A 54,488-nucleotide genomic window follows, 5' to 3' on the forward strand; every position below is an offset into this window, starting at 1 on the left:
CGCCGGGGACACGGCGGGCGGCTCGGGCGCCGGCGCGGCGCGCGGCGCCTCGGCCTGGGTCGCCGGACCGGCTTCGCCGTTGAGCGCCAACATGCGCAGGCAGGCCATGACGAAGCCGGCGTACTCGTCCGGCGCCAGGGTCAACTCGCCGCGGCTGTGCACGGCAACGGAATAGAACAGCTGCACGGCGTCCGGATGCAGGCCGGCCGCCAGGCGCGCGATGTCCTGGGCCAGCGGATCGTCCGCGGGCGTGACACCGGCTACCCGTTGCTCGATCGCGATGCGCGAGAGCAGGACGGCGAAGTCGGCCAGCGCGCCGGCATACGACAGGCCGCGGGTGGCGAGTTCATCCGCCACGGCCAGCACGCCGCGCGCGTCGCCGGCGGCCAGCGCATCCAGCAGGCGCACCAGATGGCGCTGGTCGATGGTGCCCAGCATGCCGCGCACGGCCTCTTCGGTCAGGTTGCCGGCGCTATAGGCAATGGCCTGGTCCGTCAGGGACAGCGCATCGCGCATCGAACCCGAGGCGGCCTGGCCGATCAGGCGCAGGGCCGGCACCTCGAAGCCTATCGCTTCCTCGCCCAGCACGGCCTGCAGATGGCCGACGATGGACTCGGGCGGCATCTGCTTGAGGTTGAATTGCAGGCAGCGCGAAAGCACGGTGACGGGAATCTTCTGAGGATCGGTCGTCGCCAGGATGAACTTGACGTGGGGCGGCGGCTCTTCCAGCGTCTTCAGCATGGCGTTGAAGGCGTGGCCGGTGAGCATATGCACTTCGTCGATCATGTAGACCTTGAAGCGGCCGGCGCCCGGCGCATACACCGCCTGCTCCAGCAACTGGGTCATTTCCTCGACGCCGCGGTTGGAGGCCGCGTCGAGCTCCAGGTAATCGACGAAGCGGCCGGCGTCGATCTCCGTGCAGGCGCGACAAACGCCGCAAGGCTTGGAGGTGATGCCGGTTTCGCAATTCAGGGACTTGGCGAGGATGCGCGACAGCGTGGTCTTGCCCACACCGCGCGTGCCGGTGAACAGCCAGGCGTGGTGCAGGCGCTGGGTGTCCAGGGCGTGCGTCAATGCGCGCACGACATGATCCTGGCCAACCAGGGTATCAAAGGATCGCGGACGCCACTTGCGGGCCAGAACCAGATAAGTCATGCGGGGATTGTAGAGCCTGATGAGCCAGCCGGCGCCAGGACGCGACGATAAGCGGTCATGGCAGCGAAACAAAAGGGGCGCCGCGAGGGAATGGGTGTAACCACCAATATTCCATACGCGGCGCCCCTTTTGGGAAAACCGGGAGGCGAGCCTTACTCCGGCACTGGCCCTAAACGACTATGGCTGCTTCGTTCCCGACCTGACCAGGTTCACCGTCGAACCATGCGAAGGGGCCCGCCAGATCGCATTCTATCAGAGCAGGCGAAAGCCTGCTCTGATGCGATCTGGCGGGCCCCGCGAGCCCTTGCGGCCCTTGGCCGCTTTGGGCTCGCGCGCCCTGGGGCGGCCTTGCCGCCCCACAAGGCGCAGGGGCATTCTGTTGCTCCCTCCGCCCGCCCTCTCTCCAAGACGGAGGGGGACAACATTATGGCCGTGCTTTCTGCATCGAGGGAGGGGTCTGTCGGGATCGGGAGAGCTTGGCGCATGCATGGCGCGCGAGTTCACAGTTCTATCCAGGCCTGGGCGCGGGGGAAGTAGAGGGCGGCGCGGGCGGGGCGGCCGTCCAGGGCGGTGACCTGGGCGCAATAGCGCTTGAGCTGGTCGGCATGGCGCAGGCGCATGCGCTGGGCGAAGTGGGCCGGGCTTTCGCCGGGCTGGGCCTGGCCGGTCTTGTAGTCGACGATGAGCCAGCCGTCCTCCGTGCTCAGCGCCAGGTCGATGACGGAGACACGGCCGGCGGCATCAATGAGCGGCCATTCGCGCCGCGCGCGTGATTGGCGCAGCAGCCAGAGGCCCCGTTCGTGCGCCAGCGTGGCCTGCAGGGTCTGCAGCACGGCATCGGCGGCGCTGTCGGCCTGGCTGTCCGGGATGCCGGCGCGCGTGAGTTGGCGCCGCATGGCCGGGCGGTGCTCGCGCAGGCGCTCGGCATCCCAGTGGTCGCCGCCCTCCTCGCCCATGCGGGCCAGCCAGGCATGCGCCAAGGTGCCCACCGCGGCTTCATGGCCGGCCTCCCATTGCCAGGCGGGATGCTCCGCGTCCGCGGCCAGGCCGCCGGGCTGGGCGCCACGCCGCGGCAAGGCGGCCAGGGCGGCGACGCTGGCGTCGTCCAGGCGCTTGAGGGGTTCACCCTGCCAGGCCGGCGCCGCGGCCGGGCCGGGCGCGGCCTCGCGCACCGGCTGCGGCGCCTGCCCGGCGCGGATATGCGGCCAGAGGCGGCCCAAGAGGCTGGAGGCAGCCGGGGCGCGCGGGCCTTTTTCTTCATCGAGCGCCACATTGCCGATCAGATGCAGGCGCTTGCGCGCGCGCGTGGCGGCCACGTAGAGCAGTCGGTCGGTCTCATAGGCGGCGCGGCGGGCCTCGCGCGCGCCCAGATAGCGCGAGACCGGATCGGCCTCGGTATCGGCGCGCGCCTTGATCGGCCCCATCAGCACGCGCCCGTTGTGATGCTCGAAGCGCACCAGCGGCGCTTGATCGCCGCGCGGCACGCGGTGCAGGCCATAGAGGATGACACTGTCGAACTGCAGGCCCTTGGACTTGTGCATGGTCATGATTTCGACGGCGCCCTGCTCGCCCTGGACATCGGGCGCGGCGAATAGCCGGCCCACGGCCGTGTCCAGCGCGGCGATGTCCAGGCCGCCGTGCGGAGCCAGCCGCTCGACCAGCTGGAACAGGCTTTCGGCATCGGCGGCCGCGCCCACGCCGGGATACAGGCCGGCCCCTCCCAGGGCCTGCCAGACGCTTTGCAGCCAGGCGGCCAGCGGCCAGGCGCCCGAGTCATTGCCGCGATCGAGCAGGATGGCGGCCACCCGGGACAGGCGGGCGTGCTCCTCGGGCGCCAGGCATAGACGCGCGGCGCCATTGCCGCCAACGGGCGGCGCATCGAAGAGGCTGGCCTGCGGCGGGACGGCGACCGGCTCGGCCAGGGCCTGGCGCAACAGGTCCGGGATCGGTGCGCGGTGGTCGTGGCCGAACAGGCGCTGCAGACTGTCCAGCGTCAATCCGCACCACGGCGCCCGCAACACCGACAGCCAGGCCATGCGGTCGGCCGGATGCGTCAGGGCGCGCAGCAGCTGCACGAGATCGGCCACTACCGGGCGCAGGCGCAAGGGCACGAGTTCGACGGCGCGGCTGGGGATGCCTTCTTGCGCCAGCCGGCGCGACAAGCTGCCCAGATGGGCCCGCGCGCGCACCAGAATGGCCACCGGATGGGCGCTGCCCGCATGCTCGGCCAGGGCCTGCCGCGCCAGCGCCACGGCGATATCCTCGGCGGCCTGGTCGCCCGAGGCCAGGCCGTCGGCCGCCCAGGCGGGATGGAAACGCACGGCGTCGCCATCCAGGGCAGGATGGAAGGCGGCCGAGGGGCTGTAGCGGATGGCGCCGGCCACCGCGTCATTTTCGGCAGGCAGCAGGTCGGCAAAGCTCTTGTTGACCCAATCGACCACGCCGCCTTGCGACCGGAAGTTGTCGGTCAATTGCAGGAATTCCAACCGCAGCGCGCCGATGCCCTTTTCGGTCGCGCCAAGGAAGAGCCCGACTTCGGCCTTGCGGAAACGATAGATCGACTGCATGGGATCGCCCACCAGGAACAGCGTGCGGCCGTCGCCGGGCTGCCAGCCCGCGGTAAGCGTGGTCAGCAGGTCGATCTGGGTCTGGCTGGTGTCCTGGAACTCATCGACCAGCAGATGGCGGATGGACGCATCGAGCTTGAGCAATAGTTCGCCCGGGTCGTCGGCATCGCCCAGGGCGTGCCAGGCCCGCTGGGCGATTTCAATGAAATCGACCTCCCCGGCTTCGGCGAAGACCTTCTGCAACTGCCCGACCGACAGCGCCAGCGTCACCAGCTGGGCGCTGAGCATGTCCCATTGGGCATCGGTAAAGCGCGCGTCCGGCATGTCGCGCAAGGCGGCCAGCCGGGCGATCCAGGGCTCGCCGCCATCATGGCCGGAGAGCCATTGCACGAAGGCTTCCTTGTGCGCGCACTTGGCCGGAAAGCCCAGGGCCTTGGTCACGCCCTTGGGACTGCGCAGGCTGCCCGCGCCTGTCAAAAGCAGATGCGCCAGGGCGCGCCAGCGCGGCAAATCGCTGGCCTCGGGCAGCAAAGGCTGCGACCAGTCCAGCAACGGCGCCAGGCGCGCGTCCCCGCTGCCGGACAGCTCGGCCGCCGCCATGCTTGCCGGGCCGCACAGCGCGGCGTCGAAGCCGCGCGGCATGGCGCGGCCCAGGGCCCGCAGCTCACCGCCCAGGGTCTCGGCCAGGTCTTCCTCCAGGCGGTCGCGGTCCAGGCCATGCGCCAGCAGCGGCAGCCATTGATCCCGCTGCCCCAGCATATCGGCGATCGCCTGCTCCGCGGCCTGCACGTCCACATCCAAGTGGGCCAGGAGGTTGACGATGGATTCGTGTTCGTCGGCCAGCGCCAGCGTGGCGCGCGCCGCCGCTTCGTAGTGGGCGCGCGCGTCGTCGGCGATCTCGGGCATGCCGCCCAGGCCGGACAGCCAGGGCATGCCGCGCACCAGGCCGGCGCAGAACGAATCAATGGTGCGGATGGCCAGGCGCGCCGGATGCCGCAGGACATGCCAGCCGCGCTCGGCGTCGCGGGCCAGGGCCGCGCGGGCCAGCCGCCAGCTGCGCCGCTCGTGTTCGGCTTCGGGCTCGGGGCCCCTGGCCCGCGCCAGCTTCTCGAGCACGCGCGCATGCATTTCGGAAGCCGCCTTGCGCGTGAAGGTGATGGCGACGATTTCCTCGGGTTTGTTCACCGTGGCCAGCAGCGCGAGAATGCGGTCGGTCAGCAGTTCGGTCTTGCCCGAGCCGGCGGGAGCCTGCACGATGAAAGAGGCTTGCGGATCCAGTGCGCGCAGGCGCGCGGCGTGATCGCGGGGTTGGCGTTCGCTCATGGTTCAGGCCTCGTCGTCGTCCAGATGCAGGCGCAGAAACGGCATGGCATCGCAGTATTTCAGGTCGTCGCGCCCCCAGGCCACATTGGGCGCGTGGCCGCGCGCGTATTCATCGGCCAGTGTTTCGATGGCGCGGCGCCAATCGGCCAGGATCTGCTCCCAGCTGCGTCCGGCGAAGGCCTCGCTGTCGGCGGCCACGCGCACCCCTTCTATGCCCAGGTCTTCCTCGGCCAGCCCCTGCGCGCCGACATTGCGCGCATGGACCTGCCCCAGCAGCAGCCCGGCCACGCGCGCGTCGGGCGTGTCGCCGGCCAGCACCGCCGCGTAGAAGGGCAGCTGCAGATTGATGGGCCGGTCCCGCGACCAATCCGCCTCGGGCCGCGCCTGCGCCGACCCGGTCTTGTAGTCGAGAATGACGGCGCGGCCATCGGCCAGCCTGTCCATGCGGTCCAGGCGCAGCTTCAGCGACAGCGCGCCGCGCCGCCAGCGATGGTCGGCCTCGACCTGGTCGACGGTGAACGGCAGGCGCCGTGCCTCCAGCGCCATCCAGCGCGCCAGCACGGTTTCGGCACGGGCGCATTCCAGTCCGCGCAAGGCTGGCGCATAGGCGGACAGCGCTTCATCGGCCGCCTGCTGCACCGCTTCGCGCAGCAAGGCGGCCAGACGCCCCTCGCTCATGGCCAGATGCAGGGCTTCCTGGTCGGGCAGCATGCGCCAGGCGAGCTCCAGCGCCCGGTGCAGGAACTGGCCCCGCACATTCTGCGCGGCTGCCTGCGCATAGGGCGCCAGTTCGCGCGCGCCCAGGCGGTGACGCACGAAGGCCCATTGCGGATTGCGCGCCTGGGTATCGAGCACGTCCAGGCCGCCGGTGCTCTCGCCGCCCGGGTCCAGCGGCGGACCCGATTCATCCACCAGGCTTTGCAGCGGCCAGGCCGGAGCGGCATCGCCGCGGCGCGGCGCGGCGGCAAGCAGGGGGGCGTCGGCAATCAGGGGCGACGGCCGCAATTCGCGCTCGCCATCGTGTTCGGCGCAGCTGACAACCAGCTCCGGCGCGCAAGCGCGCAGGGCCGCGTAGATGTTCTCCGCCCATTCGCGCTCCCGCTCCGGCGTGGCGCGCGGCGCCCCGGCCTGGCGCAGCACGCCCAGGGGCAGCAGGGGATTCGGCTTGGGCGACGCCGGCAGGACTTCGTCGGTCAGGCCCAGCATCCAGACGCCGTCCCAGCTGCCGCCCTCGGCCTCCAGCAGGCCCAGCACATCCAGCCGCGCCTGCGGATCGCGCTGCGGCTGGAAGCTGCCCGCGCGCGCGGCGCTGGCCAGCAGGCGCACGGCGGCGCGCCCGTTCAAGGGGCCGGCCGCGGGCGCGAGCGCGGCGAAGTCGCCGAGCAATTCGCCCAGGGCGCCCATGACCTGATAACCCACGCTGTCGAGCGCCTGCTCGCCCGGAAACCCCAGGGCCTTGAGGGCTTCGCGGATACGCGGCGTCCAGATGTCGCAGGGCGCGCGCGTGGGGCCCTCGCGCCAGATCTTCATGGCCGCTTCCCAGGCCTGGGCCAGCCGCGGGCTGTATTGCAGGTCGCCGCGCCAGGCGGCTTCGCTCACGCTGACGCGCCCCAGGCGGCGCCAGCGCGCGTCCAGCCCGGCATGACGCTCGCTGCGGTCGCCGGCGCAATGCCCGGCCAGTAGCGCCGCGCCCAGCACGGGCGCGGCCACCTTGCCCGTGCTGCCCATTTCAGCCAAGGCCTGCAGCCAGGCCAGGGCGGCCCGCAAGGCGGGCCATTCGATCAGCGGCCGGCCGACGGCCACGTTGAAAGGCAGATCGGGCTGGCCGGGCCCGCCCTGCAAGGCCTGCATCAGCACGCGCCGGGCGAACGGCGCCTCGCTTTCCAGCTGGGAAGACACAATGGCGTAGCGGCCATTGGGGTGGGCCCGCAGACGCTGGGCGGCCCAGGCCGCGGCGGCGCGCCATTCGGCGCCGTGGTCGGCGGCCAGCACACGGCCGGGCTCGGCCAGCTCGCGCCGGCCTTCGCGCCAGGCGAGCAATTGCGCGCCGCCCTCTTCGAAGGCCGCCAGCAGGCGCGCAAAACGCGGCGACACCTCGCCGAAACCGGCCAGCACCACCCGCTCGGGCGGCGTCAATTCGCCAGCGCGCAAGGCGCGCAGCACGCGCTCATAGCCTTGATTGGCGTCATCCGCATCCAGCTCGGCCAGCAGGCGGCGATAGCGCGCCCGCCAGCGCGCGAACCCCAGGTATTCCTCGGTCTGGGCGGCCTCGGGGATTTGCAGCCGCCATTCATCGCACAGCATGTCGGCGTCCATGGCCAGGCGCGCGGCCTGGTCGATGTCGAGCAGTTCGCGCTCGGCCTCTTCGCGCAGAATGGCCTCTCGCCACACCAACTGCGCCGCGAATCCGCCCAGCCGGAAAGCGGGCAGCTCCGCATCGGCGGCAAAGGACAGCTCATCGGCCGCGCTCGCCAGCCAGGCCGACAGCGGCAGGATGCGGGGCAATTCGCTGACCTGGCGGTCGGCGCGCAGGCGCGCGGCCAGCTCCAGCGTCAAACGGCGCGATAGGCGGTTGTTGACGGTAAGGACCAGCGTCCCCGCGCAAGGCAGGTCGGCCAATCGCGTGGCATCGCAGGCGGGCAGATCGGAAAGAGAAGGCATGCGTGGCGGACGGGCGGATTCGATAGACCGAAGGATAGCCTGCCCGCGCGTCAGAAACCGCAGAGCGCGGCCACGTTCTCCCAGTTCACGCGCATCTGCGGCGACAGATAGCCGGCAAAGCCCAGGCCCAGCACGGCCGCCAGCAGCAAGCCGGCAAGCCAGCGCGGCCAGCGGCGCGGCTTCATGCCGCCGCTCCGACGACGCGCTCGCGCACCGGCAGGCAGAGCAGCATCGCGACCAGGGCCAGCGCCAGCCCCACCCACCACACGCCGTTGTAGCTGCCGGTATGGGCATAGACATAGCCGCCCAGCCACACGCCGATGAAGCTGCCCACCTGATGGCACAGGAAGGCAATCCCCGAAAGCGTGGCGGCAAAGCGCAGGCCATAGATCTCGCCGATGAGGCCCTGGGTCAGCGGCACCGTCCCCAGCCAGAACAGGCCCATCCAGGCGGCAAAGACATAGAGCACGACAGGTGTGAGCGGCACGGCCAGCACCAGGATGATGCCAAAGGCGCGCAAACCGTAGAGGCCGGCCAGCAGCCATTTCTTGCTGAAACGCCCGCCCAGCTTGCCGGCATAGAAAGAGCCAAGCACATTGAACAGCCCGATGAGCGCGATGGCGGTCGCGCCGTGGCTGGCATTCAGGCCCGCGTCGGTCACGAAGGCCGGCAAGTGCAGGGTGATGAAGGCCGTATGGAAGCCGCAGACGAAGTAGCTCCAGGACAGGAAATGAAACGACGGGTGCATCAAGGCCTGGCGCACCGCGAAGCCCAGGGTCTGCGGGCCGCCATGACCCTGGGGCTTGCCGCGCAGAAACCAGGCCAGGGGCAACGCGGCGGCCATCATCAGCGACAGCAGCCACAGCGCGCCGGTCCAGTCCAAGTGGGTGATCGCCAGCTGGCCGCTGGGCACCACCAGGAACTGGCCCAGCGAGCCGCCGGCGCTGGCAATGCCCATGGCGGTGCTGCGGTAGGCCGGCGGCACCGCGCGCGCGATGACGGGCAGGATCACCGGGAAGGTCGTGCCGGCCTGCCCCAGGCCGACCACCACCCCGCTCATGAAGCAAAGCGTGAAGGCATCGGCCGCGTAGCGCGTGCCCAGCATGCCCAGGAAATACAGCAAGGCGCCCAGGGCGATCGTGCGGCCCGACCCATACCGGTCGGCCATGATGCCCATGAAAATACTGGAAACGCCCCACACCAGGTTCTGCAGGGCGAAGGCGAAGGAAAACAGCTCCCGTCCCCAGCCGTGCGCCAGGCCCATCGGCTGCATGAACAGGCCGAACGTGGCACGCACGCCCATGGCCAGGAGAACCACCACCGTGCCCACGGCGATCGTGCGCACGGATACCGCTTCTGCTGTATTCGACATGACAGTCGGCTTGTCTCGAGTAGTCGTCTGGCGTCGCGGCGCCATGTTATGGAAATCCGCCATGCCGGGCATCGCGGGCGCGCCCCTCCCGGCGCGTAAGACCAATCATAGACCCGGCCCCATCAAGCGAAAAGCCACGGCGTCAGTGCTAGAATGCCGGTCTTCTTACCGCAGCCGTGCTTGAATATCGATGCGTTTCAAGCACTTAAACCGCCCAGCATGCGGCGCGCGGCAGATCTCGCCGTAGTTAAATGGATATAACCGGCCCCTCCTAAGGGTCAATTGGTGGTTCGATTCCACCCGGCGAGGCCAGCTCCGGCCTGTTTGCTCCCCGCGTTGCCCTCCGCCCGACCGGACTTTCCCTAGCTCCCGCCGCCATTCAGCCTCTTGCAGGCCAAATTGGGATACGCTCGCGCGTCGGCAGGGCGGCATAAAATCCGTCCCCGGTTTTTTATTGCATAAAACCGCAATGCCCCCTTGCGCGTCAGTTCAAATTGCTGTTTAAATTTGGCCCGTAAGCCCATAATTCACTTGGTTTTTTTCTAGTTTCACCCTAGACGTGACCGGGTTGTACTTTCATACAGACAGATAAGGCCTGTAATCATGGCATTTCCCTGGATACGCGCGGTCGCATCGGCAATAGCGCCATTGGCACTGGCCGTCGCGACCCTGCACTCGGCCAGCGCCCTGGCGGCCAAGCCGGCGGATCCCTGCAAGACCAACGCCAAGTCCGCCGAATGCAAGGCGGCCAAGAAAAAAGCCGCCGGCGCCAAGGCCGGCAGCCAGGCCGGCGCCAGCAAGAACGGCAGCGCCGCCAAGAAACCGGCCAGCAAGACGGCTACCGGCAAGACCGGCGGCAAGACGGCAGGCAAGACCTCCAAGCAAGCCCAGAAGACCTCCGCCGCCAAGAGCGCGTCCGGCAAGAAAACCTCCTCCAAGACCCGTGCCCGCGCCGCCGCGGCCACCACCAGCGCCGCGCTGGCGCCCGCGGCCGCCTCCCCGGCCGCCGAGGCGCGCGCCCTGCGTTCGTCCACGGCCTATGTCCAGGATCTCGAAACCTCGACCGTGCTCTTCGCCAAGAACGAGAACGTCGTGCGCCCCATCGCCTCCATCTCCAAGCTCATGACCGCGCTGGTGGTGGTGGACGCCAACCAGCCGATGAACGAGATCATCGAGATCACCGACGAAGACGTCGATACGCTCAAGCACACGACCTCGCGCCTGCGCGTGGGCACGCGCCTGTCGCGCGGCGACATGCTGCACCTGGCGCTGATGTCCTCCGAAAACCGCGCCGCGCATGCCCTGGGCCGCAACTATCCGGGCGGCCTGCCCGCCTTCGTCGAGGCCATGAACGCCAAGGCCCGCTCGCTGGGCATGCTCAACACGCACTTCATCGAGCCCACGGGCCTGTCGAGCGAAAACGTGTCTTCGCCGCACGACCTGGCCCGCCTGCTGCGCGCCGCCGCGCAGCGGCCGCTGATCCATCGCTATTCGACCGACACCGAATACGAGGTCGAGATCAACAAACGCACGCAGACCTTCCGCAACACCAATCTCCTGGTGCGCAAACCCGATTGGGATATCAAGGTGTCCAAGACCGGCTTCATCAATGAAGCGGGCGAATGCCTGGTCATGCTGGCCCGCATCAATGGCCGCGACATGGCCATCGTGCTGCTGGATTCCCAGGGCAAGCTCTCGCGTATCGGCGATGCGGTCCGCATCCGCCGCATCGTGCAAAGCGACGTGGCGATGCTCTGAGCCCCGCCCCGGACAAGACAAAGGCCGCGCAAGCGGCCTTTGTCCTTTTACGCGCCGGGGCGCGCCGCGCTCAGGCGTGCACGGGCAAGGGATCGTAAAGATGCGCCGGCAGGCCGTCGAACACGGCGGCGGCGTCCAGCGAGCGGATGGGCACGCGCGCATCGCGCGGGATGCGGCCTTCGACCTGCAGCATCTGGTAGCGCAGGCAGCACACCCTCAGGAAGGACGTGAAATTCGCCGCCTCGCCGCGATAGGCCATGAGTTCGTCGTAGAGGCGTTCGATCAACTGGGTGACGCGCAGGCCATCACGCTCGGCGAGCTCCTGCAGGACGTCCCAGAAGAGTTTCTCCAGCCTGACGCTGGTGGCCACGCCGTGCAGCCGCAGGGAGCGGCTTTCGGTGGCATAGGATTGCGCGTTGGCGCGTATGAAGATCTCGCACATGGGACCCTCCGGTGATGGCCTCACTGTACGATCAAGCCGGCCCCGGCGGCAAGCGCCGCCCGGGCCGGCGCTTCAGTGCGAAATCCGCGTGCCCAGCACCGCCAGGAACTGGGCCAGCCAGGCGGGATGGGCGGGCCAGGCCGGCGCGGTGACCAGATTGCCGTCGGTATGGGCCTGGTCGATGGCGATCTCGGCATAGGTGCCGCCGGCCAGGCGGACCTCGGGGGCGCAGGCCGGGTAGGCCGAGCAGGTGCGTCCCTTGAGGATGTCGGCCGCCGCCAGCAGCTGCGCGCCATGGCAGACCGCCGCGATCGGTTTGCGCGCCGCATCGAAATGGCGCACGATTTCCAGCACCTTGGCATTCAGGCGCAAGTACTCGGGCGCGCGCCCCCCGGGGATGACCAGCCCGTCGTAGTTTTGCGGTTCGACCTTGGCGAAGTCGTAGTTGAGCGCGAAGTTATGGCCCCGCTTTTCGCTATAGGTCTGCGCGCCCTCGAAATCGTGAATGGCCGTGGCGACGGTGTCGCCGGCCTTTTTGTCGGGGCATACCGCATGGACCACATGACCGACCGCCAGCAGGGTCTGGAAGGGCACCATGGTTTCGTAGTCTTCGGCATAGTCGCCGACCAGCATCAAGAGCTTTTTGCTCATTGTCGTCTCCTGTCCCGGCTCCACATTGGCGGGTGTGGCCTATTGTGGCGCCGCCGGGCATGCCCGGGGTGGTACAGGATTACCGCGTCCGCCCTACTCCAGCCCGACGTTGACGGTCTTGGCGCCCAGCAGCTTGACGAGCACGTCCGGCGCGATGCCCACGAGATAGCCGCGCCGCCCGCCGTTGATATAGACCTCGGGATACGACAGGATGCTGTCTTCGACATAGACCGGCATGCGCTTGCGCGTGCCGAAGGGCGAGGTGCCGCCCACCTGGTAGCCGGAGTGGCGCTGGGCCACCTCGGGCTGGCAGGGCGCGACTTTCTTGCAGCCCGCCTGCCGCGCCAGGTTTTTGGTCGAGACCTCGCGGTCGCCATGCATGATGACCACCAGCGGCCGGGCCGCCTCGTCTTCCATGATGAGGGTCTTGACCACGGCATGCGGGTCCAGGCCCAGTTGGCGTGCCGCCTCGCCGGCGCCGCCATGGTCGATGTAATCGTAGGTGTGCTCCGTGAAGGCCACTTTGTGCTGCCTGAGGAACTGGGTGGCGGGCGTTTCGGAGACGTGACGGGATTTGCTCATGGGATGCGGGCGCCTAGGCGCGGGGATGATGGGCCGCGTGCAGCGACTTCAGGCGCTCGCGCGCCACATGGGTATAGATCTGGGTGGTCGAAATATCGGCATGGCCCAGCAGCAGCTGCACCACGCGCAGGTCCGCGCCGTGGTTGAGCAGATGCGTGGCGAAGGCATGCCGCAGCACATGCGGCGACAGTGGCGCGAGCACGCCGGCGCGCCGCGCGTATTTCTTGACGAGCTGCCAGAAGGCCTGGCGCGACATGGCCTGGGCGCGGGCGGTGACGAACAAGGCATCCGAGGCGCGCGCGCCAGCCAGATCGGGACGCGCCTGCGCCAGATAGCGCTGCAGCCAATGCGCGGCCTCCGCGCCCAGCGGAACCAGCCTGTCCTTGCCGCCCTTGCCCTGGACCACGCGCACCACACCGTCGGTCATGCTGACGTCCAGGGTCTTCAGGCTGACCAGCTCGGACACGCGCAAGCCCGTGGCGTAAAGCATCTCCAGCATGGCGCGGTCACGCAGCCCGCGCGCCGTGTCGAGATCGGGCGCGCCGAGCAAGGCCTCGACCTGGGCCTCGGACAGCGTCTTGGGCACGCGCAGCGGCTGCTTGGCGGCCTCCAGCGCGAGGCAAGGATCGGCCGCGGCGCGTTTTTCCCGCAGCGCCCAGGCATAGAAACGGCGCAGCGCCGCCAGCCTGCGGTTGGCGGTGGACGGCCGGCTTTCTTCGTGGCGCGCGGCGAACCAGGATTCGATGTCGGCGCTGGTGGCCGCGCATAGCTGTCCACCCGTGGACACGCCGGGCGGCGGCGCCTGCAGCCATAGGGCGAAGGCGCTCAGGTCGCGCCGATAGGCCGCCAAGGTGTTGGCGGCCAGGCCGTCTTCGAGCCAGATGGCATCGATGAAGGCATCGATATCAGCCTGGGAGGCCAGGGGTCGGTCGTCGGACATGGGGGAGCAGCAAAAACCGGGGCGCCCCAATTCTAAGGGGCGCGGGCGGCCTCGCGCGAGGCCATCGTCTTGAGCCAGACCTCGAAGGCCTTCAGGGCGCCGGAGCGCTCGCTGTGCTGCGGATAGCCGAAGTAATAACCCTGGCTGACCTGAAGGGCCTGGGGCACGGGCATGACCAGGCTGCCGGCATCCAGCGCCGGCTGGGCCAGGAAACGCGGCATCAGGCCCACGCCCAGGCCGGCCTGGACGGCGGCCATCACCATGGTGAAGAGTTCGTAGCGCGGCCCGCCGGCGGCCTGCGGCCCATAGAGATGGCCATTGGCGCCGTACCATTGGCGCCACGCATCGGGCCGCGAGGCCAAGTGCAAATGGGTCATGCCGGACAACGCCGGACTGCCCTGCTCGCGCGCCTGCTCGGCCAGCGCCGGCGCGCAGACCGGCACCAGTTCGCGCTCGGGGAACAGCAGCACGCCCTTGGTGCCGGGCCAGACCCCATCGCTGTGATAAAGCGCGCCGTCGAACGGCTGGTCCTTGAATTGGAAAGGCAGCGTGCGCACCGAGAGGCTGACGGTGATGTCGGGCTGCGCCTGCTGGAAGTCCGCCAGGCGCGGGATCAGCCAGGTGGTGGCCAACGTGGGCACGACCGCGATGTGGATGCTGCGCCCCATGCCCGTGCGGCTGACCAGGCCGAAGGTGTCTTTCTCGATCTGGTCGAGATGGTGGCGGATGCGCCCGGCATATTCGGCGCCGTGGTCGGTCAGCACGATGCGCCGCCTGACGCGGGTAAACAGCTGCACGCCCAGGCGGGCCTCCAGGCTGGCGACCTGCCGGTAGACCGCGCTATGGGTCAGGGACAGCTCCTCGGCCGCGCGCGAGAAGCTGCCCAGGCGCGCCGACGCCTCGAAGGCCTGCAAGGCGCTCAGGTTGGGGATGCCGTTTCTCATGGCTGTTTGTCCATACTGCGTGTCACTTCGGGCAGACCCGGCTAGGCGCGCGCCGCGCCCGCCGATAGGCTTACCCCCTTGCCGCCGGCCTGGCTGCCCGATGCTGCGGCGCAGCAGTCAGGCAAGTGCCGGCAGCTCACTATCATGTGCAATTTTATCAATTGCCTTGTGCAAGTCTGGAACATTATTCTGGCGCGATATTTCCCGTAATCCGACATATGAACACCCACTCCTCCGCGACGCCCTCTTCCGCCAGCCCCCGCCTGGGCGGCCATATCCTGGTCGACCAGCTGGCCGCCCACGGCGTCAAACACGTCTTCTGCGTGCCGGGCGAGAGTTATCTCGCCGTGCTGGACGGCCTGCATGACGCCAGCATCGAAGTCACGGTCTGCCGCCAGGAAGGCGGCGCGGCCATGATGGCCGACGCCCATGGCAAGCTGACGGGCGAGCCGGGCATCTGCATGGTCACGCGCGGCCCGGGCGCCTCCAATGCGCTGGCCGGCGTGCACATCGCCAAGCAGGATTCCACCCCGCTGATCCTCTTTGTCGGCCAGATCGAGCGCGGCATGCGCGAGCGCGAAGCCTTCCAGGAGATGGACTACCGCGCCGTCTTCGGCACCCAGGCCAAGTGGGTGACGGAAATCGACCAGGTCGAGCGCATTCCCGAGCTGATTTCGCGCGCCTTCCATATCGCCACCTCGGGCCGTCCGGGCCCGGTGGTCATCGCCCTGCCCGAGGACATGCTGGTCGAGACGGCCGATGTGCCCGACGCGCCGCACTATGAAGTCATCGACGCCGCGCCGGCCGCCGGCCAGATGGAGACGCTGGCGCAGATGCTGGCCCAGGCCCGCAAGCCGGTCGCCATCCTGGGCGGCACCCGCTGGGACGCCGAGGCGGTCGCGCGCTTTGCCGACTTCGCCCGCGCCCATGCGCTGCCGGTGGCCGTGTCCTTCCGGCGCCAGATGCTGTTCCCGGCCGACCACCCCTGCTATATCGGCGACGTGGGGCTGGGCATCAATCCGGCGCTGCTGGCCCGCGTGCGCGACGCCGACCTCATCCTCCTGGTGGGCGGCCGCATGTCGGAAAGCCCCAGCCAGGCCTATACGCTGCTGGACATCCCGGTACCGCGCCAGAAGCTCGTGCACGTGCATCCGGACAGCGCCGAACTGGCGCGCGTCTACCGGCCCAATCTCGCCGTCAATGTGTCGCCGGCCGCCTTCAGCGCCGCGCTGGCCGGCCTGCCCGCGCCCAAGGCCGCGCCGGCCTGGGCCGCCGACACCGAGGCCATGCGCCAAAGCTACCTGGCCTGGAGCGATCCGGCCAAGGTCCGCACGCCCGGCAAGCTGCAGATGGGCGAAGTCATGGCCTATCTCGAAGCCAAGCTGCCGGCCGACGCCATCATGACCAATGGCGCCGGCAATTACGCCACCTGGCTGCACCGCTTTCACCGCTACACCCGCTACGGCACGCAGCTGGCGCCCACCTCGGGCTCCATGGGCTATGGCCTGCCGGCCGCCGTGGGCGCCAAGCGCATCTGGCCCGACAAGACCGTCGTCTGCTTCGCCGGCGACGGCTGCTTCCTGATGCACGGCCAGGAGTTCGCCACGGCCGTGCAGTACGACCTGCCCATCATCGTGGTGCTGGTCGACAACGGCATGTACGGCACCATCCGCATGCACCAGGAGAAGCACTACCCCGGCCGTATTTCGGCCACGCAATTGAAGAATCCCGATTTCGCCGACTATGCCCGCGCCTTTGGCGGACACGGCGAGCGGGTGGAAACGAGCGCCGAGTTCGGCCCCGCCTTCGAGCGGGCGCTGGCCAGCGGCAAGCCCGCCATCCTGCATTGCCTGATCGACCCCGAGACGATCTCTCCGTCGACCACCCTGGAAAAAATTCGCGCCGCGGCCCTGGCGGCCAAGGCTTGAGCGCGCGCGAAAATTTAAATTTAAACTTCAAGCATCCATACACTGGAGTACCGAATGTCCTCGACGCCCTCGTTTAACTGGGAAGATCCGCTGTTGCTGGACCAGCAACTGACCGAAGAAGAGCGCATGGTGCGCGATGCCGCCCATGCCTACGCCCAGGACAAGCTCGCCACGCGCGTGCTGGAAGCCTTCCGTCACGAAAAGACCGACCCGGCCATCTTCGCCGAAATGGGCGAACTCGGTCTGTTGGGCGCGACCATCCCCGCCGAGTACGGCGGCGCCGGCCTGAACTATGTCAGCTACGGCCTGATCGCGCGCGAAGTCGAGCGCGTGGACTCGGGCTACCGCTCGATGATGAGCGTGCAGTCCTCGCTGGTCATGGTGCCGATCAATGAGTTCGGCAGCGAAGAGCAAAAGCGCAAGTACCTGCCCAAGCTGGCCGCCGGCGAATGGATCGGCTGCTTCGGCCTGACCGAACCCAACCACGGCTCCGACCCCGCCGGCATGGAAACCCGCGCCGTGAAGGTCGACGGCGGCTACAAAGTCAGCGGCGCGAAGATGTGGATCACCAATTCGCCCATCGCCGATGTCTTCGTGGTCTGGGCCAAGTGCGTGGGCGGCGAGTTCGACGGCAAGATCCGCGGCTTCATCCTCGAGAAAGGCATGAAAGGCCTGTCGGCCCCGGCCATCCACGGCAAGGTCGGCTTGCGCGCCTCGATCACCGGCGAAATCGTCATGGACGACGTCGAGATCAGCGACGCCCAGATGCTGCCCGGCGTCTCCGGCCTGCGCGGCCCCTTCACCTGCCTGAATTCGGCCCGCTTCGGCATCGCCTGGGGCGCGCTCGGCGCGGCGGAAGCCTGCTGGCACACCGCCCGGCAGTACACCCTGGACCGCAAGCAGTTCGGCCGCCCCCTGGCCGCCAACCAGCTCATCCAGAAGAAGCTGGCCGACATGCAGACGGAAATCACGCTGGCGCTGCAAGGCTGCCTGCGCCTGGGCCGCATGAAGGACGAGGGCACCGCCGCCGTCGAAATCACCTCCATCATGAAGCGCAACTCCTGCGGCAAGGCCCTGGACATCGCGCGCCTGGCGCGCGACATGCTGGGCGGCAATGGCATCTCCGATGAATTCGGCGTGGCCCGCCACCTGGTCAACCTCGAAGTGGTCAACACCTACGAAGGCACGCACGACGTGCACGCCCTCATCCTGGGCCGCGCCCAGACCGGCATCCAGGCTTTCTTCTAAGCCCGCGATCGCCGCCACGAACCCCAGGCCGCAAGGCCTGGGGTTTTGTTTTTTCTCGCGGCGCTTCGCGCCAAGCCGGTGTGCCTGCATGACGGCCGGCCATGCCGCGCCCGCGGGAGCGGCGGGGGACGACGGCGCAAGGCGGGCGGGCTCAGGCCTGCCCGCTCAGGTCGAACAGGCTGGTGGCATCCAGCTCGAGCACGACTTCGTCATGCTGGTTGTAGATGAACCAGGTCCAGGTGATGATGCCCAGGTCCTGGCGCGAGGCGGAGGTGCGCGCGCCCTGCACACGGGCGTGCAGCGTCAGCTCGTCGCCCGGACGCACCGGCACCCGCCAGCGCACCTCGCCCAGGCCGGGCGAGCCGAAAGATTCAGAATCATGCAGCACCGCGTCGACGGCCATGCGCATGGCCAGCGCGCAGGTGTGCCAGCCGCTGGCGATCAAGCCGCCCCAGCGTCCTTCCTGGGCGCGCTTTTCGTCGACGTGGAACCACTGCGGATCATATTTGCGGGCGAATTCGAGGACTTCTTCGCGCGAGACCTTGACCGGCCCCCCCTTGATCACCATCCCCTGGCGCAGTTCGGCAAACTTCATGGCTTGTCCTGTAGAAAGCGGGCCCTGGCTGGGCCCGCCTTCAAGCATATCGCGCCAGGAGCGCCTGGCGCGAATCCGCGGTCCCGATCAGATGGCGGCTTCGATGAGGAAGGGCCCCTTGTGCTTGAGGCCGGCCTGCAAGGCCTGGGTAAAGCCCTCGACACTGTCCACGCGCACGGCTTCGACGCCCATGCCGCGGGCCAGGCTGACCCAATCCAGGCTGGGATCGACCAGGTCCAGCATGCGCTGGGCATTGCGGCCCGGTTCCTGCACGCCGACGTTGCGCATTTCGCCGTGCAGGGTCTGGTAGCTGTTGTTGGCGTAGATGATGGTCAGGCAATCCAGGCGCTCGCGCGCCTGCGTCCAGAGCGCCTGGACGGTGTACATGCCGCTGCCGTCGGCCTGCATGGTGACCACCTTGCGGTCAGGGCAGGCCACGGCGGCGCCGGTCGCCATGGGCAGGCCGATGCCGATGGCCCCGCCGGTCAGCTGCAGCCAGTCGTGCGGCGCGGCGTTGACATTGTGCAGGCCGATCTCGCGGCCTTGCGTGATGGACTCGTCCACCAGGATGGCGTTTTCCGGCAGGTGGCGCATGGTGATCTGATTGATCGCCGCGCTGGTCAGCTTGCCGGAGGTGGGCAGCGGCTCGCGCCAGCCGGCCGCGGCCAGCTGAGGGGCATCCGACTTGATGCCCAGCTCTTCGGCCAGCCACTCCAGCGCATGCGCCAGGTCCTGTTCCTGCGTGGCCAGCGTCACGGCATGGCAGCCCTCGGGCGCCAACAGGCTGGGCTTGCCGGGATAGGCGAAGAACGCCACCGGCGAACGCGCGCCGACCAGCACCAGGTTGCGCACATCGGCCAGGAAGGCCAGCGCCTGGTCCACCGGATACGGCAGCCGGTCGACCGGCGTGCGTCCCAGGCCACGCTCGATGCGGCGGTTGGACGTCTCGCTGGCCAGGCGCACTCCCGTGGCCTGCGCGATGCGGCCGGCGGCGGCCAGCGCGCGGCCGCGCAGGGCGGTGCCGCCCAGCAGCAGCATGGTCTTTTCGCCGGACCGGATGGCCGCCGCGGCGGCCCGGATGGCGTCGCCATCGGGACGCGACGGCCCCTCGACGGCGACCGGCGACGGCGCCGGCGTATTTTCGGGCAGATCGGTCCAGGCCGCGTTGGCGGGCAAAAAGAGCGTGGCGACATTGCCCGGCGCCTGGCGCGCGGCGCGAATGGCCTCGCCGGTGCGGGCGGCCACCGAGGCCGCGTCTTCGATACGGCCAACCCAGTGCGACATCGGGCGGGCCACGGCCTCGCCGTCGCTGGTCAGCGGCGCGTCGTACTGCACATGATAGGTGGCGTGGTCGCCGACCACATTGACCATGGGCGTGCGGGCGCGGCGGGCGTTGTGCAGATTGGCCAGGCCATTGCCCAGGCCCGGGCCCAGGTGCAGCAGCGTGGCCGCCGGCTTGTCGGCCATGCGGGCATAGCCGTCGGCCGCGCCGGTCACCACGCCTTCGAACAGGCCCAGCACGCAACGCATGCGCGGCTTGCGGTCCAGCGCGGCCACAAAGTGCATTTCCGATGTGCCGGGATTGGCAAAACAGACATCGATGTCGTTGACAAGCAGGGTATCGCAGAGACTGTCGGCGCCGTTCATGGTGTCAGTATCAGAGTGAAGAAGAAATGGGCGGGCGAGCCTGGCGGCCCGCCCTGTCGCTGGACATGATAGGGATAGCGGGGGGGTGCGCCTAGGTCCATTTCGCGGCAGTGGCATGGAACCACTCTCCCCGGACGCCCAAAACCTAGGGTTGACCCTCAGAAGACTCAGGCCGGGCTCAGGATCTGGCCCAGGAAAGCCTGGGCGCGTTCGCTTTGCGGGGCCGAGAAGAAACGCTGCGGCGGCGCGCTTTCGACGATGCGCCCGCCATCCATGAAGACGACGCGGTCGCCCACTTCACGCGCGAATCCCATTTCATGCGTCACGCAAATCATGGTCATGCCTTCGCGGGCGAGTTCGACCATGGTTTCCAGCACCTCCTTGACCATTTCCGGATCGAGCGCCGAGGTCGGTTCGTCGAACAGCATCACCTTGGGTTGCATGCACAGCGCGCGCGCGATGGCGACGCGCTGTTTCTGGCCGCCGGACAGCTGCCCCGGGAACTTGTCGGCCAGTTGCGGAATGTGCACGCGCTCCAGGTACTGCATGGCGCGCGCCCGCGCCGCCTCGGGCGACACGCCCTTGACGCGCACGGGCGCCAGGGTGCAGTTCTGCAGGACGGTCAAGTGCGGAAAGAGATTGAAGTGCTGGAACACCATGCCGACATCGGCGCGGATGCGCTCGATATTGGCCAGGTCGTGGTTCAGCTCCACACCGTTGACCACGATGCTTCCCTGCTGGTGTTCCTCAAGGCGGTTGATGAGCCGGATGGTGGTGGACTTGCCCGAACCCGAGGGCCCGCAGAGAATGAGTTTCTCTCCGGCCTGCACCTCGAGCGACAGCTCGTCGATGACCTTGAACTCGCCATACCACTTGCTGACGCCGCGCAGGCTGATGATAGGTTGCTGGCTCATGATCAGGCCTTGGTGATGTCGTGGTTTTCGCCGGCGCCGTTCCAGTAGCCGGGCACGGCCAGGCGCTTCTCCGAGCGGCGGAACACCCAGGAAAGCAGGCTGCACATGCAGAAGTAGATGACGCCGACCATGGTGTAGACCGTCAGCGCCTGGAAGGTGGCGCCGGCCAGCATCTCGCCGGCCCGCATCAGTTCGTAGACACTGATCACCGCCACCAGCGAGGTTTCCTTCACCAGCACCAGCGCATAGTTGCCCAGCGCCGGGAACACCGTGCGCAAGGCCTGGGGCAGCACGATGTAGCGCAGGCGGTCCAGGCGCGACAGGCCCAGCGCCCGCGCGGCCTCGTACTGACCCGAGTCCACCGACTGGATGCCGCTGCGGAAAAGCTCGGCCAGGTAGGCGCCGAAATTCAGCGTCAGGCCCAGCACGCCGGCCGTGAAGCCGCCGATCACCACGCCCATCTCAGGCAGACCGTAATAGATGTAGAACAGTTGCAGCAGCAGGGGCGTGCCCCGGATCACTTCGATATAGAAGCGGGCGGCGCGGGACAGCGCCGCCGACTTGGACAGACGGCACAGACAGACGACCAGGCCCACCGCCACAGCCAAAAACGCCGAACAGAAAAAAAGCGCCAAGGTCCACATCGACCCTTCGGCCAGCGGCGCCAGATACGTCTTGAGGGTAGCGAGGTCCATCGTCGATCTCTCCGCTTACTTGCTCATCAGATCGGCCACGCCCCACTTGCGGCCGATCTCGGCCATCTCGCCGTTCTGCTTCATCTCGGCGATGGCGGCGTTCACGGCATCCAGCAAGGCCTTGTTGCCCTTCTCCACCGCCATGCCCACCTGCCACTTCTTCTGCGGCTGGTAGGCGGTATCCAGCTTGACGCCCGGTATCTTCTTGGTCTGGATCTGGTAGATGATGCTGGGCGGATCGACGATGCCCAGGTCAATGCGGCCGGCGCGCACATCGGCCAACAAGGTGGAGTAATCCTGGTAGGTCGAGACCTTGGTGCCCGGCATGTCCTTGATCATGTTGAACTGCACCGAATCCACCAGCACCCCCACCCGCTGGCCCTTCATGTCCTCGAAGCGCCCGTAGGTCTTCTTGCTCTTGTCGCCGACGACCACGCCCTCGCCCCATTCATACACGGGCGCGCTGAAATCCAGCACCCGGGCGCGCTCTTCGGTAATGAACAGCGGCGCCGACATGAGGTCCGCGCGGCCCGAGGTCAGGGTCGGGATCAGGCCCGAGAACGGCACGTCGGCCAGCTTCATTTGGGCCTTCAGGTGCTTGGCGATGCCGCTTGCGGCGTCCACCATGATGCCTTCGAGCTGATTGCTCGCCGGGTTCTTGAAACCGTGCGGCGGCGCCGACGCCGTGGTCACGACATTGATGCTGCCCGAAGCCTGGATCTCGGCCAGCGGGCGCGCCTGGACCAGGCCGGCGGTGCACAGCAGGCTGGCGGCCAGCAGCGTGTTGACGATGCGTTTCATTGTTTTCCCCTTGTGGTTGGTGAGCGGCGCCGGCTCAGGCCGGACGCCGCACGGCGGCCGCGGCCAGTGCAAGAAACTCCTGCATCACGGTCGCGGCCAGAAAAGCCGTGGCGCCGCCGACGTCCTGCGGCGGCGACACGGTATTCACATCGAAGGCCACGAAGTTCAGGCCCGACAGCCGCCTGAGCAGCGCCAGCCCTTCCTTGGCCGAGAGCCCGCCCCACTCCGGCGTGCACACGCCGGGCGCGCAGGAGGGATCGAAGACGTCCATGTCGAAACAGAGATAGACGGGGCGGTCGCCCACGCGGCGCTTGATCTCATCGAGCACCGTGCCCTGGTCCTGGTCGAAATCGTCAAACGGAATGACGCGGTAGCCGACCTCGCGGCCATACTCGACCACGCCGCCCATGAAAGAATTGCCCCGCGTGCCGACATGGAAGCTGGCGCCGACGTCGATCAAGGCTTCTTCGGCAGCCCGGGTGAAGGTCGTCGCGGTGTTGTAGCCCGGGATGGGATAGGTGTCGGTGTGCGAGTCGAAGTGCAGCACGACCAGGCCGGGATGGCGCTTGCCCGCGGCGCGCAGCTGCGGCAAGGTGACCGCGCCATCGCCGCCCATGGTCACGGGGATGGCGCCCGCATCCAGGATGCGGCCCACCGCCTCCTCGATGGCCGGGTAGGAGCGTTCGGGGTCACCCGGCCAACACACCACGTTGCCGGCGTCGACAGCCCGCAGGTATTGCGAGGGATTGTCCACGCCCGCGCGCCGGAACAGATCGAAAGGCCGCAGCAGGCGGGACTGCTCGCGGATGGCATCCGGCCCCTGGCGCGACCCCACGCGGAAGGGATGCGTGCCGCAATCAAACGGGATCCCCAACACACAGGCGGCGGGCGCCGGCGCCCGCGCCGACGGCGCCGGCAAGCCCATGAAACCCGCGACCGGCGCGAAAACCGCCGGATCCGCCAGGACGAAATCCTCTTGCTGCACAACTTCCCCTTTCTCCGCCGTAGCGCCTAGTTAATCAGCCATATCGTCTGTCGATATGATCATGTCATTATTAGGCTATGCCGAGGCGAACGGAATTAGGGTATTCCCAGAAGGAAGCCCGCAGCCCCGGCTAGGCCGGCGCCTGCATGGCGTAGAAAGGCTGGGTCAGGCCAATGGTGCGCGAGGCGCTGATGGCGTGCGCGGTTTCGACGACTTGCGGGCCAAAGACCGCCTGGGCCTCTTCAAAAGACCAGCGGCTGGCCGGCACCGAGACATTGACCGCGCCGACCGGCGTGCCCACCGGATCGAGCACCGGCGCGCTGACCGTGATGTCGCCGGGATAGAACTCGCTGTTCGAGCGCGCATAGCCCTGGTCGCGGGCGAACGCGACCTCGGCCATCAGGGCGTCCAGGTCGGTGATGGTGGTGTTGGTGAAGGCACGGCGCCGGCAGGCGGCCAGCAGTTCGCGCGCGCGCGCCGGGTCCAGCCGCGACAGCACGGCGCGGCCGGCCGCGGTGCAGTAGATGGGCAGCCGCTTGCCTACCGGCATATGGACGAACATCTGCTTATGCGTGGCGAACCGCGCCACATAGACCATGTCCAGCCCGTCGGGCTCGGCCAGGCTGCAGGTTTCCTGGCTGCTGCGGTTGAGCGAATGCAGGAAAGGATTGCCGCCCAGCACCAGCGCGCTGGTTTGCGCGTAGCGCATGCCCAGCTCGAGCGACAGCGGCGCGAGCGAGAACTTCTTGGTCTGCGGGTGCTTGCGCAGATAGCCCAGCACCCACAGCGTGTGTGCAAAACGCTGCACGGCGCTTTTGGTCAGGCCCGTGGCCTCGGCCAGCTCGGGCAGGGTCAAGGCGGGGCGGCCTTCGGTGAAAGCGCCAAGCACCGAAATACCGCGCGCCAGCGCGGCAACGTAAAGAGGGGAGTCCTCGGCAGAAGCGGACATAGGGGCAGGTTCGGATCAAGGTGCGCATAGCGTACCGCATTCCGAACCGCCCATATCGCTTATCGATGCAGGTATTTGCCCGCCCTTCAGCGCACCGGCCAGGGATACATGGCCCCACCCTGATTCCAGAGCGCATTGACCCCGCGCGCCAGGCCCAGTTTGCTGTCCTTGCCCACATTGCGGTCGAAGATCTCGCCGTAATTGCCCACGGCCTTGATCGCGTGATAGGCCCACTTTTCGTCCAAGCCCATATTCTTGCCCGCTCCCGGCGTCACGCCCAGGATGCGCGAGATATTGGGATTCTTGCTCTGCAGCATCTCGTCGACGTTTTTCTGCGTGATGCCGTACTCCTCGGCCTCCATCAGCGCGAACAGCGTCCAGCGCACGATGCCCAGCCAGTTTTCATCACCCTGTCGCACCATGGGGCCCAGCGGCTCCTTGGAGAAGCGTTCGGGCAGGATTTCAAAATCGGCCGGATTGGAGACCTGGGTGGCGCGCACCGCGGCCAATTGCGAAGCGTCGTCGGTAAAGGCATCGCAGCGGCCGGACTCGAAGGCGCGCACCACTTCGGTCACCTTGTCGATCACCACGGGCGTGAACTTGATGCCGTTGGCGCGGAACCAGTCGGCCAGGTTCAGTTCGGTGGTGGTGCCCGGCTGCACGCAGACCGTGGCCTCGTTAAGCTCCTTGGCGGACTTCACGCCCAGCGACTTGCGCACCAGCACGCCCTGCCCGTCATAAAAGCTCGCGGCCACCGCGGCCAGGCCCAGCGACGTATCGCGGGTCTGGGTGAGCGTCACCGTGCGCAACAGGACGTCGACCTCGCCGGACTGAAGCGCCGTGAAGCGCTGCTGCGTCGACAGCGGCGTGCCTTTGAATTTGCTCGCGTCGCCAAATACCGCCGCGGCCACCGCGCGGCAGATATCGACATCCATGCCTTCCCATTCGCCCTTGCTGTTCGTGGCGGAAAAACCGGATACCCCATCGGTGAGACCGCATTGCACGAAGCCCTTCTTCTTGACGGCATCCAGGGTCGGTCCGGCGTGCGCGGCCGACATGGCGCCGGCCAGCGCGGCCGCGCCCAATGCCAAGGCAATCGTCTTTTTCATGGACTAGCTCTCCTCATGTGCGAGCCGCCCGCGGCAACAGGATGCGCGGCGGGCTGTCCTCGGTAGGACAGCGAGAGCCAGATTACGCTGCGCCGGGCCCTCTGCACAATCCCGGCGCGCCGGTCAGGTGCCGGGCAGCCCCGAGGTGTCCAGGCTGAAGGCCGCGGCGGCGCGGCCGATGCGGTCGTTGACGGCATCCCAGGCGGGATCGGCCGGCGGCGCCTGCACCCAGATGCGGGCGTAGCCCTGCACGTCGAGCTCGCGCAGGGTGGCATAGAGGGCCTGGGCGTAGCGCGCGGGGTCGGCCGGCACGGGATGCCACTCCAGCCCGTCGCCATCCTCGCCGCGCCAGCCATGGGCCACCATGGCGATGCGGCCGGCGGGCCGGTCGCCGGCGCGCAGGCGTGCCCAATTGGCTTCGTCGATGAGCTCCAGCGGCGTGCGCGGCGCATAGTGCGCCTTGAGCGTGCCCGAGGCGCGCGGCGCGGCGGCATCCGGACGGCTGACTGGCACGCCGAGGACCCGGGCGATCTGCGTGGCGCTGACGTGGCCGGGGCGCAGCAGCACCGGCCCCACCCCCTGATCCAGGCGCGAGAGATCGACGATGGTGGATTCGATGCCCACTTCGGAGGCGCCGCCATCGAGCACTGGCATGCCGGCGGCGACTTCATGGGGGAATTCGGCGCGGACATGATCGGCCCGGGTGGGCGACACATGGCCGAAGGTATTGGCCGACGGCGCAGCCACGCCGCCCTGCCCGCCCGGCTTGAGCGCGGCGAAGGCCCGCAGCAGATCCTGCGCCACCGGGTGCGAGGGACAGCGCAGGCCTATGCTGTCCTGGCCGCCGCTGACGGCCTCGCCCACGCCGGGGCGGCGCTTGAGAATGAGGGTAAGCGGGCCCGGCCAGAACGCCTCGATCAGGCGCTGGGCCTGCGGCGGCACCTCGCTGGCCCAATGGCGCAGGTCGGCGCCCGGCGCCACATGCACGATGACGGGATGATTGGCCGGCCGGCCCTTGGCGGCATAGATGCGCGCCACGGCCTCGGCGTTCTCGGCATCGGCGCCCAGGCCGTAGACCGTCTCGGTCGGAAACGCCACCAGGCCGCCGTCGGCCAGTCGCCGGGCGGCCGCCGCGATAGCGGCCTCAACCATGGCCGGCATCCGGCAGGCCCAGGGCCTGGGCCACCTTGGCCGCGTCGCGGCGGGCATCGTCAAGCGTGCGGCCCACGATGGTCACATGGCCCATCTTGCGGCCGCGGCGCGCATCATGCTTGCCATAGAGATGCAGCTTGGCCGTGTCCACGGCCAGCGCCGCGTCCCAGGCCGGTTCGCGCTGCGCGGGGCCGTCATACCAGATGTCGCCCAGCAGATTGAGCATGACGGCCGGCGTCACCAGGGCCGTGCTGCCCAAGGGCAGGCCGGCCATGACGCGCGCCTGCTGCTCGAACTGGCTGGTGATGCAGGCGTCCATCGTATAGTGCCCGCTGTTGTGCGGGCGCGGCGCGATCTCGTTGACCACCAGCTCGCCGCTCTTGAGCACGAAGAATTCCACGCACAGCACGCCGTGATAGCCCAGGCCTTGGGCGATGGCCTGCGCCGCCGCGCGCGCCTGGGCCTGCACCGCGCCGCTCTCGTCCGCCCCGACGGTGGACACCGCCAGGATGCCGTCGCGGTGCTCGTTGCGCGCGATGGGAAACACCACGCTGGCGCCGTCGAAGCCGCGCGCGATCACCACCGAAATCTCGTGGTCCAGCGGCAGCAGCGCCTCCAGCACACAGGGCACGCCGCCGAACTCGGCATAGGCCGCCAGGGCTTCTTCGCGGTTTGCCACGCGCGCCTGGCCCTTGCCGTCGTAGCCCATGCGGGCCACCTTGAGAATGCCGGGGAAGAGCTCGCCGGCCGCGCCGGCCAGGTCGTCCGGGCCGCGGATGGCCGCATGCGGCGCCACCGGAATGCCTTGCGAGGCGATGAAGCTTTTCTCGGCGATGCGGTCCTGCACCACGGCCACGGCATCGCCCGCGGGGCTGACGCGGCAGCGCGCGGCCAGCGCGCGCAGGCTGTCGGCCGGCACGTTCTCGAACTCGGTGGTCACCACGGTGCAGCGCTCGGCCAAGGCCTGCAGGCCCTGGGCGTCGTCATAGGCCGCGCGGATATGCAGGTCGGCCACCATGCCGGCCGGGCACTCCTCGGCCGGATCCAGCACGGCCACGCGGTAGCCCAGGCTCTGGGCGGCATGGCAGAACATGCGGCCGAGCTGGCCCCCGCCAAGCAGGCCCAGCCAACCGCCGGGAGCGACAAAGAGTTTGGATCGAGATTGCGACATGGTCATACCCGCAAGCGGCGGGAAAAGCTGGGCGCCGCGGCGCCCGGTCAAAGAGAAGCCGGCGCCCGAAGGCGCCGGCACGGCATTCAGACAGGCAGGCTCATGTTGCGCGCGGCCTCGGTCTGGGCAGCCCGGAAGGCCACCAGCTTGGCATGCAACGCTTCGTCGGTCGTGGCGATCGTGGCGATGGCGTGCAGGGCGGCATTGGCCGCGCCCGCCTCGCCGATGGCGAAGGTGGCCACCGGCACGCCCTTGGGCATTTGCACGATGGACAGCAGCGAATCCTCGCCGCGCAGGTATTTGGAGGGCACCGGTACGCCGAAGACCGGCACTTCGGTCAGCGCGGCCATCATGCCGGGCAGATGGGCCGCGCCGCCGGCGCCGGCGATGATGGCGCGCAGGCCGCGGGCATGGGCCACGGCACCATACTCGGCCATGTCCTGGGGCATGCGATGCGCGGAAATCACGCGCGCCTCGAAGGGCACGCCGAAGGATTCCAGCATCGCCACCGCGTTCTGCATGACCTCCCAGTCGCTGGAAGAGCCCATGATGACACCCACCAGGGGCGGGGCGGAGGAGGTGTTCGGAGCCGAGGTTTGTGTGGTCATGACCGGGTTCAGCGCGCCGCGGGGACGCAGAGGAATGAAGCCAGGCCGGACATGGCCCGGCCGCGAAGCCCGTTATTTTACCCGCCCCGCACGCCAGGCTGGCCGGCCCGGCTTCAAAGCCCCGCCAGGCCGCCCCAGCCGCCGGCCATGCCGGCATTGGCGGCCAGCGCCAGCGCCGCCACAAGAAACAGGCCCATGACCAGGGCGCCCGGCCAGGCCACCGGCTTTTTCAGGGCGTTGTCGCCCCACTTGCGGTCGGCCGCCAGCATGGGCACGGCGAACAGCAGCAGGCCCAGCGCCGCGGCGCAGAACCAGGTTTCGGCGCGCCAGCCGGCCAGCACGGCCGCGCCTGGCCCGCCTTGCAGCAGCACCCAGCCGCCCGCGGCCAGCATGCCCAGCGCGGCGGCCACCACCATGGCGTAATGCAGGGGCGAAGGCCCCAGCCGCATATTGAGCGTCAGGCCCACGCCGGCCATCACCAGCGCGGCGCGCTGCAGCTCGTGCAGGGGCGAGGCCGGCAGGCTCTGCATATGGGCCAGCACCAGGCTGCCCAGCAGCCACACGCTGGCCAGGGCCAGCACAAGCGTATTGAGCCGGCGCGATGCCCGCGCCACGTCATGCAGGAAAATCATCTCCGGCGCCCTATAGCGACAGGGGCAGCGGCCCGGTCATGAGGGCTTGCGTACCCGCCACGAAAAAAACCAGCGTCAGCAGCCAGAGCGCCACGCAAGGCCGGCGCCGGCCGAGGATGCCAAACCATACGGCCGCCAGGCCACTGAGAAACGGCAATAGCGTCAACATGTCTGCCCCTTTTATTGCCGTCGAGTATAGCGTCATAAATAGACATATTTGATATATATCGATATCAAAATCCGGGACGGCGAAAAAAAAACCGGCGCCAAGGCGCCGGTTTCGGGGGACTGCGGGATCAGGCCGTCAGGCGATCCAGGGCCTCGCGGTACTTGGCCGCGGTCTTCTGCAGCACATCGGCCGGCAGGCGCGGCGCGGGCGGGGTCTTGTCCCAAGTCTGGGTTTCGAGCCAATCGCGCACGAATTGCTTGTCGAACGAGGGCGGGCTGATGCCTTCGCGATAGCCGTCGGCCGGCCAGAAGCGCGAGGAATCCGGCGTGAGCACTTCGTCCATCAGGTGCAGGGTGCCCTGCTCGTCCAGGCCGAACTCGAACTTGGTGTCCGCGATGATGATGCCCTTGGTGGCGGCGAAGCGGGCCGCCTCGTCGTACAGGCGCAGCGTGACATCGCGGATGCGCTCGGCCATCTCCTGGCCGACTTCCTTGACGACATGGGCGAAATCGACGTTCTCGTCGTGCATGCCGAACTCGGCCTTGGCCGCGGGCGTGAAAATCGGCTCGGGCAGCTTGCTGGCCTGCTGCAGCCCGGCGGGCAGCTTGATGCCGCAGACCGCGCCGGTGGCCTGGTAGTCTTTCCAGCCGGAGCCGATCAGGTAGCCGCGCGCCACGGCTTCGACCAGGATGGGCTTGAGGCGCTTGACCACGACCGCCCGGCCCTTGACCTGCCCGACCTCGTCGGGCGCCACCACGTCCTCGGGCTTCACGCCGGTGGAGTGGTTGGGCAGGATGTGGGCCAGCTTATTGAGCCAGAACTCGGTCAGCTCGGTCAGCACCTGGCCCTTGCCCGGAATCGGATCGTCAAGGATGACGTCGAAGGCGGAAATGCGGTCGGTCGCCACGATCAGCAACTTGTCGTCGCCGACCGCGTACATATCACGCACCTTGCCGCGCCCCAGGAGCGGCAAGGACTTGATGCTGGATTCATGCAAAGCGGAAGTCACGGAATGGGCCTATGGCAGAAAAGATCCCCGTCGGCGGCGGACGGGAAAGGCCGGCAGGGCGGTACGCGGGCCGGCAGGGGGCTATAGATTACTGCAAAAGCCTCCCTGCCCGCTTCCCGTGCCGGAAAGCAAGAAAGCCCCTCAAGGGGCTTTCCGGGGCCGCCCCGAAGAGCAGCGGCAGGCGTTTATTGCACGACCTGGGCCAGCTTGCCCGAGGCGTACTGCTGGGCGATGTCGGTCAGGGGCACGGGCTTGATCTTGCTGCCATTGCCGGCCGCGCCGAACTCGGTGTAGCGGGCCACGCAGATCGCCTTGGCGGCGGCGCGCGCCGGCTTGAGGTATTCGCGCGGGTCGAACTTCGAGGGGTTCTCGACGAAGAAGCGGCGGATGGCGCCGGTCATGGCCAGGCGGATATCGGTGTCGATATTGATCTTGCGCACGCCGTACTTGATGGCTTCCTGGATTTCCTCGACGGGCACGCCGTAGGTTTCCTTCATGTCGCCGCCGAATTCGCGGATCTCGGCCAGCAGCTCCTGGGGCACGCTGGAGCTGCCGTGCATCACCAGGTGGGTGTTGGGCAGCCGGGCGTGGATTTCCTTGATGCGCTGGATGGACAGGATGTCGCCGGTGGGCTTGCGCGTGAACTTGTAGGCGCCGTGGCTGGTGCCGATGGCGATGGCCAGGGCGTCGAGCTGGGTCTTGCGCACGAAGTCGGCGGCCTGCTCGGGGTCGGTCAGCAGCTGGTCCATGGTCAGCTTGCCGTCGGCGCCGTGACCATCTTCCTTGTCGCCCTGCATGGTTTCCAGCGAACCCAGGCAGCCGAGTTCGCCTTCGACCGTCACGCCCAGTTTGTGGGCCATGTCGACGACCTTGCGGGTCACTTCGACGTTGTAGTCGTAGTCGGCGATGGTCTTGCCGTCTTCCTTGAGCGAGCCGTCCATCATCACGCTGGAGAAACCCAGGTTGATGGCGCCCTGACAGATGGCGGGCGACTGGCCGTGGTCCTGGTGCATGACGACCGGGATGTGCGGATAGGACTCGACGGCGGCCTGGATCAGGTACTTCAGAAAGCCTTCGCCCGCGTACTTGCGCGCGCCGGCCGAGGCTTGCATGATCACCGGGCTGTCGGTTTCCGCGGCGGCTTCCATGATGGCCTGGACCTGCTCCAGATTGTTGACATTGAAAGCGGGGATGCCATAACCATGCTCGGCCGCGTGGTCGAGCAATTGGCGCATGGAAACGAGGGCCATAACAAGGACTCCTGAATTCTCGTATTGATGGATAGATGAAATCCGGCTGAATCGTATGATTTTAGCCGGGCTTTGACCCGCGGTCTTGTCCGAGGCCGACAAGCCGTAACTTGTTGGCACCGGACGAGTCTGTCCCCCTCTTGCGCCCCCAAACTGACAACTTCCTGTCAGCTTGCCCGGACTATCATTCGGTCTGATTTACGTCCACCAGCCGGACACCCCTCCCTCCGGCCGGCCGCGCGCGGGCGCCCGGCCTTCCTCTGTAGTGATCATGGATACAAAAAAACTGACACGCTATATCGGCATCGCCATGGTGCTCGGTATCGCGGCAGGTTACGTCTGCAACCGCTATGCGCAGGATGCGCAACATGCCAAGGAGCTGGCCTCCTACTTCAGCATGGTGACCGACATCTTTCTGCGCCTGATCAAGATGATCATCGCGCCGCTGGTCTTCGCCACCCTGGTCTCGGGCCTGGCCAGCATGAGCGACGGCTCGGCGGTCGGCCGCATCGGCTTTCGCGCCATGGTCTGGTTCGTGGCCGCCTCGGCCGCCTCGCTGCTGTTGGGCCTGCTGCTGGTCAATGTCTTTCAGCCCGGCGCGCACCTGAACCTGGCCCTGCCCGACGCCAACGCCTCGACGGCGCTCAAAACGGGCGATTTCACCCTCAAGGCCTTCATCACCCATGTGTTTCCGCGCAGCATCATGGAAGCCATGGCCAACAACGAGATCCTCCAGATCCTGGTGTTCTCGCTGTTCTTCGGCGCGGCGCTGTCCTTTGTGCGCCGGGGCGGCCACACCACCATCATCACCGCCATCGACGAACTGGCGCGCGTGATGTTCCGCGTGACCGACTATGTGATGCGCTTCGCGCCGGTGGGCGTGTTCGCCGCCATGGCCGCGGCCATCACCACCGAAGGCCTGGGCGTGCTGCTGAGCTACGGCAAGCTGATCGGCGAGTTCTACCTCGGCCTGGCGCTGCTGTGGGCCCTGCTGTTCGGCATCGGCTATCTCTTCCTGCGCCGCGACGTCCTGCGCCTGGGCGGCCTGATCAAGGAGCCCACCCTGCTGGCCTTCTCGACGGCCAGCAGCGAATCGGCCTACCCCAAGACCATCGAGGCGCTCACCCGCTTCGGCGTGCCGCCGCGCATCTCCGGCTTCGTCCTGCCGCTGGGCTATTCCTTCAACCTGGACGGCTCGATGATGTACCAGTCCTTCGCGGTGCTGTTCATCGCCCAGGCCTATGACATCCCCATGACCTTCACCCAGCAATTGATGCTGCTGCTGGTCCTCATGGTGACCAGCAAGGGCATGGCCGGCGTGGCCCGCGCCTCGCTGGTCGTGGTGGCCGCGACGCTGCCGATGTTCAACCTGCCGGAAGCCGGCCTGCTGCTCATCATGGGCATAGACCAATTCTTCGACATGGGCCGCACGGCCACCAATGTGGTCGGCAACAGCCTGGCCACGGCCGTGATCTCCAAGCTGGAAGGCGGCCGGGCCACGGCCGAGGAAATCGCCTCGGCCAGCGCCGACGACGCCTGATCAGCCCAGCGCCTGTTCCCCGGTATCGGGGATCAGGCGCTTGCCCATGCTCACCACATCGTCCAGCGTGAAGCCCAGCGCGCGATAAAAGTGCTGCACGGCGGCATTGTCGCCGCGCACCAGCAAGTTGATCTTGGGGCAGCCGGCCGCCAGCAGCCGCGCCTGCACCGCCTCCATCAGGGCGCGCCCGTAGCCGCGCTTGCGGCAGGACGGGTCGACGGCCAGGTAGTTGACCCAGCCGCGATGGCCGTCATAGCCGGCCATGACCGACGCCACCACACGGCCCTCGGCCTCTCCCACCAGAAACCACTCCGGCTGCACCGTCAGCTTGCGCAGGACGTCCTTGTGCGGATCGTTCCAGGGGCGCGTCAGGCCGCAGACGCGCCACAGGCCGATGACGGCCTGCTCGTCGCGCATCGCAAAGGGCCGGATGTTCAAGGGCGGAAAACTCATGCTTGCACTCCTTCAGGGTTGGAAAGCCGGTCACCAGGCCAGGCATTCCCCGTGCAGGCAAGAAACAAAAAGGCCACGAGGAATATCGTGGCCTGGTCATCACGGGCGCCGGCCCAGCCGGCGCGCAGCCACTCAACGTCGTTGAGTGAATCGTCGCAGGGCGGCGAAAAGCGGGTGCGCGTGATGTTTCATGACGCCAAGCCTAACCGGGATCGGAGTGCGCGGCAAGCGGCGCGGGGGCTGGCGCAATACCTCGCCCGCGGCAGCCCGGACAGCTGACGGGATTCTGAACAAAAACGCGCAAAACCCCTTGTTTTAAGGGCTCGTCTGACATGATCCTGAACACCAGGACAGGCCTGTGGTTTTGGCGCACTAGGTACTTACGCCTAGTTGAACACTTTCCCCCAAACCTGAAAGCCGACTGACAGCCCCCCTCTCTAGTATCGCGCCCAGCACCTCCGGCGCACGTCCGGACGAGGTGTGTCAAACAACGAAAGTAGAGGGAGGCCATCCATCATGGCTGAAAGTAAGCGCAGCGTGCTCCTCGCGGGAGAACGCCCATCATGAACCTGACCAATCGCAATGTTGTCCGGGGACTGTTCATCATGCTGATCGCAGCGGTATTCGGCGGCGCGGCATTCCGCTATCCGATCGGCACGCTCAGCCGTTTCGGCCCCGGCCTGTTCCCGCTCATGATCAGCGGCCTGCTGTTTCTCGTCGGCCTGTCGACCGTGATACGCGCGCGCTTCATCGAGCGCGAGCCGCTTGACTACAACTTCAAGAACATCGCCATCATCCTGGCCGCCCTCTGCGGCTTCGTGGTGGTGTCGCACCTCGTCAGCATGCTGCTGGGCATCGTGTTCCTGGTCTTCGTCGCCACGCTGGCCGGCACGTCCTATTCGGTGGTGCGCAACCTGAAGATCTCGGCGGGCCTGATCGCCGTGGCCTTCGGCTTCAAATACCTACTCGGCCTGAGCCTGCCCCTGCTATGACTGACCTCTTCAACAATCTCGCGTTCGGCTTCGAGCACGCGCTGACGCTGCAGAACCTGCTGTACTGCGCGCTCGGCTGCGTCGTGGGCACGCTGATCGGCCTGTTGCCCGGCCTGGGCCCGCTGTCGACCATCAGCCTGCTGCTGCCGCTGACCTACTCCATCCCGACCGGCGGCGCCCTCATCATGCTGGCCGGCATCTATTACGGCGCCCAGTATGGCGACAGCGTCAGCGCCATCACCATGAAGATTCCGCACGCCAGCAGCATCGTGGCGTGTATCGACGGCTATGCCATGAACCTCAAGGGCAAGACCGGCCTGGCCTTGTTCACCGCGGGCGTGTCCAGCTTCATCGGCGGCACGGTGGCCATCGTCGTGCTCTCGACCATGGCGCCCGCGCTGGGCGAAGTGGGTCTGCTGTTCGGCCCGGCCGACTATTGCGCGCTGATGCTCCTGGGCTTTTTCTGCGTGAGCTTCGTGAGCGCCGGCAATCTGCTCAACGGCCTGGCCATGGCCATGATCGGCGTGCTGCTGGGCGTGGTGGGCACCGACGTCAACAGCGGCATGCCCCGCTACACGCTGGACCTGGTCTTCCTGCAGGACGGCATCGGCCTGATCAGCATCGCGCTGGGCTGCTTCGGCATCGCGGAAATCGTCAAGAACCTCGACAACCGCAATACGCTCACGCCCTTCAATGGCAAGATCAAGCTCATGCCGACCTGGGCCGAGTTCAAGCGCATCATCCCCAGCGCCCTGCGCGGCAGCATCATCGGTTCCGTGCTGGGCATCCTGCCCGGCGGCGGCCCGACGATCGCCCAGTTCGCCGCCTATGCCGCCGACAAGCGCTTCAGCAAGTACCGCCATGAAATCGGCACGGGCGCCATCGAGGGCGTGGCCGGCCAGGCCGCCGCCGACGAATCGGCCGCGCGCACCAGCTTCATTCCGCTCATGGCCATCGGCATCCCCGAAAACGCGGTCATGGCCCTCATGCTGGCCGCCTTCATCGTCAAGGGCATCCAGCCCGGTCCCAACATGATCGGCACCCACCCGGACCTGTTCTGGGGCCTGGTGGCCAGCATGTGGGTGGGCAACTGCTTCCTGCTGATCCTGAACGTGCCGCTGGTGCGCTATTGGCTGTCGGTGTTCAAGATCCCCTATACGGTGCTCTTCCCGTCCATCCTCTTCTTCTGCTGCATCGGCACCTTCAGCATCAACAATAGCCTGGACGATATCTTCATCACCGCGGTTTTCGGAGCCATCGGCTACATCTTCATGCGCCTGGGCATGGAGCCGGCGCCGCTGATGCTGGGCTTCATCCTGGGCCCGATGCTGGAGGAGAACTTCCGGCGCGCCATGCTGCTGAGCCGCGGCGATTTCTCCATCTTCGTGAGCCGCCCCATCAGCGGCACGCTGCTGGCCTTCATTGCCTGCATCATCCTGTTCCAGTTCCGCGGTTTCTTCCGCAAGCGGAAACAGGCGGCGGCGCTGCAAAGCCAGGCCGACTGAGGCAGGCCCCGCTCCGCGCCGGGCCGCTTCCTGAACCCGTCCGGGTCCGGGAGGCGGCCCGGTTTTTCTATTGCCCCGCCGCTCGCCGGGCGCGCAGCCAGCGCGGGCGCAGTTCGCTCACGATGATGCCCAGCACGATCAGCGCCCCGCCCAGCAGGGCCAGGGCGGGCAGGCGTTCGCCGGCCATGCGGCCGAAGACGGCCGCCCAGATCGGTTCGCCCGCATAGATGATGGCCGCGCGCGAGGGTTCGACGGTTTTCTGGGCCCAGTTCATGGTTGCCTGGATGGCGGCGCTGGCCATGCCCAGGCCTGCCGCCAGGCCCAGCAGCGGCCATGAGAACGGCGGGATATCGAGCTCGCCGGCCACCGGCATGAGCAGGAAGGCGAACAGCGCGGCAAACCCCAGCTGCGCCACGGTCACGCGCCGCAGATCGACACGTGGCGCGAAGTGGCTGATCAGCACGATCTCCAGGGCGATGGCGAAGGCGCCCAGCAGGGTCAGGACCTGGCCATACGAAAACGACAGGCTGAAGCCGCCGCCGGCAAAACAGGACAGGCCGGCGAAGGCGCACAGCGCGCCGGCCAGGCACATGGCATGCGGGCGGCGGCGCCAGAACAGCCATTGCAGCAAGGGCACCAGGGGCACATAGAGCCCGGTCAGCAGGCCCGATTCAGAGCTCGGGATGTGCCTCAGGCCCATGGTCTGCAGGCCATAGCCCAGCGCGATCATGGCGCCGATGGCCATGCCGGCCAGCAGGTCCCGCCGGGTCATGCCGGGCAGAATGCGCCAGGACAGCAGCCCCACGGCCAGCGCCGCGGCGGCGAAGCGGCAGCCGACGAAGAACAGCGCGCCGCTGTACTGCATCGCCAGTTGCACCAATAGAAAGGTCCCGCCCCAGACCATGGTGATCAAGACAAGGGCGAATTCGGGCAGACGGGAAGAGGATGTACGCATGGTGGCGCGCAGTATAGACAGACGGCGCGGCAACGCTGTCTATGGGGCGGGATAGCTCACCACCAATTGCCCGTCGCGGCGCTCCTGGACGAACAAGACCATGCTGCCCTTGGGCACCTGCCCCCGCTCGAAACGCCAGTAGGGATTGGCGCCGGGCGCCGCCTGCTGGTATTGGTTGTAGCAGCCGATATGCACTGGATCGCCGTCCTGCTCGCTCAGGCCGAGCACGAAGTCGCCGGTCTTTTTCTTGCCGGCCGACACGATGTTGACCGGCGCATAGCGCGTGTGCGCGAAACGCTCGCGCACCACCGCCTTGAAATACTCGCGCACGGCCGGCTCGATGCGGGCGCGCAGCGCTTCGTCCTGCGGCGCGGCATCCCCGCCCATGCGCGTGACGATGCCGGCGGCCTCGCGGCACACAGCCTGCACGCTGGCCTGCAGCTCGGGGCGAAGTCCGGCCATCAGCTGCTCGCGCCGCCAGCCGCCCAGCGCCAGGCCGGCCACGGCCAGCGCGCAGACGCCCAGGCCGAAACGCCGCGCCCAGGCGGGCCAGGGCGCGCCCATCCGGCCAGCCAGCCACCGCAGCAGCAGGACATGCAGGCCGGCGGCCAGCAGGGCATAGGCCGCGACCATCCAGACGTGATAGAAGGAGAAAGCGGCCAGCATCAACGCTGCTCCTGGCGGCCGCGCAGCGCCAGCACCGTCATCAGGCCCAGCGACAGACTGGCCAGGACGGCGAGCGCCAGCAGGGGCAGGACGTCGGCGGCCCAATCCAGCAGGCCCGCCAGGCCCAGCGGCGCGATCACCTGGGCGCGGTAGTCGTCCAGCTCGGCCAGCAGGCGGGTCCAGCCGCAGACGGCCACCGCCCCGTGCACCCATAGCCCGGCCTGCGGGCGCCAGCGATAGACCAGGCCGGTCAATGCCAGGCAGAGCGCCCAGACGCCGCACACCGCCAGCATGCGGCCGTCGAAAAGCCGGAAACCCGGCTGCGACGCCAGCCAGATCAGGGCGAAGACCGCCACCGCGCAGGCCAGCCCGAGCGGCCAGGAAACCGGCGAGGGATTCAGTTTGCGAGCCATGCCCGCCACTATACCCACCCTGGATGACAAATCCCTTCAAATTCAGGCGGCGGCCGCCAGCGGGGCATAGTCGGCGCTGAACACCAGGCGGCCGGCCGACCAGCTGCGCGTGACCATGGGCATGCCGGCCACGGCGGCCACGGCGATGAGGTCGGCGCGCAGGCCCTCCCGCAGCCGGCCGCGGTCGGTCAGGCCGCAGGCGTCGGCCGGATTGGCCGTCACCAGGGCCAGGGCTTGCGGCAGGCTCAGCTCGCTTTGCTGGTGCGCGGCGAACGCCGCCGTGATGAGGGTGGACGGCTGGTAATCGGAGCACAGGCAGCTCGCCACCCCGGCGCGGATGGCCTCGATCGCCCGGATCGATCCGCTCTGGCTCTGCCCGCGCACCACATTGGGCGCGCCGAATATCGTCGGCAGGCCGCAGGAAACCGCCGCCTTGGCGGTGTCGAGGTTGATGGGAAACTCGCTCATGCTCACGCCCAGATTGCGCATGGTCGCCACGCGCTGCACCGAATCGTCGTCATGGCTGGCCGTGGGGATGCCCAGGGCATGGGCCTGCCCGAGGAGACGTTCGACCCTGTCCACCGCGCCTTCGCGCCCCTGTGCCTTGCGCCGCGCCACCTCCTCGGCCTCCTCGCGCGAATAAGCATGGTTGCCCATGACGTATTGCAGATAGGCCTCCAGCGTCTTGAACTGCCCCTGTCCCGGCGAATGATCCATCACGGACAGCAGGTCCACGACGCCCTCCTCCATCAACCCGGCCAGCACCGGCTCGGCGCCATGGTCGGTGATTTCATACCGGCAATGCACGCGGTTGTCGACCAGGCTGTGCCGGCGGAAGGCGCGGACCAGGCGCGCCACCTCGGCGGCCGTGTCGTTGTTGCGCATGCCCAGGTCGCGGCTGGCGAAGGACATGGCGTGAAACGGCGTCGTGATGCCGGCCGCGGCGTTGCGGCGATCCACCTGGGCCACGGCGAAATCCAGCGGAAACAGCACCTTGGCGCGCGGCTCGGCCTCCTTCTCGATGGCGTCGCAATGCAGATCGATCAACCCGGGCATCAGGTACTGGCCCTGGAGGTCCACCTCGCGCGCGCCCGGCGCGGCGACGGGATTGATGGCCAGGATGCGGTCGTCTTCCAACAGCAGGCTGGCATCGTCGAGCACAGTGTCATCCAGCACGAGGCGGGCATGGGTCAAATAGGTCTGAGGCATGCGGAGAACTCCGGTATCAGGCCGGCGCGCGGCCGGCGGGACGCAGCGGCAGCATGCGCGTGGCCACGGCCTGGCGCACGGCTTCATCATGGAAAATGCCGATCAGGCAGCGGCCGGCGGCGGCGGCTTCGCGGATGAGATCCACCACGACCTGTCGGTTGTCCGCGTCCAGCGAGGCGGTGGGCTCGTCCAGCAGCAGGATGGGATGTCCGCCCACCAGGCCGCGGGCGATGTTCACGCGCTGCTGTTCGCCGCCCGAGAAGGTCGCCGGCGGCAGGTCCCACAGGCGTTCGGGAAGGTTGAGCCGGGACAGCAGCGCGGCCGCGGCATCGCGCGCCGGCGCCGCGGCCACGCCGCGCATGCGCAGCGGTTCGGCCGCCACGTCCAGCGCGGACACGCGCGGGATGGCGCGCAGAAACTGGCTGACATAGCCCAGCGTGTCGCGGCGCAGGCGCAGGATCTCGCGCGGCGCGGCCCGCGCGAGCGCCAGCCACTGCCCCTCATGGCGCAGGCCGATGCTGCCGGCGCTGGCCAGATAGTTGCCGTAGAGGCAGCGCAGCAGCGTGCTCTTGCCGGTGCCCGACGGGCCGTCCAGCACCAGGCATTCGCCGGCCGCCGCCTCGAAGGAAACGTCCCGCAGCACGGGCAGGCTGGCGCCGCCCTGGTTGTGCAGGGTGAAAGTCTTGGACAGGCCGCTGACCGCGACCAGGGTGTGGGCTTGCGTCATCGTCAACTCTGCAGGATGGAGGAAACCAGCAACTGGGTGTAGGGATGCTGGGGATCGTCCAGGATCTGGTCGGTCAGGCCGCTCTCGACCACGCGCCCGCCGCGCATGACCAGGGTGCGGTGCGCCAGCAGGCGCGCCACGGCCAAATCGTGGGTGACGATGATGGCCGCCAGGCCCAGGTCGGCCACCAGCTGGCGCAGCAGGTCCAGCAGGCGGGCCTGCACCGAGACGTCCAGCGAAGCGGTGGGCTCGTCCATGAAGACCAGGCGCGGACGGGTCACCAGGTTGCGCGCGATCTGCAGGCGCTGCTGCATGCCGCCCGAGAACTGCGACGGCGCGTCGTCCACGCGGGCCACATCGATCTCCATCTTGCGCAGCCAGGCCGAGGCCTCGCCGCGCAGCTCGCCGTAATGGCGCCCGCCGATGGCCATGAGGCGCTCGGCCACGTTGGCGCCCGCGCTCACGCGCATGCGCAGGCCATCGCGGGGGTTCTGGCGCACGAAGCCCCAATCCGTGCGGGCCAGCAGGCGCAGCCGCGCCTCGGTCAGGCTGGCCAGCGATACCGGCCCCTGGTCCCGGGTGTCGAACCAGACGCTGCCCGACTCCGGCATGACCTGCCAGGACACGGCTTGCAGCAGCGTGCTCTTGCCCGAACCGGACTCTCCCACCACGCAAAGCACTTCGCCCGGGAAGAGATCGAAACTGACGCCGCGGCAGCCATGCACGCCGTCCCAGGTATGGGTCAGCTCGCGTACCGACAGCAAGGGCTGCTCTGTCATGCGGCCTCCCGCGCGGCGGTGAAGTCAGGCCCGCGATGGCCGGCGGCCAGGCGGCCGGCGCAGTATTCCGTATCCGAGCACACAAAGCGGCGCGCGCCTTGGTCGTCCATGATGATCTCGTCCAGGAAACTGTCGCGCGCGCCGCATTGGGCGCAGCAATCGCGCCATTGCTCGACGCGGAAAGGATGGTCTTCGAAGTCCAGGCTCTTGACGCGCGTATAAGGCGGCACGGCGTAGACCCGCTTCTCGCGCCCGGCCCCGAAAAGCATGAGGGCGGGGCTGCCGTCCAGCTTGGGATTGTCGAATTTGGGGATGGGCGAAGGCCGCATCAGGTAGCGCCCGTTGACCACCACCGGATAGTCGTAAGTGGTGGCGATATGCCCGTGGCGCGCGATGTCCTCGTAGAGATTGACGTGCATGCCGCCATACTCGGCCAGCGCGTGCATGACGCGCGTCTCGGCCTCGCTGGGCTCCAGCCAGCGCAGCGGCTCGGGGATGGGCACCTGGAACACCATGATCTGCCCTTCGGACAGCGGGGTTTCGGGGATGCGGTGGCGGGTCTGGATCAGGGTCGCCGCGCGCGTGGATTCGGTCGTCCTCACGCCCGTCACCCGGCCGAAGAAGCGCCGGATATTGATGGCATTGGTGGTGTCGTCCGAACCCTGGTCGATGACTTTGAGCACATCTTCGCGCCCGATGATGGAAGCCGTCACCTGGATGCCGCCAGTGCCCCAGCCGTAGGGCAGCGGCATCTCGCGCCCGCCAAAGGGCACTTGGTAGCCGGGAATCGCCACGGCCTTGAGCAGCGCGCGGCGGATCATGCGCTTGGTCGACTCATCCAGATAGCCGAAGTTGTAGGCGTTGTCGGTCATGATGCGAAAACCTCATCGGTCCGGGCCGGGCTGGCCTGGGCCTGTTCGAACTCGGCGCGCAGGCGGCGCACCAGTTCCAGATTGGCTTGGAAATCGACGTAGTGCGGCAGCTTCAGGTGCTGCACGAAACCCGAGGCCTCCACGTTGTCGCTGTGGTAGAGCACGAACTCATGATCGTTGGCCGGCGCGTCCGCCGCCTCGCCCAGCTCGCGCGCGCGCAGGGCGCGGTCCACCAGGGCCATGGACATGGCGCGGCGCTCGCCGTAGCCGAAGGCCAGCCCATAGCCGCGGGTAAAACGCGGCGCCTGGCGGGCGGCGCCACCAAATTGGCTGACCATCTGGCATTCGGTCAATTCGATCTCGCCCACGGTGACGGCATATCCCAACTCCTCGATCACCATCTCGACCTCGGCGTCGCCCAGCCGTATCTCGGCCGCGAAAGGATGGGTATTGCCGTAGCCGCGCTGGGTGGAATAGCCCATGGACAGCAGAAAACCCTCGTCGGCCCGCGCCAGGTTCTGCAAGCGGGCGGCGCGGTCCGCCGGAAACCGCAGCGGTTCGCGCGTCAGGTCATAGGGCGCGGGATCCCCGTCGGCCGGAAGTTCCGGATCGATGAGCGCGTCGCGCGCCAGCAGTTCGGTCACGCGCGGCATGGGCTCGCCGGCCGCCGTGCCCGAGGGCGCCGCCGCGGGCGGCTCGCGCGCCTCGTCGAGCAAGGAAAAATCCAGCAGCCGCTGGGTGTAATCGTAGGTCGGCCCCAGCATCTGTCCGCCGGGCAGGTCTTTGAAGGTCGACGAGATGCGGCGCTGCAGGCGCATCGCGGCGGTATCCACCGGCCGCGTATAGCCGAAGCGCGGCAGGGTCGTGCGATAGGCGCGCAACAGGAACACGGCTTCGATGGCGTCGCCCGCGGCCTGCTTGAGCGCCAGCGCGGCGAGCTGCGGGTCGTAAAGCGAGCCCTCGGCCATGACCCGCGAGACGGCCAGCGGCATCTGCTCGCGGATCTGCGCGATGGATAGCTCGGGCACGCGGAGATCGCCGCGCCGGTAGTGGTCCAGCAGGCGGTAGGAATTGAGGATGGCCTTCTCGCCACCTTTGACGGCTACATACATATCAGGGCTCCACGATGGTGCTGCGGGGCAGGCCGCTCAGCCGCTCTGCCTGCGTGAAGAAGACGTCGACGCCCAGCGGAAAGCGTTGGTGGTTGCGTTTCCACTCCGCCCAGAACCCCTCGGGCAGGCCCTGCACCGCCAATTGGCGGCGTCCCGGGATGCCGGGCCCGGCCAGGTTCACGCCGGGCGCCTGCGCCAGGCCGGCGACCTCCAGGATGAGCGTGGCGGAGCGGTCCGGGTAGGCGGGGTCGCCTTGCGCAAGCTGCGACAGCTCGGGCGCCACGTGGCCGGCGGGCACCGCCACGAAGGCGGCCAGCGCGGCCTCCCCGGTCAGCGGGCAACCGCAATGAAAGCGCAGATAGGCGGCCACCGAGGGATGCACGCCAGGCGGCAGCCAGACAGGGGTATCGGCGTCGGCCAGCGTCAAAAGCAAGCCTGTCATGGCGCGGCCCAGTCCTGGCGGCAGTTCCTGGCTGCCGGTCATCGCCGTGACGCGGCCCGGCTGGGCCAAGGCGTCCAGGGCCAGCCGGAAGCTCGCCTGGGCTTCATCCACCGGGGCGCTGAAACCCGCCAGCGGCAGCACGGTTGTCGTGTTCATATCAGTCCTCGCCCCGCACCATCGTGAAGAATTCAACCTTGGTGGCCGCCGCCTGGCCGGCTCGCCGCGCACGGCGCTCGCCGCGCGCCCGCTCCAGGGGATCGAGCACCTCGTCGCGCAAGCGCTGCCGCCACTGGGGCAATTGCATCAAGGCATCCAGCAAGGCCGCCTGGCGCGCATGGCGCGCATTGCGTCCCTGCACATAGGCCACGCCCATCACTCCTTGCGGCAGGGCAAGCGCGCAGCGCGTGATGGTCATCTCGCCGAGGTTGAACTGCGCGCCGGTGCCGCCGCTGCGGGCCCGCACCATGGTCATGCCGGTCTGCGGCTCGCGCAGCATGCGCGGCTCGGGCAGGCCGGCCAGGCCGCCAAACAGCCGATCCAGCTCATCGGGGTGCGCCAGGGCCAGCGTGCGCATCCAGGCGGCCCGCGCGTCCCGGTCTTGGGGTGCAGCTTGGGTTTCCATATTTCCTCTAAACGTCTAGATGATTTGGAGGCAGTGTAGCCAGCGACAGCCTCCACTTCAACAAACCGGGATGAATTTTTGATGACAATCGCCCTTGGGCCCGACATGGGGCAAAATGCGGCAGTTCATGGGCGCGTGCCCGATCTTGACACGAGAAAGACATATGGTTGAACGAGGTTCCGGCGTTGCCGTGTGGCGACAGATAGGCGAGCAATTGGCCGAAGACATCCGGGCCAAGCGCTATCCGGCCGGCGAGCAGATGCCGCCCGAACCCGAACTGGCGGCGCGCTTTGGCGTCAACCGCCACACCATCCGCCGCGCCATGTCCGAACTGGAACAGCTGGGGCTGGTGCGTATCGAACAGGGCCGGGGCACCTTCGTGCAGGAGCATGCCATCGATTACGCCATCGGGCGGCGCACGCGCTTTTCCGAGAATCTGCGCAGCCAGGGCCTGGACGGCCATGTCGAGCTGCTCGACAGCCAGACCCTGCGCGCACCCGACATCGCGCGCCACCTGGGTCTGGCGCGCAATGCCTCGCTGCTGCGCGTGGCCCTGGTCGGCCGCGCCGAACTGGCCCGCGGCGAACACACGCCCATCAGCGTGTCCGAACACTATCTGGAGGCCAGGCGCTTTCCCGGTTTCGCCGAAGCGCTGCAAGCCCAGCGTTCGATCTCCAAGGTCTATGCGCATTTCGGCATACAGGACTACACGCGCAAATGGTCGCGCATCACGGCCGTCCTGCCCCCGGCCGAGACGGCGCGCCAGCTCGGCCAGCCCAAGACCCGGCCCATCCTGCAGGTGGAGGCCTTGAACGTCGACGCCGACGGCCGGCCCTTGCAATACGGCGTTACCCGCTTTGCCGGCGACTGGGTGCAGCTCCTGATCGACGAGAACGCCTGACATCCTTCCCGGCGCTGGGCAAGAGCCACCTAAATTCGTCTAGACATCCGGTTGTCATGATGTCGGCGTAGCTTGACGGACATGAACCCATACACCGCCCTCCACACGCCGCTGGCCGGCATACGCGGCCGCCGCGTACTCACCCCTTCCGGGCTGGCCGAAGCCGCCCTGTCGTTTGATGCGGACGGCCTGCTGTCGTCCGGCGAGGGCGGCGGTGCCTGGCTGGACGCCGGCGATCTGCTGGTCCTGCCCGGCATCGTCGATTTGCATGGCGACGCTTTCGAGCGCGCCATCATGCCGCGGCCGCGCGTCTCCTTTCCGTACGACAACGCGCTCTACGACGTCGACCGGCAGCTGCTGGCCCAAGGCATCACGACCGAGTTCCACGGCGTGACCCTGTCCTGGGAAGGCGGCCTGCGGGGCGCCGCTTATGCCGAGCGCATGTTCGATGCGCTGGCCCGCGTGCGCGCGCAGCTGGGTTCGCGGCATTGCGTGCACCTGCGCTTCGAGACGCATCACATCGACGGCCTGGAATTGGCCCAGCGCTGGATACAGGACGGCAAGGTGCAGTTCGTGGCCCTGAACGACCACCTGCCCGGCATGGCCAAGCGGCTGGGCGACGAACGCAAGCTGATGCAGTATGCCGACCGCGCCGAGTGCGACATCGACGTCTTCCGCGACCGTATCCGCGCGGCCATGTCGCGCAGCGGCGAAGTCGCCGGCGCCATGCGCCAGCTGGTGCAAAGCGCGCGCCAGGCCGGCCTGGCCGTCGCCTCCCACGATGATCCGGATTGCGCCACGCGCCGGTACTACCATCAGCTGGGCTGCACGGTCGCCGAGTTCCCCCTGAACGAAGCCGCCGCCCGCCTGGCGCGCGACCTCGGCAATTCGGTGGTTTTCGGCGCGCCCAATGTCGTGCGCGGCGGCAGCCATACCGGCGCGCCCAGCGCTTCGGAAATGGTGCGCCAGGGCCTGTGCGATGTGCTGACCTCCGATTACTACTATCCGGCGCCGCTGGCCGCCGCGCTCCAATTGGCGCAGCATGAAGGCCTGGCCCGCGCCTGGAGCCTGGTGTCCCTCAATCCCGCCCGCGCGGCCGGCCTGGGCGACCGGGGCCAGCTGCGGCCCGGCCTGCGCGCCGACCTCATCGTCGTGGACGACAGCATCCCTGGCCTGCCGCGCGTGCGGGCCACCGTGGTCGACGGCCAGCTGCGCTACGCCACCCACGCCCTGCAAGCCCAGACTTCGCTCCTGGCGGCCTGAACATCATGCCGGCCGCCTATCGCTATGCGCTCTACCTGGCCCCCACCGGTCCCTGGGGCGAACTGGGGCGGCGATGGCTGGGCCGCTGCCCGGACCGGGGCCTGGCCCTGCCCAGCCCTGCCCCGGCCGGCTGGGTGCGCGCGCCGCGCCACTATGGCCTGCACGCCACCCTCAAAGCCCCCTTCCGCCTGGCCGCCCAGGCCAGCCCCGAGGCCCTGGACGAGACGGCGCGCCGTCTCGCGCGGCGGCACCGCCCGTTCGAGCTGCCGCTGGCCCTCACGCGCCTGCGCGGCTTTCTGGCATGGTGCGTGCCGCCGCGGGAGCAGGCCGCCCTGCGATCCATCAACACCTTGGCCGAACGCGCGCTGCGCGAGGCCGACGGCCTGCGCGCGCCCCTGAACGAGGCCGAACTCGCCCGTCGCCTGGCCGCGCCGCTGTCCGGCGCCCAAAAGGCCATGCTGGCCCGCTGGGGCTATCCCTATGCGCTGGACACCTTCACCTTCCACATCACGCTGACCGGTTCGCTGGATGCGCACGATCTGGACCAGGCGCAGGCCGAACTGGCCCGGCAAAGCCAGGCTTGGTCTTCGCAAGCCATGCCGGTCGATGCCTTGAGCGTCTACGTGCAGCCCGAGCCGGGCGCGGACTTCCTTGTGGCACGCCATTATGGGTTTGACGGGGCCTGTGCCGACGGCGTGGGCGCGGCCTGGCTGTCCTCGACATGAAGGGCCGGGGCCTGATCTACCTGATGGGTCCATCGGGCAGCGGCAAGGACACGCTGCTCGGGCTGCTGCCCGCCCTGCTGCCGCCGCAATTCCGCGTGCGCATCGCGCAACGCTGGGTCACGCGCCCGGCGCGCGACGAGGCCTCCTGCTATTTGCCGGCCGAAGCGTTCGACCACAGGGCGGCGCGCGGCGGCTTCGCCCTGCACTGGAAGAGCCATGGGCTGGCCTACGGCATCGGCATCGAGATCGAGGACTGGCTCGCCCTGGGCGACAGGGTCGTCGTCAATGGCTCGCGGCAATACCTGGCGCAGGCCCATGCCCGCTATCCCGGCCTGACCGCCGTGAACATCACAGTGCGGGCCGAACTGCTGGCCCAGCGGCTGCGCGCGCGCGGCCGCGAGGGTGAACACGACATCCAGGCCCGGCTGGCCCGCGCCCAGGCGCCCTTCGCGCTGCCGGCGCGCTGCCGGTATGTCGATATCGCCAACGATGCCGCCCCCGCCGTGGCCGCCCAGGCCCTGGCGCGCGTGGTCATCAGCGCCTGAACGGCGCGCTTCTGCCGGGCATAAAAAAAGTGGCGCGCCCCGCGCGCCACGTCAAAGGCCGCGCCACGAGGGCGCGGCAGTGCTTTCGTCACCTCAGACCAGCATGGCGCGGATACGCGCGGAAATCAGGTCGATGGCGGCCACGAAGGCGATGATGATGATCATGATGGCGCAGGTCTCGGCATAGCGGAAACTGCGGATGATCTCCCACAGCAGCGTGCCGATGCCGCCAGCGCCCACGATGCCCACCACCGAGGCCGAGCGCACATTGGATTCGAAGCGGTAGAGCGACAGGGAAATCCACAGCGGCAAGACTTGCGGGATGACCCCGTAGACCACCTCTTCGACGGCGTTGGCGCCGGTGGCCCGCACGCCCTCGACCGGACGCGGATCAATGGCTTCGACCGCCTCGGAGAACAGCTTGGCCAGCACGCCCGTGGTATGCACCCACAATGCCAGCACCCCGGCGAAAGGCCCCAGGCCCACCGCCACGATGAAGAGCATGGCGAACACCATCTCGTTGATCGCCCGGCAGGCGTCCATGAGCCGGCGCAGGGGCTGGTGGACCCAGACCGGCGCGATATTGGCCGAACACAGCAGGCCCAGGGGCACCGCCGCCACGACCGCCAGGAAGGTCCCCCAGACGGCGATCTGCACGGTCACCACCATCTCATCGAGATACTGGCGCCAATCGCGGAAGTCCGGCGGAAAGAAGTCGGCGGCGAAACTCGCCATATTGCCGGAGTCACGCAGCAGATCCAGCGGGCGCATGTCGGCGCCCTTCCAGGACAAGGCCAGGATGGCCAGCGCGACCGCCCAGGCCAGCATGGCGGGCAGCGAGGCGCGCGGCCCCGGGTTGTGGACGACAGGGGTGGCGGCGGTGCTCATGGGCTGTCCTGCTTACTGGGCGGCCTGCTTCTGCAAGGCCGCCAGCTTGTCGTCCAGCTCGGCGACACGCTTGCCGCGGTCGGCCTCGCTCATATTGGCATCGGCCTGCACGCGCGCCTTTTCCTTGGCGTACTCCAGCTGGCGGATGGGGATGAGCTGCTGGTTGTCCGAGGCGCGGAAGCCCTTATACGTCAGGCCCTTGAGCACTTCCTGCTCGCGGGCGGCATCCTTGCCCTTGCCGTAGTTGACGAAGAAGTCGCGCAGCTTGGCCTTCATGTCGGCCGGCAGGTCCGAGCGCCACACCATGGGGTCGGCGGGAATCAGCGGCGACTTCCAGACCACGCGCACGGTCTCGGTGGCGTCCTTGCCGGTGGCGATGCGATAGCGCTCCAGCGCTTCCGTATTGGCCACGGCGACATCGACCTGCTTGTTGATGACCGACAGCAGATTGGTTTCGTGGTTGGCCACGCGCACATTCTTGAACAGCGTCTTGGGATCGACCTTGTTGGCGGCCCACAGGTAATAGCCCGGCACCAGGTTGCCCGAGGTCGAATTGGGATCGCCCGTGCCGAAGCTCAGGTTCTTGCCGTTCTTGATGATGTCTTCGACGCTGGTGTAGGGGCTGGCCTTGTTGACCAGCAGCACCGACCAATAGCCCGGGTTGCCGTCCTTGTCGATGACCGAGGCGAACACCTCGCCCTGGGCGCGGTCCACGGCCTCCATGGCCGACTTGTTGCCATACCAGGCCAGCTGCACCTTGTTAAAGCGCATGCCTTCGATGATGCCGGCATAGTCGGAGGCGAAGAAAGGCTTGACCGGCACGCCCACGGCCTTGGACAGGTCGTCGATCAGGGGTTGCCAGGCGGACTTCAGGTTGCTCGACGATTCCGTCGAGATGATGCCGAAATTCAGCGTCTTGGCGTCTTGGGCCTGGGCGGCGCCCGCCACGGCGGCCGAGGCGAGCAGGATGCAGAAGGTTCTGCGCAGCATGATGGTGGAGCTCCAGAGATGAGCAGGTAGGAAAACGGAGGGCGGCGCTTCAGGCCACCAGGGCCAGCTCGGCCGCCCGTTCGGGCTCGGCGCGAGGCGGCATCAGGTCGGCAAGCTCGGTGCCATAGAGGGCTTGCAACATGGCCGGTGTGAGGGCCTGGGCCGGGCCGTCGTACACGACCTGGCCCTGGCGCAGGGCCACCACGCGCGGGCAATAGCGCATGGCGACATCCACCTGGTGCAAGGACACGACCACGGCCACGCCCTGCTCGCGATTGATGCTGGCCAGGGTGTCCATGACCCGGCGCGAAGACTCGGGATCCAGCGAAGCAATGGGTTCGTCGGCCAGGATGACGCGGGCGTTCTGCACCAGGGTGCGGGCGATGGCCGCGCGCTGCTGCTGGCCGCCAGACAGCGTGGAGGCGCGCTGGAAAGCATGCTCGTGGATGCCGACACGCGCCAGTGCCTGCAGGCCGACGCCGATCTCATCGCGGCGGAACAGGCGCAGCAAGCTGCGCCACATGGGCAGGCGCGGCAACATGCCGGTCAGCACGTTGACGATGACCGGCAGGCGGCCCACCAGGTTGAATTGCTGGAACACAAAGCCGATGCCGGCCCGGGCGCCGCGCACGCGGCGGCTGATGCGGCCATCGGCCTGGATCGGCTCGCCATAGACCGCCACCCGGCCGCTGTCGGCCGCCACGAAACCGGCGACATGGCGCAGCAAGGTGGACTTGCCCGAACCGGAAGCGCCCAGCAGGGCGACCATTTCGCCCGGCGCCACGCGCAGGCTCACGGCGTCCAGGGCGCGCGTGCCAGCCTTGAAGGATTTGGAGAGGCCTTCCACCTCGATGGCGTACTGGGTCATGGTCTATCCCCTTGTGGTGAGTCCATTGCGGGGATTCTGGGTGGCCACAATGACCGCCTGATGACGCCATGGCCGCTGAAATGCCGCTGAAAAAAGGGCCACTGAGGCCTTTTGACATCAAACCGTCATCGAGCGGCCGATATGAGGGGCCGATTCAGGGTTTGTGCTAGGCATGACGTGGTATCCGCGCTACAATCGGGATTGTCTTATCCACAGGGTCTGGCCGGGCTCACCAATAGACCGCATTCGCGATCTCCCTCCCCAGGCCCCGCGGGCTACGGTTTACCGCTACCCGCAGCTTCTTCCGGCAAGCCAGCTTGCCGCGACCAAGCCGCGCTTGACCGCGCACATTGCCCTCGCGGCGTGAGTACCCGCCTGATCCAGCCCCTTGGGGCCGGCCCGTACCCGTGCCAGTTGCGGCGCCTTCGCGCCGCGCTGCTCTCTTGCGCTGGGCGTTTGGCGCATGCCCAGGCATGCGCGCACTGAAAAAAGGAGTCTATACATGGCGAAAGAAGAACTCATCGAGCTGCAAGGCGTCGTCGACGAAGTGCTGCCCGACAGCCGCTATCGTGTCACCCTGGACAACGGCGTCGAAGTGGGCGCCTACGCCTCGGGCCGCATGCGCAAGCACCGCATCCGCATCCTGGCCGGCGACCGCGTCACCCTGGAAATGTCCCCCTACGACCTGACCAAGGGCCGTATCAACTTCCGCCACAAAGACGAGCGTCCCTCCTCGGGCCCCGCGCGTCCGATGGTGCGCCGCTGACGCCTCCCGGGCGCTAGGACGGGAACTAGGCCGGTTCACGGCCTGTCCTGGCGCGATCGTCGCGGCCGCCGGCATGGGAAAATCGCGGCATGAGCACCCCCAGCCCCGATCCCGCCCAAACGCTGCGCCAGGCCGCCGACCGCCTGGCCCGCGCCCGGCGTGCGCACGAGCACGGCGAACGCGGCCTGGCCCTGCTGATGCAATCGCGGGAAAACTTCATCAACAGCCTGCGCAACACCGGGCTGAACTACGCCCAGGCCAAAATCAAATTCGACATCTGCCTGGAACAACAGCGCGACCTGCAAAAACGCATCACGCGGGAGCTGGAGTACGCGCAGCGGAATTACCTCCAGCTGGTGTCGGACACCGCCAAGGTGTGACCCGGGCCTGCCGCCGCGCCGGCATGTGCCTGACCCGAATTATTTCAGGAATATCGCAGGATCCACCCGAGCATCATTGAGGCTGACGTTCCAGTGCAGGTGGGGGCCGGTCGCGCGGCCGGTGGCGCCGACCTTGGCGACGACGGCGCCGCGGGCCACGTCGTCGCCCAGTTGGACGTTGATGGCCGACAGGTGGGCGAACATGCTGACCAGGCCCTGTCCATGGTCGATGAAGAGGGTCTTGCCATTGAAGAAATAGTCGCCGACCAGCACGACCTTGCCGGCGGCGGGCGCCTTGACCGGGGTGCCGGCCGGCACCGCGAAGTCCAGGCCGGAATGCGGATTGCGCTCTTCGCCGTTGAAGAAGCGCCGCAGCCCGAAGGGGCTGGACAGCCGGCCGCCCTGCACGGGGCGGTCCAGGATCACATTGCTGGGCGTGACGTCGGCGCGGAATGCGCCGTAGGCGGCATTCTGGGCAGCCAACTCACGCTCGATGCGCTTCATGTCCTCCGGATTGGGATTGACCTGGCGCGGGTTCTTCAGCGTGATGTGCTGGGCGGCATATTGTTTGCCCCGCACCGTGAAGGCGATCTCGCGCGAGCGCCCGTCCTGGCTGACCGACAGCGTCTGCTGGCCGGCGGGGACCTTCAGGCCGATGCCGACCACGGCCACCCAGGCAGTATCGCTATCGCGCACGACCAGCACCGGGCGGCCTTGGAAGCGGGCGCGGGGCGCTTGCGGCGAGGCGCCCAGACTGATCACGGCAATACCGCCCGGCACGGGCTGGTGCAGGCTGCGCGCGATGTAGCCGCCGGCTTGCGCCCGGGCCACCGCCGGCAGCCAGGCCGGCAGCGCCGCCGCCATGCCGGCGGCCAGGAAAACCCGCCGCCTCACAGGCAAAGATTGGCCGACTCGGCCAGGGGCTGGGCGCGTTGCGGCAGGCGCGAAGCCAGCCGCACATCGGTCTTGCCGCGATAGGTGCTGGCGCTGAGCACGGATTCCACGCCCAGGGAGCCATCGACGACCAGTTCCAGGCCGTCGCGCAGCGGCTGCTGCTTGAACGTTACGCCCAGCCCTTTCCAGGCCGCCCCCACGCACTCGGCGTAATCCGCTGCGCTGCGTTGCGTGGAGCCATAGAACACCGGATCCAGGGAACGGATGTCCTTGGCGGTCACGCAGGCGGCCAAGGGCGCAGCAAGCGCGAGAATGAGGGCAAGACGGATTTTCATGAGAGATTCCAGACAGCGAAAAACTGCGCCCAACTATACCGCAGGGCCCGGGGTCAGGCCTGGGCGGGGCGTTGGGCGGACTTGGGCCGGAAGGCCTTGACGATCTCGCCGCGCGTCTCGATGTAGGGCCCGCCGATGAGGTCGATGCAATAAGGCACGGCGGCGAAGATGCCGGGCACGCGCACCGCGCCGTTCTCGTCCTTCAGGCCTTCCAGTGTCTCGCGTATGGCCTTGGGCTGGCCGGGAAGGTTCAGGATCAGGGCGGCATGGCCGGCCGTCTCGCGCAGCACGCCCACCTGCCGCGACAGGATGGCGGTGGGCACGAATTGCAGGCTGATCTGGCGCATCTGCTCGCCAAAACCCGGCATCTCGCGCGTGGCCACCGCCAGGGTGGCCTCGGGCGTGACGTCGCGCCGGGCTGGGCCCGTGCCGCCGGTGGTCAGCACCAGGTCGCAGCCGGCCTGGTCCACCAGCTCCGTCAATGCCGCCGAAATCGCGGCGCGGTCATCGGCCACCAGGCGCTCGACCGCCTGCCAGGGCGAAGCCAGCGCCCGGCCCAGCCATTCGCGCAGGGCGGGCAGGCCCTGGTCCGCATACACGCCGGCGCTGGCGCGGTCGGAAACCGATACCAGGCCGACGATGAGCGCATCGGGATGGCTGCGGGTAATGGGGGTCATGGTTGTCACGGCGTATCCATCGAAAGCGGCGGGCCTGGCCCGGAACACAAAATGCTACCGCAAGGCCAGGCGGCTCGGGGACACGTCACAAATCTGCAATAATCTCGGGACTCCACATCGGCTCGCACCCATGCTCGATCTCTTCTCCGGCCTGGACCTCTGGATCGGTCTCAGCCTTGTTCTGGCCCTCACTTTTGTACTCGCCTTCGAATTCATCAACGGTTTCCACGACACGGCCAACGCCGTGGCCACCGTCATCTACACCAAGGCCATGCCGCCGCATCTGGCGGTCGTGCTTTCCGGCATATTCAATTTTCTCGGCGTGCTGCTTGGCGGCGTGGGCGTGGCCTACGCCATCGTGCACCTGCTGCCCGTAGAACTGCTCATCAATGTCGACACCGGGCGCGGCCTGGTCATGGTCTACGCCATGCTGGCCTCGGCCATCGCCTGGAACCTCGGGACCTGGTATTTCGGCATCCCCGCCTCCAGCTCCCACACCCTGATCGGCTCTATCCTGGGCGTGGGGCTGGCCAACGCCCTGCTCACGCACGTGCCCCTGGGCGCCGGCGTGAACTGGGGCAAGGCGGTCGATATCGGCCTGTCGCTGCTGGTCTCCCCGGTGGCGGGTTTCCTGGTCGCCGCGGGCGTGCTGGTCCTGCTCAAGCGCATCTTCCCGCTGTCCAAGATGCACAAAACCCCCGAACAGCGCCGCGCCCTGGACGCCAAGAAGCATCCGCCCTTCTGGAACCGCCTGGTGCTGGTGCTCTCGGCCATGGGCGTGAGCTTCGTGCACGGCTCCAACGATGGCCAGAAAGGCATCGGGCTCATCATGCTGGTCCTGATCGGCATCGTGCCGGCCAAGTTCGTGCTCGACGTCAACGCCACCACCTATCAGATCGACCGCACCCGCGACGCAGCCGCCCACCTGTCGGCCTTCTATGACCGCAATGCCGCCACCCTGGGCGATTACCTGGCGCTGTCGCGCGGCGGCAAGGGCAGCGACCTGCCCGCCAACTTCCGCTGCGATCCGCAACTGACCACGGCGACCATCGACGCGCTGCAGACCCGCCTGAAGGGCGTGCACGACTATGCCCAGCTCGCGCCGGCCGACCGCGTGGCGGTGCGCCGCTACCTGCTCTGCCTGGACGACACCGCCAAGAAAGTCCTGGCCGGGCAAAATCTCGATGCGCGCGAGCGCACCGACCTGCAGCGCCTGCGCGCCGACCTGACCGCCACCACCGAATACGCGCCCCTGTGGGTGATCGTCGCGGTGGCGCTGGCCCTGGGCACGGGCACCATGGTCGGCTGGCGCCGCGTGGTCCTGACCGTGGGCGAGAAAATCGGCAAGCAGGGCATGACCTACGCCCAGGGCATGGCGGCCCAGGTGACCGCCGTGGGCGCCATCGGCCTGGCCAATGTCTTCAGCCTGCCGGTCTCCACCACCCATGTGCTGTCCTCGGGCGTGGCGGGCACCATGGTCGCCAACCGCAGCGGCCTGCAAGGCAGCACGGTGCGCAACATCCTGCTGGCCTGGGTGCTGACCCTGCCCGCCTCCATGCTGCTGGCCGCCGGCCTGTACTGGATCGGCATCATGATCGTGGGCTGACGGCAAGGAGTAATATCTCCTCATGTCCGCTCCGGTCCTGCACTACATCTATGACCCGCTTTGCGGCTGGTGCTACGGCGCCAGCCCGCTGGTCGACGCCTCGCGC

At 68.0% G+C, this 54,488-nt stretch carries 56 protein-coding genes, 1 tRNA gene and 1 other RNA gene (1 of these 58 running past the window's edge); 15 read left to right on the top strand and 43 right to left on the bottom strand.

Going from position 1 to position 54,488, the window contains the following annotated elements:
* The 6 genes from dnaX to AXA74_RS15135 all read right to left on the bottom strand — a co-directional run.
* A partial coding sequence (gene dnaX, locus AXA74_RS15115) for a DNA polymerase III subunit gamma/tau (protein ID WP_081093942.1) occupies nucleotides 1–1,155 on the bottom strand: 1,155 nt, incomplete at its 3' end.
* Nucleotides 1,156–1,296: 141 nt separating this feature from the next.
* An RNA gene (ffs, locus tag AXA74_RS15120) (signal recognition particle sRNA small type) lies at nucleotides 1,297–1,394 on the bottom strand.
* A 261-nt stretch (nucleotides 1,395–1,655) separates the two neighbouring features.
* Nucleotides 1,656–5,045 (bottom strand): UvrD-helicase domain-containing protein, encoded by a 3,390-nt coding sequence (locus tag AXA74_RS15125; RefSeq protein ID WP_032978583.1) that lies wholly within the window; start codon nucleotides 5,043–5,045, stop codon nucleotides 1,656–1,658.
* A 3-nt stretch (nucleotides 5,046–5,048) separates the two neighbouring features.
* Nucleotides 5,049–7,706, bottom strand: a complete 2,658-nt coding sequence (locus AXA74_RS15130; RefSeq protein WP_029577486.1) for a PD-(D/E)XK nuclease family protein — start codon at nucleotides 7,704–7,706, stop codon at nucleotides 5,049–5,051.
* A 50-nt stretch (nucleotides 7,707–7,756) separates the two neighbouring features.
* A complete protein-coding gene (locus tag AXA74_RS24800; protein WP_260481620.1) occupies nucleotides 7,757–7,891 on the bottom strand; it encodes a hypothetical protein in 135 nt (44 codons plus the stop codon).
* Entirely contained in the window at nucleotides 7,888–9,078 is a 1,191-nt protein-coding gene (locus AXA74_RS15135; protein WP_029577487.1) for an MFS transporter, read from the bottom strand. The genes AXA74_RS24800 and AXA74_RS15135 overlap by 4 nt, the downstream gene beginning before the upstream one ends.
* 237 nt (nucleotides 9,079–9,315) lie before the next feature.
* Here AXA74_RS15135 and AXA74_RS15140 point away from each other — a divergent pair.
* Nucleotides 9,316–9,390: transfer RNA gene (locus AXA74_RS15140), tRNA-Arg, on the top strand.
* A gap of 291 nt (nucleotides 9,391–9,681) precedes the next feature.
* A complete protein-coding gene (gene pbpG, locus AXA74_RS15145) occupies nucleotides 9,682–10,836 on the top strand; it encodes a D-alanyl-D-alanine endopeptidase (RefSeq protein WP_032978586.1) in 1,155 nt (384 codons plus the stop codon).
* A 70-nt stretch (nucleotides 10,837–10,906) separates the two neighbouring features.
* Here the strand turns inward: pbpG and AXA74_RS15150 are convergent, their stop codons facing one another.
* From AXA74_RS15150 to AXA74_RS15170, 5 genes are all read right to left on the bottom strand, one after another.
* Nucleotides 10,907–11,278 carry a ribbon-helix-helix domain-containing protein gene (locus tag AXA74_RS15150; protein ID WP_029577489.1) on the bottom strand — a complete coding sequence of 124 codons (372 nt, stop codon included), beginning with the start codon at nucleotides 11,276–11,278 and terminating at the stop codon, nucleotides 10,907–10,909.
* Nucleotides 11,279–11,350: 72 nt separating this feature from the next.
* Complete coding sequence (locus AXA74_RS15155; protein WP_029577490.1) at nucleotides 11,351–11,929, bottom strand: DJ-1/PfpI family protein; 579 nt, start codon at nucleotides 11,927–11,929, stop codon at nucleotides 11,351–11,353.
* A gap of 93 nt (nucleotides 11,930–12,022) precedes the next feature.
* On the bottom strand, nucleotides 12,023–12,511 hold the full coding sequence (ybaK, locus tag AXA74_RS15160; RefSeq protein WP_032978588.1) for a Cys-tRNA(Pro) deacylase: 489 nt from the start codon (nucleotides 12,509–12,511) through the stop codon (nucleotides 12,023–12,025).
* 13 nt (nucleotides 12,512–12,524) lie between these two features.
* Nucleotides 12,525–13,451: a site-specific tyrosine recombinase XerD gene (xerD, locus tag AXA74_RS15165; RefSeq protein WP_032978592.1), complete on the bottom strand. Its 927-nt coding sequence runs from the start codon at nucleotides 13,449–13,451 to the stop codon at nucleotides 12,525–12,527.
* A gap of 32 nt (nucleotides 13,452–13,483) precedes the next feature.
* On the bottom strand, nucleotides 13,484–14,395 hold the full coding sequence (locus tag AXA74_RS15170) for a LysR substrate-binding domain-containing protein (protein WP_029577493.1): 912 nt from the start codon (nucleotides 14,393–14,395) through the stop codon (nucleotides 13,484–13,486).
* Between the two features lie 218 nt (nucleotides 14,396–14,613).
* On the opposite strand from AXA74_RS15170, the gene AXA74_RS15175 reads away from it, so the two are divergent.
* Nucleotides 14,614–16,323 carry a thiamine pyrophosphate-binding protein gene (locus AXA74_RS15175; protein WP_048939957.1) on the top strand — a complete coding sequence of 570 codons (1,710 nt, stop codon included), beginning with the start codon at nucleotides 14,614–14,616 and terminating at the stop codon, nucleotides 16,321–16,323.
* A 54-nt stretch (nucleotides 16,324–16,377) separates the two neighbouring features.
* Nucleotides 16,378–17,571, top strand: coding sequence for an acyl-CoA dehydrogenase (locus AXA74_RS15180; protein WP_029577495.1), 1,194 nt, complete (start codon nucleotides 16,378–16,380; stop codon nucleotides 17,569–17,571).
* Between the two features lie 151 nt (nucleotides 17,572–17,722).
* Here AXA74_RS15180 and AXA74_RS15185 read toward each other — a convergent pair whose 3' ends face one another.
* From AXA74_RS15185 to fba, 15 genes are all read right to left on the bottom strand, one after another.
* Complete coding sequence (locus tag AXA74_RS15185; RefSeq protein ID WP_029577496.1) at nucleotides 17,723–18,166, bottom strand: MaoC family dehydratase; 444 nt, start codon at nucleotides 18,164–18,166, stop codon at nucleotides 17,723–17,725.
* A gap of 87 nt (nucleotides 18,167–18,253) precedes the next feature.
* Nucleotides 18,254–19,813, bottom strand: a complete 1,560-nt coding sequence (locus AXA74_RS15190) for an acetolactate synthase large subunit (RefSeq protein WP_029577497.1) — start codon at nucleotides 19,811–19,813, stop codon at nucleotides 18,254–18,256.
* A gap of 167 nt (nucleotides 19,814–19,980) precedes the next feature.
* Complete coding sequence (locus AXA74_RS15195; RefSeq protein WP_095075211.1) at nucleotides 19,981–20,727, bottom strand: amino acid ABC transporter ATP-binding protein; 747 nt, start codon at nucleotides 20,725–20,727, stop codon at nucleotides 19,981–19,983.
* A gap of 2 nt (nucleotides 20,728–20,729) precedes the next feature.
* Nucleotides 20,730–21,422 (bottom strand): amino acid ABC transporter permease, encoded by a 693-nt coding sequence (locus AXA74_RS15200; RefSeq protein WP_029577499.1) that lies wholly within the window; start codon nucleotides 21,420–21,422, stop codon nucleotides 20,730–20,732.
* A 15-nt stretch (nucleotides 21,423–21,437) separates the two neighbouring features.
* The gene (locus tag AXA74_RS15205; protein ID WP_048939956.1) at nucleotides 21,438–22,223 is read right to left on the bottom strand and encodes an ABC transporter substrate-binding protein; all 786 of its coding nucleotides are present in this window, start codon (nucleotides 22,221–22,223) and stop codon (nucleotides 21,438–21,440) included.
* Between the two features lie 34 nt (nucleotides 22,224–22,257).
* A complete protein-coding gene (locus tag AXA74_RS15210; protein WP_029577501.1) occupies nucleotides 22,258–23,148 on the bottom strand; it encodes an arginase family protein in 891 nt (296 codons plus the stop codon).
* Nucleotides 23,149–23,338: 190 nt separating this feature from the next.
* On the bottom strand, nucleotides 23,339–24,157 hold the full coding sequence (locus AXA74_RS15215; protein ID WP_029577502.1) for an IclR family transcriptional regulator: 819 nt from the start codon (nucleotides 24,155–24,157) through the stop codon (nucleotides 23,339–23,341).
* Nucleotides 24,158–24,243: 86 nt separating this feature from the next.
* Nucleotides 24,244–25,266 carry an amino acid ABC transporter substrate-binding protein gene (locus AXA74_RS15220; RefSeq protein WP_029577503.1) on the bottom strand — a complete coding sequence of 341 codons (1,023 nt, stop codon included), beginning with the start codon at nucleotides 25,264–25,266 and terminating at the stop codon, nucleotides 24,244–24,246.
* A gap of 123 nt (nucleotides 25,267–25,389) precedes the next feature.
* A complete protein-coding gene (locus AXA74_RS15225; protein ID WP_032955576.1) occupies nucleotides 25,390–26,418 on the bottom strand; it encodes an L-threonylcarbamoyladenylate synthase in 1,029 nt (342 codons plus the stop codon).
* On the bottom strand, nucleotides 26,411–27,589 hold the full coding sequence (locus AXA74_RS15230; RefSeq protein ID WP_029577505.1) for a 5-(carboxyamino)imidazole ribonucleotide synthase: 1,179 nt from the start codon (nucleotides 27,587–27,589) through the stop codon (nucleotides 26,411–26,413). Before AXA74_RS15230 ends, AXA74_RS15225 begins: the two co-directional genes overlap by 8 nt.
* An 86-nt stretch (nucleotides 27,590–27,675) precedes the next feature.
* Nucleotides 27,676–28,197: a 5-(carboxyamino)imidazole ribonucleotide mutase gene (purE, locus tag AXA74_RS15235; protein WP_029577506.1), complete on the bottom strand. Its 522-nt coding sequence runs from the start codon at nucleotides 28,195–28,197 to the stop codon at nucleotides 27,676–27,678.
* Between the two features lie 113 nt (nucleotides 28,198–28,310).
* Entirely contained in the window at nucleotides 28,311–28,829 is a 519-nt protein-coding gene (locus tag AXA74_RS15240; protein ID WP_029577507.1) for a hypothetical protein, read from the bottom strand.
* A gap of 10 nt (nucleotides 28,830–28,839) precedes the next feature.
* Nucleotides 28,840–28,998, bottom strand: a complete 159-nt coding sequence (locus AXA74_RS24490; RefSeq protein ID WP_029577508.1) for a DUF5993 family protein — start codon at nucleotides 28,996–28,998, stop codon at nucleotides 28,840–28,842.
* Between the two features lie 127 nt (nucleotides 28,999–29,125).
* Nucleotides 29,126–30,007, bottom strand: coding sequence for a phosphoribosylaminoimidazolesuccinocarboxamide synthase (locus AXA74_RS15245; RefSeq protein WP_029577509.1), 882 nt, complete (start codon nucleotides 30,005–30,007; stop codon nucleotides 29,126–29,128).
* 185 nt (nucleotides 30,008–30,192) lie between these two features.
* On the bottom strand, nucleotides 30,193–31,257 hold the full coding sequence (gene fba, locus AXA74_RS15250) for a class II fructose-bisphosphate aldolase (RefSeq protein ID WP_029577510.1): 1,065 nt from the start codon (nucleotides 31,255–31,257) through the stop codon (nucleotides 30,193–30,195).
* A 271-nt stretch (nucleotides 31,258–31,528) separates the two neighbouring features.
* On the opposite strand from fba, the gene AXA74_RS15255 reads away from it, so the two are divergent.
* Nucleotides 31,529–32,797, top strand: coding sequence for a dicarboxylate/amino acid:cation symporter (locus AXA74_RS15255; RefSeq protein ID WP_029577511.1), 1,269 nt, complete (start codon nucleotides 31,529–31,531; stop codon nucleotides 32,795–32,797).
* Here the strand turns inward: AXA74_RS15255 and AXA74_RS15260 are convergent, their stop codons facing one another.
* On the bottom strand, nucleotides 32,798–33,250 hold the full coding sequence (locus tag AXA74_RS15260) for a GNAT family acetyltransferase (protein ID WP_051593932.1): 453 nt from the start codon (nucleotides 33,248–33,250) through the stop codon (nucleotides 32,798–32,800).
* 563 nt (nucleotides 33,251–33,813) lie between these two features.
* On the opposite strand from AXA74_RS15260, the gene AXA74_RS15265 reads away from it, so the two are divergent.
* Both AXA74_RS15265 and AXA74_RS15270 read left to right on the top strand, forming a co-directional pair.
* Nucleotides 33,814–34,242 (top strand): tripartite tricarboxylate transporter TctB family protein, encoded by a 429-nt coding sequence (locus AXA74_RS15265; RefSeq protein ID WP_080666480.1) that lies wholly within the window; start codon nucleotides 33,814–33,816, stop codon nucleotides 34,240–34,242.
* Complete coding sequence (locus tag AXA74_RS15270; protein ID WP_032955561.1) at nucleotides 34,239–35,747, top strand: tripartite tricarboxylate transporter permease; 1,509 nt, start codon at nucleotides 34,239–34,241, stop codon at nucleotides 35,745–35,747. Before AXA74_RS15265 ends, AXA74_RS15270 begins: the two co-directional genes overlap by 4 nt.
* 67 nt (nucleotides 35,748–35,814) lie before the next feature.
* Here AXA74_RS15270 and AXA74_RS15275 read toward each other — a convergent pair whose 3' ends face one another.
* From AXA74_RS15275 to phnG, 10 genes are read right to left on the bottom strand one after another with little or no spacing between them, the layout of a single operon-like run.
* Complete coding sequence (locus tag AXA74_RS15275) at nucleotides 35,815–36,702, bottom strand: DMT family transporter (protein ID WP_029577515.1); 888 nt, start codon at nucleotides 36,700–36,702, stop codon at nucleotides 35,815–35,817.
* A gap of 39 nt (nucleotides 36,703–36,741) precedes the next feature.
* Nucleotides 36,742–37,368: a hypothetical protein gene (locus AXA74_RS24705; RefSeq protein WP_029577516.1), complete on the bottom strand. Its 627-nt coding sequence runs from the start codon at nucleotides 37,366–37,368 to the stop codon at nucleotides 36,742–36,744.
* Nucleotides 37,368–37,781 carry a hypothetical protein gene (locus tag AXA74_RS15285; protein WP_032978596.1) on the bottom strand — a complete coding sequence of 138 codons (414 nt, stop codon included), beginning with the start codon at nucleotides 37,779–37,781 and terminating at the stop codon, nucleotides 37,368–37,370. Before AXA74_RS15285 ends, AXA74_RS24705 begins: the two co-directional genes overlap by 1 nt.
* Before the next feature lie 42 nt (nucleotides 37,782–37,823).
* Nucleotides 37,824–38,990 carry an alpha-D-ribose 1-methylphosphonate 5-triphosphate diphosphatase gene (locus AXA74_RS15290; protein ID WP_029577518.1) on the bottom strand — a complete coding sequence of 389 codons (1,167 nt, stop codon included), beginning with the start codon at nucleotides 38,988–38,990 and terminating at the stop codon, nucleotides 37,824–37,826.
* Nucleotides 38,991–39,006: 16 nt separating this feature from the next.
* Nucleotides 39,007–39,717, bottom strand: coding sequence for a phosphonate C-P lyase system protein PhnL (gene phnL, locus AXA74_RS15295; protein WP_032978598.1), 711 nt, complete (start codon nucleotides 39,715–39,717; stop codon nucleotides 39,007–39,009).
* A 2-nt stretch (nucleotides 39,718–39,719) separates the two neighbouring features.
* On the bottom strand, nucleotides 39,720–40,496 hold the full coding sequence (gene phnK / locus AXA74_RS15300) for a phosphonate C-P lyase system protein PhnK (RefSeq protein WP_029577520.1): 777 nt from the start codon (nucleotides 40,494–40,496) through the stop codon (nucleotides 39,720–39,722).
* Nucleotides 40,493–41,368: an alpha-D-ribose 1-methylphosphonate 5-phosphate C-P-lyase PhnJ gene (locus tag AXA74_RS15305; RefSeq protein ID WP_029577521.1), complete on the bottom strand. Its 876-nt coding sequence runs from the start codon at nucleotides 41,366–41,368 to the stop codon at nucleotides 40,493–40,495. Before AXA74_RS15305 ends, phnK begins: the two co-directional genes overlap by 4 nt.
* A complete protein-coding gene (locus AXA74_RS15310) occupies nucleotides 41,365–42,480 on the bottom strand; it encodes a carbon-phosphorus lyase complex subunit PhnI (protein ID WP_032955559.1) in 1,116 nt (371 codons plus the stop codon). The genes AXA74_RS15305 and AXA74_RS15310 overlap by 4 nt, the downstream gene beginning before the upstream one ends.
* Nucleotide 42,481: 1 nt before the next feature.
* Nucleotides 42,482–43,078 (bottom strand): phosphonate C-P lyase system protein PhnH, encoded by a 597-nt coding sequence (gene phnH / locus AXA74_RS15315; RefSeq protein WP_032978599.1) that lies wholly within the window; start codon nucleotides 43,076–43,078, stop codon nucleotides 42,482–42,484.
* Between the two features lies 1 nt (nucleotide 43,079).
* Complete coding sequence (gene phnG / locus AXA74_RS15320; protein ID WP_032978601.1) at nucleotides 43,080–43,544, bottom strand: phosphonate C-P lyase system protein PhnG; 465 nt, start codon at nucleotides 43,542–43,544, stop codon at nucleotides 43,080–43,082.
* 163 nt (nucleotides 43,545–43,707) lie between these two features.
* Here phnG and phnF point away from each other — a divergent pair, with 163 nt between their 5' ends.
* From phnF to phnN, 4 genes are all read left to right on the top strand, one after another.
* Nucleotides 43,708–44,445 (top strand): phosphonate metabolism transcriptional regulator PhnF, encoded by a 738-nt coding sequence (gene phnF, locus AXA74_RS15325; protein WP_032955557.1) that lies wholly within the window; start codon nucleotides 43,708–43,710, stop codon nucleotides 44,443–44,445.
* Between the two features lie 81 nt (nucleotides 44,446–44,526).
* Nucleotides 44,527–45,708, top strand: a complete 1,182-nt coding sequence (locus tag AXA74_RS15330; protein ID WP_029577526.1) for an alpha-D-ribose 1-methylphosphonate 5-triphosphate diphosphatase — start codon at nucleotides 44,527–44,529, stop codon at nucleotides 45,706–45,708.
* A 5-nt stretch (nucleotides 45,709–45,713) separates the two neighbouring features.
* Nucleotides 45,714–46,433: a DUF1045 domain-containing protein gene (locus AXA74_RS15335; protein WP_029577527.1), complete on the top strand. Its 720-nt coding sequence runs from the start codon at nucleotides 45,714–45,716 to the stop codon at nucleotides 46,431–46,433.
* Entirely contained in the window at nucleotides 46,430–46,978 is a 549-nt protein-coding gene (gene phnN / locus AXA74_RS15340; RefSeq protein WP_032978603.1) for a phosphonate metabolism protein/1,5-bisphosphokinase (PRPP-forming) PhnN, read from the top strand. The genes AXA74_RS15335 and phnN overlap by 4 nt, the downstream gene beginning before the upstream one ends.
* A gap of 93 nt (nucleotides 46,979–47,071) precedes the next feature.
* Here the strand turns inward: phnN and phnE are convergent, their stop codons facing one another.
* From phnE to phnC, 3 genes are read right to left on the bottom strand one after another with little or no spacing between them, the layout of a single operon-like run.
* The gene (phnE, locus tag AXA74_RS15345) at nucleotides 47,072–47,866 is read right to left on the bottom strand and encodes a phosphonate ABC transporter, permease protein PhnE (protein ID WP_029577529.1); all 795 of its coding nucleotides are present in this window, start codon (nucleotides 47,864–47,866) and stop codon (nucleotides 47,072–47,074) included.
* Between the two features lie 12 nt (nucleotides 47,867–47,878).
* The gene (gene phnD, locus AXA74_RS15350) at nucleotides 47,879–48,856 is read right to left on the bottom strand and encodes a phosphonate ABC transporter substrate-binding protein (RefSeq protein ID WP_029577530.1); all 978 of its coding nucleotides are present in this window, start codon (nucleotides 48,854–48,856) and stop codon (nucleotides 47,879–47,881) included.
* A 49-nt stretch (nucleotides 48,857–48,905) separates the two neighbouring features.
* Nucleotides 48,906–49,724, bottom strand: coding sequence for a phosphonate ABC transporter ATP-binding protein (gene phnC / locus AXA74_RS15355; protein ID WP_032959536.1), 819 nt, complete (start codon nucleotides 49,722–49,724; stop codon nucleotides 48,906–48,908).
* A 502-nt stretch (nucleotides 49,725–50,226) separates the two neighbouring features.
* Here phnC and infA point away from each other — a divergent pair.
* On the top strand, nucleotides 50,227–50,490 hold the full coding sequence (infA, locus tag AXA74_RS15360) for a translation initiation factor IF-1 (RefSeq protein ID WP_029577531.1): 264 nt from the start codon (nucleotides 50,227–50,229) through the stop codon (nucleotides 50,488–50,490).
* An 89-nt stretch (nucleotides 50,491–50,579) separates the two neighbouring features.
* Nucleotides 50,580–50,870 carry a hypothetical protein gene (locus AXA74_RS15365; RefSeq protein WP_029577532.1) on the top strand — a complete coding sequence of 97 codons (291 nt, stop codon included), beginning with the start codon at nucleotides 50,580–50,582 and terminating at the stop codon, nucleotides 50,868–50,870.
* A gap of 39 nt (nucleotides 50,871–50,909) precedes the next feature.
* Here the strand turns inward: AXA74_RS15365 and AXA74_RS15370 are convergent, their stop codons facing one another.
* Genes AXA74_RS15370 through mog form a run of 3 tightly spaced genes read right to left on the bottom strand, consistent with a single transcriptional unit; the run spans nucleotide 50,910 to nucleotide 52,776 of the window.
* Complete coding sequence (locus AXA74_RS15370) at nucleotides 50,910–51,734, bottom strand: M23 family metallopeptidase (protein ID WP_048940603.1); 825 nt, start codon at nucleotides 51,732–51,734, stop codon at nucleotides 50,910–50,912.
* 26 nt (nucleotides 51,735–51,760) lie between these two features.
* Nucleotides 51,761–52,099: a hypothetical protein gene (locus tag AXA74_RS15375; RefSeq protein ID WP_029577534.1), complete on the bottom strand. Its 339-nt coding sequence runs from the start codon at nucleotides 52,097–52,099 to the stop codon at nucleotides 51,761–51,763.
* Nucleotides 52,100–52,152: 53 nt separating this feature from the next.
* Nucleotides 52,153–52,776 carry a molybdopterin adenylyltransferase gene (gene mog / locus AXA74_RS15380; protein ID WP_032955553.1) on the bottom strand — a complete coding sequence of 208 codons (624 nt, stop codon included), beginning with the start codon at nucleotides 52,774–52,776 and terminating at the stop codon, nucleotides 52,153–52,155.
* 130 nt (nucleotides 52,777–52,906) lie between these two features.
* On the opposite strand from mog, the gene AXA74_RS15385 reads away from it, so the two are divergent.
* The gene (locus AXA74_RS15385; RefSeq protein ID WP_029577536.1) at nucleotides 52,907–54,382 is read left to right on the top strand and encodes an inorganic phosphate transporter; all 1,476 of its coding nucleotides are present in this window, start codon (nucleotides 52,907–52,909) and stop codon (nucleotides 54,380–54,382) included.
* 22 nt (nucleotides 54,383–54,404) lie between these two features.
* Nucleotides 54,405–54,488, top strand: the 5' portion of a protein-coding gene (locus tag AXA74_RS15390) for a DsbA family protein (protein ID WP_029577537.1). Its footprint extends 576 nt past the window's final position; only the first 84 of its 660 coding nucleotides appear in the window; the start codon lies at nucleotides 54,405–54,407; the stop codon falls past the right edge of the window.

The organism is Bordetella hinzii LMG 13501 (assembly GCF_001548475.1).
In the GTDB taxonomy this organism is placed as follows: Bacteria; Pseudomonadota; Gammaproteobacteria; order Burkholderiales; family Burkholderiaceae_B; genus Bordetella; species Bordetella hinzii.

Bases quoted from the DNA above. Each gene is read 5' to 3' on its own strand.
- AXA74_RS15290 (WP_029577518.1), bottom strand. From the start codon at position 38,990: ATGCCTCAGACCTATTTGACCCATGCCCGCCTCGTGCTGGATGACACT.
- AXA74_RS15225 (WP_032955576.1), bottom strand. From the start codon at position 26,418: ATGGTTGAGGCCGCTATCGCGGCGGCCGCCCGGCGACTGGCCGACGGC.
- AXA74_RS15195 (WP_095075211.1), bottom strand. From the start codon at position 20,727: ATGAGCCAGCAACCTATCATCAGCCTGCGCGGCGTCAGCAAGTGGTAT.
- AXA74_RS15305 (WP_029577521.1), bottom strand. From the start codon at position 41,368: ATGACCGACAACGCCTACAACTTCGGCTATCTGGATGAGTCGACCAAG.
- AXA74_RS15210 (WP_029577501.1), bottom strand. From the start codon at position 23,148: ATGGGCTTGCCGGCGCCGTCGGCGCGGGCGCCGGCGCCCGCCGCCTGT.
- AXA74_RS15335 (WP_029577527.1), top strand. From the start codon at position 45,714: ATGCCGGCCGCCTATCGCTATGCGCTCTACCTGGCCCCCACCGGTCCC.
- AXA74_RS15170 (WP_029577493.1), bottom strand. From the start codon at position 14,395: ATGAGAAACGGCATCCCCAACCTGAGCGCCTTGCAGGCCTTCGAGGCG.
- purE (WP_029577506.1), bottom strand. From the start codon at position 28,197: ATGACCACACAAACCTCGGCTCCGAACACCTCCTCCGCCCCGCCCCTG.
- AXA74_RS15155 (WP_029577490.1), bottom strand. From the start codon at position 11,929: ATGAGCAAAAAGCTCTTGATGCTGGTCGGCGACTATGCCGAAGACTAC.
- AXA74_RS15220 (WP_029577503.1), bottom strand. From the start codon at position 25,266: ATGAAAAAGACGATTGCCTTGGCATTGGGCGCGGCCGCGCTGGCCGGC.
- AXA74_RS24490 (WP_029577508.1), bottom strand. From the start codon at position 28,998: ATGTTGACGCTATTGCCGTTTCTCAGTGGCCTGGCGGCCGTATGGTTT.
- AXA74_RS15135 (WP_029577487.1), bottom strand. From the start codon at position 9,078: ATGTCGAATACAGCAGAAGCGGTATCCGTGCGCACGATCGCCGTGGGC.
- phnD (WP_029577530.1), bottom strand. From the start codon at position 48,856: ATGCTGCGCAGAACCTTCTGCATCCTGCTCGCCTCGGCCGCCGTGGCG.
- AXA74_RS24800 (WP_260481620.1), bottom strand. From the start codon at position 7,891: ATGAAGCCGCGCCGCTGGCCGCGCTGGCTTGCCGGCTTGCTGCTGGCG.
- pbpG (WP_032978586.1), top strand. From the start codon at position 9,682: ATGGCATTTCCCTGGATACGCGCGGTCGCATCGGCAATAGCGCCATTG.
- xerD (WP_032978592.1), bottom strand. From the start codon at position 13,451: ATGTCCGACGACCGACCCCTGGCCTCCCAGGCTGATATCGATGCCTTC.
- AXA74_RS15230 (WP_029577505.1), bottom strand. From the start codon at position 27,589: ATGTCGCAATCTCGATCCAAACTCTTTGTCGCTCCCGGCGGTTGGCTG.
- phnC (WP_032959536.1), bottom strand. From the start codon at position 49,724: ATGACCCAGTACGCCATCGAGGTGGAAGGCCTCTCCAAATCCTTCAAG.
- fba (WP_029577510.1), bottom strand. From the start codon at position 31,257: ATGGCCCTCGTTTCCATGCGCCAATTGCTCGACCACGCGGCCGAGCAT.
- phnF (WP_032955557.1), top strand. From the start codon at position 43,708: ATGGTTGAACGAGGTTCCGGCGTTGCCGTGTGGCGACAGATAGGCGAG.
- infA (WP_029577531.1), top strand. From the start codon at position 50,227: ATGGCGAAAGAAGAACTCATCGAGCTGCAAGGCGTCGTCGACGAAGTG.
- AXA74_RS15310 (WP_032955559.1), bottom strand. From the start codon at position 42,480: ATGTATGTAGCCGTCAAAGGTGGCGAGAAGGCCATCCTCAATTCCTAC.
- phnN (WP_032978603.1), top strand. From the start codon at position 46,430: ATGAAGGGCCGGGGCCTGATCTACCTGATGGGTCCATCGGGCAGCGGC.
- AXA74_RS15265 (WP_080666480.1), top strand. From the start codon at position 33,814: ATGAACCTGACCAATCGCAATGTTGTCCGGGGACTGTTCATCATGCTG.
- AXA74_RS15215 (WP_029577502.1), bottom strand. From the start codon at position 24,157: ATGTCCGCTTCTGCCGAGGACTCCCCTCTTTACGTTGCCGCGCTGGCG.
- AXA74_RS15240 (WP_029577507.1), bottom strand. From the start codon at position 28,829: ATGATTTTCCTGCATGACGTGGCGCGGGCATCGCGCCGGCTCAATACG.
- AXA74_RS15285 (WP_032978596.1), bottom strand. From the start codon at position 37,781: ATGGCTCGCAAACTGAATCCCTCGCCGGTTTCCTGGCCGCTCGGGCTG.
- phnL (WP_032978598.1), bottom strand. From the start codon at position 39,717: ATGACGCAAGCCCACACCCTGGTCGCGGTCAGCGGCCTGTCCAAGACT.
- phnK (WP_029577520.1), bottom strand. From the start codon at position 40,496: ATGACAGAGCAGCCCTTGCTGTCGGTACGCGAGCTGACCCATACCTGG.
- phnG (WP_032978601.1), bottom strand. From the start codon at position 43,544: ATGGAAACCCAAGCTGCACCCCAAGACCGGGACGCGCGGGCCGCCTGG.
- AXA74_RS15150 (WP_029577489.1), bottom strand. From the start codon at position 11,278: ATGTGCGAGATCTTCATACGCGCCAACGCGCAATCCTATGCCACCGAA.
- AXA74_RS15270 (WP_032955561.1), top strand. From the start codon at position 34,239: ATGACTGACCTCTTCAACAATCTCGCGTTCGGCTTCGAGCACGCGCTG.
- AXA74_RS15130 (WP_029577486.1), bottom strand. From the start codon at position 7,706: ATGCCTTCTCTTTCCGATCTGCCCGCCTGCGATGCCACGCGATTGGCC.
- phnE (WP_029577529.1), bottom strand. From the start codon at position 47,866: ATGAGCACCGCCGCCACCCCTGTCGTCCACAACCCGGGGCCGCGCGCC.
- AXA74_RS15275 (WP_029577515.1), bottom strand. From the start codon at position 36,702: ATGCGTACATCCTCTTCCCGTCTGCCCGAATTCGCCCTTGTCTTGATC.
- AXA74_RS15125 (WP_032978583.1), bottom strand. From the start codon at position 5,045: ATGAGCGAACGCCAACCCCGCGATCACGCCGCGCGCCTGCGCGCACTG.
- AXA74_RS15255 (WP_029577511.1), top strand. From the start codon at position 31,529: ATGGATACAAAAAAACTGACACGCTATATCGGCATCGCCATGGTGCTC.
- AXA74_RS15330 (WP_029577526.1), top strand. From the start codon at position 44,527: ATGAACCCATACACCGCCCTCCACACGCCGCTGGCCGGCATACGCGGC.
- AXA74_RS15370 (WP_048940603.1), bottom strand. From the start codon at position 51,734: ATGGCGGCGGCGCTGCCGGCCTGGCTGCCGGCGGTGGCCCGGGCGCAA.
- AXA74_RS24705 (WP_029577516.1), bottom strand. From the start codon at position 37,368: ATGCTGGCCGCTTTCTCCTTCTATCACGTCTGGATGGTCGCGGCCTAT.
- ybaK (WP_032978588.1), bottom strand. From the start codon at position 12,511: ATGAGCAAATCCCGTCACGTCTCCGAAACGCCCGCCACCCAGTTCCTC.
- AXA74_RS15200 (WP_029577499.1), bottom strand. From the start codon at position 21,422: ATGGACCTCGCTACCCTCAAGACGTATCTGGCGCCGCTGGCCGAAGGG.
- AXA74_RS15205 (WP_048939956.1), bottom strand. From the start codon at position 22,223: ATGAAACGCATCGTCAACACGCTGCTGGCCGCCAGCCTGCTGTGCACC.
- AXA74_RS15190 (WP_029577497.1), bottom strand. From the start codon at position 19,813: ATGAACGGCGCCGACAGTCTCTGCGATACCCTGCTTGTCAACGACATC.
- AXA74_RS15385 (WP_029577536.1), top strand. From the start codon at position 52,907: ATGCTCGATCTCTTCTCCGGCCTGGACCTCTGGATCGGTCTCAGCCTT.
- AXA74_RS15180 (WP_029577495.1), top strand. From the start codon at position 16,378: ATGTCCTCGACGCCCTCGTTTAACTGGGAAGATCCGCTGTTGCTGGAC.
- AXA74_RS15185 (WP_029577496.1), bottom strand. From the start codon at position 18,166: ATGAAGTTTGCCGAACTGCGCCAGGGGATGGTGATCAAGGGGGGGCCG.
- phnH (WP_032978599.1), bottom strand. From the start codon at position 43,078: ATGAACACGACAACCGTGCTGCCGCTGGCGGGTTTCAGCGCCCCGGTG.
- AXA74_RS15375 (WP_029577534.1), bottom strand. From the start codon at position 52,099: ATGAAAATCCGTCTTGCCCTCATTCTCGCGCTTGCTGCGCCCTTGGCC.
- AXA74_RS15365 (WP_029577532.1), top strand. From the start codon at position 50,580: ATGAGCACCCCCAGCCCCGATCCCGCCCAAACGCTGCGCCAGGCCGCC.
- mog (WP_032955553.1), bottom strand. From the start codon at position 52,776: ATGACCCCCATTACCCGCAGCCATCCCGATGCGCTCATCGTCGGCCTG.
- AXA74_RS15175 (WP_048939957.1), top strand. From the start codon at position 14,614: ATGAACACCCACTCCTCCGCGACGCCCTCTTCCGCCAGCCCCCGCCTG.
- AXA74_RS15260 (WP_051593932.1), bottom strand. From the start codon at position 33,250: ATGAGTTTTCCGCCCTTGAACATCCGGCCCTTTGCGATGCGCGACGAG.